Annotated in this window: 53 protein-coding genes and 2 tRNA genes (1 of these 55 only partly in view); 25 read left to right on the top strand and 30 right to left on the bottom strand. The window is 68.7% G+C overall.

The window, feature by feature from the left end; all coding sequences use genetic code 11:
- Window positions 1-241: 241 nt before the first annotated feature.
- The 4 genes from ACFCYE_RS14985 to ACFCYE_RS14970 all read left to right on the top strand — a co-directional run bounded on the left by ACFCYE_RS14985 (window position 242) and on the right by ACFCYE_RS14970 (window position 2,678).
- Entirely contained in the window at window positions 242-739 is a 498-nt protein-coding gene (locus ACFCYE_RS14985; protein WP_376180174.1) for an HNH endonuclease, read from the top strand.
- Window positions 740-775: 36 nt separating this feature from the next.
- Window positions 776-847 (top strand) — tRNA-Arg (locus ACFCYE_RS14980).
- Between the two features lie 111 nt (window positions 848-958).
- The gene (locus ACFCYE_RS14975) at window positions 959-2,071 is read left to right on the top strand and encodes a fatty acid desaturase family protein (RefSeq protein ID WP_376179941.1); all 1,113 of its coding nucleotides are present in this window, start codon (window positions 959-961) and stop codon (window positions 2,069-2,071) included.
- 136 nt (window positions 2,072-2,207) lie between these two features.
- Entirely contained in the window at window positions 2,208-2,678 is a 471-nt protein-coding gene (locus ACFCYE_RS14970; protein ID WP_376179939.1) for a GNAT family N-acetyltransferase, read from the top strand.
- 9 nt (window positions 2,679-2,687) lie between these two features.
- On the opposite strand, the gene ACFCYE_RS14965 is transcribed toward ACFCYE_RS14970, so the two are convergent.
- The 5 genes from ACFCYE_RS14965 to ACFCYE_RS14945 all read right to left on the bottom strand — a co-directional run bounded on the left by ACFCYE_RS14965 (window position 2,688) and on the right by ACFCYE_RS14945 (window position 6,949).
- Entirely contained in the window at window positions 2,688-3,362 is a 675-nt protein-coding gene (locus ACFCYE_RS14965) for a DUF6766 family protein (RefSeq protein ID WP_376179937.1), read from the bottom strand.
- Window positions 3,363-3,568: 206 nt separating this feature from the next.
- Window positions 3,569-3,997 carry an NUDIX domain-containing protein gene (locus ACFCYE_RS14960; protein ID WP_376180172.1) on the bottom strand — a complete coding sequence of 143 codons (429 nt, stop codon included), beginning with the start codon at window positions 3,995-3,997 and terminating at the stop codon, window positions 3,569-3,571.
- Between the two features lie 181 nt (window positions 3,998-4,178).
- Complete coding sequence (locus tag ACFCYE_RS14955) at window positions 4,179-4,574, bottom strand: hypothetical protein (RefSeq protein ID WP_376179935.1); 396 nt, start codon at window positions 4,572-4,574, stop codon at window positions 4,179-4,181.
- 54 nt (window positions 4,575-4,628) lie between these two features.
- Window positions 4,629-5,387: a gamma-glutamyl-gamma-aminobutyrate hydrolase family protein gene (locus ACFCYE_RS14950; RefSeq protein WP_376179933.1), complete on the bottom strand. Its 759-nt coding sequence runs from the start codon at window positions 5,385-5,387 to the stop codon at window positions 4,629-4,631.
- 26 nt (window positions 5,388-5,413) lie between these two features.
- Window positions 5,414-6,949 (bottom strand): 2-isopropylmalate synthase, encoded by a 1,536-nt coding sequence (locus tag ACFCYE_RS14945; protein ID WP_376180170.1) that lies wholly within the window; start codon window positions 6,947-6,949, stop codon window positions 5,414-5,416.
- A 249-nt stretch (window positions 6,950-7,198) separates the two neighbouring features.
- Between ACFCYE_RS14945 and ACFCYE_RS14940 the strand changes: the two genes are divergently transcribed.
- Both ACFCYE_RS14940 and ACFCYE_RS14935 read left to right on the top strand, forming a co-directional pair.
- Window positions 7,199-7,867, top strand: a complete 669-nt coding sequence (locus tag ACFCYE_RS14940) for a FadR/GntR family transcriptional regulator (protein WP_376179931.1) — start codon at window positions 7,199-7,201, stop codon at window positions 7,865-7,867.
- Complete coding sequence (locus ACFCYE_RS14935) at window positions 7,864-8,661, top strand: ABC transporter ATP-binding protein (RefSeq protein WP_376179928.1); 798 nt, start codon at window positions 7,864-7,866, stop codon at window positions 8,659-8,661. The genes ACFCYE_RS14940 and ACFCYE_RS14935 overlap by 4 nt, the downstream gene beginning before the upstream one ends.
- A 6-nt stretch (window positions 8,662-8,667) precedes the next feature.
- Here the strand turns inward: ACFCYE_RS14935 and ACFCYE_RS14930 are convergent, their stop codons facing one another.
- From ACFCYE_RS14930 to idi, 8 genes are read right to left on the bottom strand one after another with little or no spacing between them, the layout of a single operon-like run.
- Entirely contained in the window at window positions 8,668-10,848 is a 2,181-nt protein-coding gene (locus ACFCYE_RS14930) for an MMPL family transporter (protein WP_376179926.1), read from the bottom strand.
- 41 nt (window positions 10,849-10,889) lie between these two features.
- Window positions 10,890-11,750, bottom strand: coding sequence for a prenyltransferase (locus ACFCYE_RS14925; RefSeq protein ID WP_376179924.1), 861 nt, complete (start codon window positions 11,748-11,750; stop codon window positions 10,890-10,892).
- Window positions 11,747-12,079 (bottom strand): lycopene cyclase domain-containing protein, encoded by a 333-nt coding sequence (locus ACFCYE_RS14920; RefSeq protein WP_376179922.1) that lies wholly within the window; start codon window positions 12,077-12,079, stop codon window positions 11,747-11,749. The genes ACFCYE_RS14925 and ACFCYE_RS14920 overlap by 4 nt, the downstream gene beginning before the upstream one ends.
- Complete coding sequence (locus ACFCYE_RS14915; RefSeq protein ID WP_376179920.1) at window positions 12,076-12,408, bottom strand: lycopene cyclase domain-containing protein; 333 nt, start codon at window positions 12,406-12,408, stop codon at window positions 12,076-12,078. The genes ACFCYE_RS14920 and ACFCYE_RS14915 overlap by 4 nt, the downstream gene beginning before the upstream one ends.
- Window positions 12,408-14,000 (bottom strand): phytoene desaturase family protein, encoded by a 1,593-nt coding sequence (gene crtI, locus ACFCYE_RS14910; protein ID WP_376179919.1) that lies wholly within the window; start codon window positions 13,998-14,000, stop codon window positions 12,408-12,410. The genes ACFCYE_RS14915 and crtI overlap by 1 nt, the downstream gene beginning before the upstream one ends.
- On the bottom strand, window positions 13,997-14,914 hold the full coding sequence (locus tag ACFCYE_RS14905; RefSeq protein ID WP_376179917.1) for a phytoene/squalene synthase family protein: 918 nt from the start codon (window positions 14,912-14,914) through the stop codon (window positions 13,997-13,999). Before ACFCYE_RS14905 ends, crtI begins: the two co-directional genes overlap by 4 nt.
- The gene (locus ACFCYE_RS14900; protein ID WP_376179915.1) at window positions 14,911-15,996 is read right to left on the bottom strand and encodes a polyprenyl synthetase family protein; all 1,086 of its coding nucleotides are present in this window, start codon (window positions 15,994-15,996) and stop codon (window positions 14,911-14,913) included. Before ACFCYE_RS14900 ends, ACFCYE_RS14905 begins: the two co-directional genes overlap by 4 nt.
- Window positions 15,997-15,998: 2 nt before the next feature.
- A complete protein-coding gene (idi, locus tag ACFCYE_RS14895) occupies window positions 15,999-16,520 on the bottom strand; it encodes an isopentenyl-diphosphate Delta-isomerase (protein WP_376179913.1) in 522 nt (173 codons plus the stop codon).
- Between the two features lie 159 nt (window positions 16,521-16,679).
- Between idi and ACFCYE_RS14890 the strand changes: the two genes are divergently transcribed.
- Window positions 16,680-17,246 (top strand): MarR family winged helix-turn-helix transcriptional regulator, encoded by a 567-nt coding sequence (locus tag ACFCYE_RS14890; protein ID WP_376180168.1) that lies wholly within the window; start codon window positions 16,680-16,682, stop codon window positions 17,244-17,246.
- 46 nt (window positions 17,247-17,292) lie between these two features.
- Here ACFCYE_RS14890 and ACFCYE_RS14885 read toward each other — a convergent pair whose 3' ends face one another.
- Together ACFCYE_RS14885 and ACFCYE_RS14880 are read right to left on the bottom strand one after the other, a co-directional pair.
- Window positions 17,293-17,640 (bottom strand): Lsr2 family protein, encoded by a 348-nt coding sequence (locus tag ACFCYE_RS14885; protein WP_376179911.1) that lies wholly within the window; start codon window positions 17,638-17,640, stop codon window positions 17,293-17,295.
- Window positions 17,641-17,688: 48 nt separating this feature from the next.
- Window positions 17,689-18,534: a LuxR C-terminal-related transcriptional regulator gene (locus ACFCYE_RS14880; RefSeq protein WP_376179909.1), complete on the bottom strand. Its 846-nt coding sequence runs from the start codon at window positions 18,532-18,534 to the stop codon at window positions 17,689-17,691.
- 113 nt (window positions 18,535-18,647) lie between these two features.
- Between ACFCYE_RS14880 and ACFCYE_RS14875 the strand changes: the two genes are divergently transcribed.
- A complete protein-coding gene (locus ACFCYE_RS14875) occupies window positions 18,648-18,995 on the top strand; it encodes a DUF485 domain-containing protein (RefSeq protein WP_376179907.1) in 348 nt (115 codons plus the stop codon).
- A 2-nt stretch (window positions 18,996-18,997) separates the two neighbouring features.
- The gene (locus ACFCYE_RS14870; protein ID WP_376180167.1) at window positions 18,998-20,626 is read left to right on the top strand and encodes a cation acetate symporter; all 1,629 of its coding nucleotides are present in this window, start codon (window positions 18,998-19,000) and stop codon (window positions 20,624-20,626) included.
- 73 nt (window positions 20,627-20,699) lie between these two features.
- Here ACFCYE_RS14870 and ACFCYE_RS14865 read toward each other — a convergent pair whose 3' ends face one another.
- The gene (locus tag ACFCYE_RS14865; protein WP_376179905.1) at window positions 20,700-21,242 is read right to left on the bottom strand and encodes a methylated-DNA--[protein]-cysteine S-methyltransferase; all 543 of its coding nucleotides are present in this window, start codon (window positions 21,240-21,242) and stop codon (window positions 20,700-20,702) included.
- A 189-nt stretch (window positions 21,243-21,431) separates the two neighbouring features.
- Between ACFCYE_RS14865 and ACFCYE_RS14860 the strand changes: the two genes are divergently transcribed.
- Window positions 21,432-25,142: an AAA family ATPase gene (locus ACFCYE_RS14860; protein WP_376179903.1), complete on the top strand. Its 3,711-nt coding sequence runs from the start codon at window positions 21,432-21,434 to the stop codon at window positions 25,140-25,142.
- Entirely contained in the window at window positions 25,135-25,320 is a 186-nt protein-coding gene (locus ACFCYE_RS14855) for a hypothetical protein (protein ID WP_376179901.1), read from the top strand. The genes ACFCYE_RS14860 and ACFCYE_RS14855 overlap by 8 nt, the downstream gene beginning before the upstream one ends.
- 74 nt (window positions 25,321-25,394) lie before the next feature.
- On the opposite strand, the gene mscL is transcribed toward ACFCYE_RS14855, so the two are convergent.
- From mscL to ACFCYE_RS14840, 3 genes are read right to left on the bottom strand one after another with little or no spacing between them, the layout of a single operon-like run.
- Complete coding sequence (gene mscL / locus ACFCYE_RS14850) at window positions 25,395-25,802, bottom strand: large conductance mechanosensitive channel protein MscL (RefSeq protein ID WP_376179899.1); 408 nt, start codon at window positions 25,800-25,802, stop codon at window positions 25,395-25,397.
- A gap of 24 nt (window positions 25,803-25,826) precedes the next feature.
- Window positions 25,827-26,099: an FmdB family zinc ribbon protein gene (locus ACFCYE_RS14845; RefSeq protein ID WP_376179898.1), complete on the bottom strand. Its 273-nt coding sequence runs from the start codon at window positions 26,097-26,099 to the stop codon at window positions 25,827-25,829.
- A 15-nt stretch (window positions 26,100-26,114) separates the two neighbouring features.
- Window positions 26,115-26,711: a 5-formyltetrahydrofolate cyclo-ligase gene (locus tag ACFCYE_RS14840; protein WP_376179896.1), complete on the bottom strand. Its 597-nt coding sequence runs from the start codon at window positions 26,709-26,711 to the stop codon at window positions 26,115-26,117.
- A 59-nt stretch (window positions 26,712-26,770) separates the two neighbouring features.
- On the opposite strand from ACFCYE_RS14840, the gene galU reads away from it, so the two are divergent.
- From galU to ACFCYE_RS14820, 4 genes are all read left to right on the top strand, one after another.
- Window positions 26,771-27,658: a UTP--glucose-1-phosphate uridylyltransferase GalU gene (gene galU, locus ACFCYE_RS14835; protein ID WP_376179895.1), complete on the top strand. Its 888-nt coding sequence runs from the start codon at window positions 26,771-26,773 to the stop codon at window positions 27,656-27,658.
- A 20-nt stretch (window positions 27,659-27,678) separates the two neighbouring features.
- On the top strand, window positions 27,679-28,308 hold the full coding sequence (locus ACFCYE_RS14830; protein WP_376179893.1) for a GNAT family N-acetyltransferase: 630 nt from the start codon (window positions 27,679-27,681) through the stop codon (window positions 28,306-28,308).
- Between the two features lie 63 nt (window positions 28,309-28,371).
- Window positions 28,372-29,235 carry a hypothetical protein gene (locus tag ACFCYE_RS14825; protein WP_376179891.1) on the top strand — a complete coding sequence of 288 codons (864 nt, stop codon included), beginning with the start codon at window positions 28,372-28,374 and terminating at the stop codon, window positions 29,233-29,235.
- Between the two features lie 75 nt (window positions 29,236-29,310).
- Window positions 29,311-29,383: transfer RNA gene (locus tag ACFCYE_RS14820), tRNA-Ala, on the top strand.
- A 65-nt stretch (window positions 29,384-29,448) separates the two neighbouring features.
- On the opposite strand, the gene ACFCYE_RS14815 is transcribed toward ACFCYE_RS14820, so the two are convergent.
- Window positions 29,449-30,459: a LacI family DNA-binding transcriptional regulator gene (locus tag ACFCYE_RS14815; RefSeq protein ID WP_376179889.1), complete on the bottom strand. Its 1,011-nt coding sequence runs from the start codon at window positions 30,457-30,459 to the stop codon at window positions 29,449-29,451.
- Window positions 30,460-30,594: 135 nt separating this feature from the next.
- On the opposite strand from ACFCYE_RS14815, the gene ACFCYE_RS14810 reads away from it, so the two are divergent.
- Window positions 30,595-32,391: a glycoside hydrolase family 2 protein gene (locus ACFCYE_RS14810; protein WP_376179886.1), complete on the top strand. Its 1,797-nt coding sequence runs from the start codon at window positions 30,595-30,597 to the stop codon at window positions 32,389-32,391.
- A 3-nt stretch (window positions 32,392-32,394) separates the two neighbouring features.
- Here the strand turns inward: ACFCYE_RS14810 and ACFCYE_RS14805 are convergent, their stop codons facing one another.
- On the bottom strand, window positions 32,395-32,994 hold the full coding sequence (locus ACFCYE_RS14805) for a short chain dehydrogenase (RefSeq protein WP_376179885.1): 600 nt from the start codon (window positions 32,992-32,994) through the stop codon (window positions 32,395-32,397).
- Between the two features lie 79 nt (window positions 32,995-33,073).
- On the opposite strand from ACFCYE_RS14805, the gene cydC reads away from it, so the two are divergent.
- On the top strand, window positions 33,074-36,460 hold the full coding sequence (gene cydC, locus ACFCYE_RS14800) for a thiol reductant ABC exporter subunit CydC (RefSeq protein ID WP_376179883.1): 3,387 nt from the start codon (window positions 33,074-33,076) through the stop codon (window positions 36,458-36,460).
- A 96-nt stretch (window positions 36,461-36,556) separates the two neighbouring features.
- Here cydC and ACFCYE_RS14795 read toward each other — a convergent pair whose 3' ends face one another.
- Window positions 36,557-37,372: a M56 family metallopeptidase gene (locus ACFCYE_RS14795; protein ID WP_376179882.1), complete on the bottom strand. Its 816-nt coding sequence runs from the start codon at window positions 37,370-37,372 to the stop codon at window positions 36,557-36,559.
- Window positions 37,373-37,382: 10 nt separating this feature from the next.
- A complete protein-coding gene (locus ACFCYE_RS14790; protein ID WP_376179881.1) occupies window positions 37,383-37,739 on the bottom strand; it encodes a BlaI/MecI/CopY family transcriptional regulator in 357 nt (118 codons plus the stop codon).
- Window positions 37,740-37,858: 119 nt separating this feature from the next.
- Between ACFCYE_RS14790 and ACFCYE_RS14785 the strand changes: the two genes are divergently transcribed.
- Both ACFCYE_RS14785 and cydB read left to right on the top strand, forming a co-directional pair.
- Entirely contained in the window at window positions 37,859-39,445 is a 1,587-nt protein-coding gene (locus ACFCYE_RS14785) for a cytochrome ubiquinol oxidase subunit I (RefSeq protein ID WP_376179880.1), read from the top strand.
- A 28-nt stretch (window positions 39,446-39,473) separates the two neighbouring features.
- The gene (gene cydB / locus ACFCYE_RS14780; RefSeq protein WP_376179879.1) at window positions 39,474-40,511 is read left to right on the top strand and encodes a cytochrome d ubiquinol oxidase subunit II; all 1,038 of its coding nucleotides are present in this window, start codon (window positions 39,474-39,476) and stop codon (window positions 40,509-40,511) included.
- Here cydB and ACFCYE_RS14775 read toward each other — a convergent pair.
- Complete coding sequence (locus ACFCYE_RS14775) at window positions 40,506-41,426, bottom strand: MarR family transcriptional regulator (RefSeq protein ID WP_376179878.1); 921 nt, start codon at window positions 41,424-41,426, stop codon at window positions 40,506-40,508. The genes cydB and ACFCYE_RS14775 overlap by 6 nt on opposite strands.
- Window positions 41,427-41,573: 147 nt before the next feature.
- On the opposite strand from ACFCYE_RS14775, the gene ACFCYE_RS14770 reads away from it, so the two are divergent.
- Together ACFCYE_RS14770 and ACFCYE_RS14765 are read left to right on the top strand one after the other, a co-directional pair.
- Window positions 41,574-41,831 (top strand): hypothetical protein, encoded by a 258-nt coding sequence (locus ACFCYE_RS14770; protein ID WP_376179877.1) that lies wholly within the window; start codon window positions 41,574-41,576, stop codon window positions 41,829-41,831.
- 7 nt (window positions 41,832-41,838) lie between these two features.
- Window positions 41,839-43,218, top strand: a complete 1,380-nt coding sequence (locus ACFCYE_RS14765; protein ID WP_376179875.1) for a serine hydrolase — start codon at window positions 41,839-41,841, stop codon at window positions 43,216-43,218.
- 19 nt (window positions 43,219-43,237) lie between these two features.
- Here the strand turns inward: ACFCYE_RS14765 and ACFCYE_RS14760 are convergent, their stop codons facing one another.
- On the bottom strand, window positions 43,238-44,158 hold the full coding sequence (locus ACFCYE_RS14760; protein ID WP_376179873.1) for an AEC family transporter: 921 nt from the start codon (window positions 44,156-44,158) through the stop codon (window positions 43,238-43,240).
- 21 nt (window positions 44,159-44,179) lie between these two features.
- Window positions 44,180-44,863: a hypothetical protein gene (locus ACFCYE_RS14755; RefSeq protein WP_376179872.1), complete on the bottom strand. Its 684-nt coding sequence runs from the start codon at window positions 44,861-44,863 to the stop codon at window positions 44,180-44,182.
- Between the two features lie 333 nt (window positions 44,864-45,196).
- On the opposite strand from ACFCYE_RS14755, the gene ACFCYE_RS14750 reads away from it, so the two are divergent.
- Window positions 45,197-45,331, top strand: coding sequence for a hypothetical protein (locus tag ACFCYE_RS14750; protein WP_376179870.1), 135 nt, complete (start codon window positions 45,197-45,199; stop codon window positions 45,329-45,331).
- Window positions 45,332-45,345: 14 nt separating this feature from the next.
- Here the strand turns inward: ACFCYE_RS14750 and ACFCYE_RS14745 are convergent, their stop codons facing one another.
- Window positions 45,346-46,128 (bottom strand): IclR family transcriptional regulator, encoded by a 783-nt coding sequence (locus tag ACFCYE_RS14745; protein ID WP_376179868.1) that lies wholly within the window; start codon window positions 46,126-46,128, stop codon window positions 45,346-45,348.
- A 53-nt stretch (window positions 46,129-46,181) separates the two neighbouring features.
- On the opposite strand from ACFCYE_RS14745, the gene hutH reads away from it, so the two are divergent.
- From hutH to hutI, 3 genes are read left to right on the top strand one after another with little or no spacing between them, the layout of a single operon-like run.
- Window positions 46,182-47,708: a histidine ammonia-lyase gene (hutH, locus tag ACFCYE_RS14740; protein ID WP_376179866.1), complete on the top strand. Its 1,527-nt coding sequence runs from the start codon at window positions 46,182-46,184 to the stop codon at window positions 47,706-47,708.
- Window positions 47,705-49,348, top strand: coding sequence for a urocanate hydratase (gene hutU, locus ACFCYE_RS14735; protein WP_376179865.1), 1,644 nt, complete (start codon window positions 47,705-47,707; stop codon window positions 49,346-49,348). The genes hutH and hutU overlap by 4 nt, the downstream gene beginning before the upstream one ends.
- Complete coding sequence (hutI, locus tag ACFCYE_RS14730) at window positions 49,345-50,493, top strand: imidazolonepropionase (RefSeq protein ID WP_376179864.1); 1,149 nt, start codon at window positions 49,345-49,347, stop codon at window positions 50,491-50,493. The genes hutU and hutI overlap by 4 nt, the downstream gene beginning before the upstream one ends.
- Window positions 50,494-50,509: 16 nt before the next feature.
- Here the strand turns inward: hutI and ACFCYE_RS14725 are convergent, their stop codons facing one another.
- The 3 genes from ACFCYE_RS14725 to ACFCYE_RS14715 form a co-directional block, all read right to left on the bottom strand.
- Window positions 50,510-52,900, bottom strand: coding sequence for a LamG-like jellyroll fold domain-containing protein (locus ACFCYE_RS14725; RefSeq protein ID WP_376179862.1), 2,391 nt, complete (start codon window positions 52,898-52,900; stop codon window positions 50,510-50,512).
- 135 nt (window positions 52,901-53,035) lie between these two features.
- Window positions 53,036-54,397: an NADP-specific glutamate dehydrogenase gene (gene gdhA, locus ACFCYE_RS14720; RefSeq protein WP_376179861.1), complete on the bottom strand. Its 1,362-nt coding sequence runs from the start codon at window positions 54,395-54,397 to the stop codon at window positions 53,036-53,038.
- A gap of 120 nt (window positions 54,398-54,517) precedes the next feature.
- On the bottom strand, window positions 54,518-56,224 hold the 3' portion of the coding sequence (locus tag ACFCYE_RS14715) for a phosphoenolpyruvate carboxylase (protein ID WP_376179859.1). It continues 969 nt past the right edge of the window; the window shows 1,707 of its 2,676 coding nt (coding positions 970-2,676); its start codon lies off the right edge, out of view; its stop codon occupies window positions 54,518-54,520.

The raw sequence follows: 56,224 nt of genomic DNA, 5'->3' as shown, positions 1-56,224 counted from the left end.
GTTGTCGCACAGGCGGGAGTCGCTGATGGACCGAATACCGAGCATCCGAACCATGGATGCGCTCGGCCTTCTGGTGCTTCGGCATTGCCCGCAGGGATGCCACGGTGCAGCCGTGCGCGAAAGGCGCTGTCTCTAGAGACGGCGCCTTTTTTCGTCCCTGCGTGCAGAATTCCTCCGCCCGTGCGGCCTCGTGTGAGTCGAGAGTGCCGGGAAGCCGTCCCGGCGTATCGAGAGGAAGATGATGCGCACACTGGTCCTGAACGCCGGATACGAGCCACTCGCCGTGGTGTCCTTCAAACGAGCGCTCGTGCTCGTGATGAATGAGAAGGCGACCGTCATCGAGCACGTCGAGGGGGATCCCGTCTGGGCCAGCCACGGCAGATTCGATCGTCCGGTCGTGATCATCCTCAGCCGCTACGTGCGCGTCCCCTCGAGCAGACGGGTGCCGGTCACCAGACGCGGCGTGCTGCGACGTGACAACCACCGCTGCGGCTACTGCGGCAAGGCGGCCTCGACGATCGACCACATCCTGCCGCGGTCGCGCGGCGGAGCGGACTCGTGGGAGAACCTCGTCGCGTGCTGTCTGCGCTGCAACAACATCAAGAGCGACCGCACACCGCAGGAGATGGGGTGGGACCTGCGATTCACCCCGCGCCCGCCGCGCAACACCTCCTGGACAGTGCGCGGCACGGAGCGCAGCGATCCGCGGTGGGAACCGTACCTCGCCCTGGCGGCGTGAGCTCGGTGCCGAAGCCTGGGTAGACTGGTCCGGCCAGCCTCTGTAGCTCAATGGAAGAGCAGTTGCGTCCTAAGCAAACGGTTGGGGGTTCGAGTCCCTCCAGGGGCACCGCGAGGTCGCCGGCGAGACTGTGAACGCATACAGGTTCGCGGCGTAACGTCAGGATGGATGAAGGCGGAACGTTCCGCATGGTTCAGCTCCGCTGGAGAAGAGACCATCATGGACGCCATCCGTCCGACCATCCACACGAGTCAGCGCGGCGACGTCCGCCGCGCGTCGAGCACGTTCACCGAACTGGCGAGGCAGATCCGCGATCGCGGGCTGCTGCGCCGTCGATACGGCTACTACTGGACCAAACTGGTCGCGGCACCACTCGCCGTGGCGGTGTGCCTCATCGCCTTCATCTGGATCGGCGACACCTGGTGGCAACTGTTCACCGCCGGCGTCCTCGCGATCGTCTTCACGCAGATCGCCTTTCTCGGCCACGATGCTGCGCATCGGCAGATCTTCGTATCCGGACGCTGGAACGACTGGATCAGCCTCATTCTCGGTGATCTGCTGGTCGGCATGAGCTACGGCTGGTGGCAGCACAAGCACACCCGCCACCACGCCAACCCGAACAAGCTCGGAGCGGACCCCGACATCGAACTCCCCGTCATCGTCGTCACGGCCGAGGCGACGTCGACGCATCAGGGCCCGCTGATCGGCTGGTTGCGCGCCCATCAAGGGCTGCTGTTCTTTCCGATCCTGCTTTTCGAAGGCCTGTCGCTGCACGCGTCGAGTGTGCGTCGAGTGTTCGCACGGGGGCGGCTGGAGCGGCGATGGGCCGAGATCACTTTCCTCAGCATCCGGATGGTGGGTTATGTGGTCCTGGTGTTCATCGTCCTCTCGCCCGGAATCGCCTTCGTGTTCCTCGCGGTGCAGCTGGGGTTGTTCGGTTTCTACATGGGCATCGCGTTCGCGCCGAACCACAAGGGCATGCCGGTCGTGCCACGCGACATGACTCTCGATTTCCTGCGCCGTCAGGTGATGATGAGCCGCAACATCCGTGGCAGCCGCTTCCTGGATGTCGCGATGGGCGGCCTCAACTATCAGATCGAGCACCACCTCTTCCCGTCGATGCCGCGCCCTCATCTGCGCCGCGCGGCGCCGGAGATCGAGGCCTACTGCCGGGAGCACGACGTTCCCTACACGAGCGTGCCGCTGATCACCTCGTACCGGGTCGTCGTGGGATACATCAATCGCGTCGGATTGGGCGAGCGGGACGTCTTCACCTGTCCACTGATGGAACAGCGGGAAGCAATCGGAGCAGCTGCGCGCTCCGCCGGGTGATGAGGTGCAGGGCACGACCGCCGTCGCAGCAGCGCGAGCGCCGCGTGAGGCTCGCGCAACTTCGGATGCATACCGAGATCGAGCCCTGTCGATCAACCCCCATGACCGCTGAGGTCTCCGAGCGTATGTTGCCTGGATGGACATCGAACTGGCACGGGTAACGCCTGCGGACGCTGGCGAGATTCTCACGATCCAGCGTGCAGCGTTCGTCTCCGAGGCCTTGATATACGGCACTGCCGACATGCCTCCGCTGACTCAGACCCTCGACGAACTGCGAGCCGAACTCACGGAGGCGAACGGCTGGGTCGCCCGACGGGGACCCCGGCTGGTCGGGGCCATCCGCGTTCGGGAGACCGCGGAGCTGCTGCTCATCGGACGGATCGCGATAGCGCCGGATCTGCAGGGAGAGGGGATCGGACGCACCCTGCTGGAGGCGGTGGAGCGCGATTCGCAGGCACCGGAGGCCGAACTCTTCACCGGAAGCCTGAGCGAAGCGAATGTGAGGCTGTACGAATCGTGCGGATACCGGATCACGGAGCGGGTCGATCAGGGGGACGGGACGTCGCAGGTCTTCATGCGCAAGACGCTCCGGTCGGCATCCGGATGAAGCCGGCTGCTAGTCGGATTCGACGCTGCTGACGTGATGCGGCACGCCGACCGGCTTCGACTCGCTCGATCCGCGCTGCCGCAGGTAGATCGAGAACGCGACCATCGCGCCGACGGCGAGGAACTCGGACTGCCAGTTCTGAAGCGTCCGGTTCCAGAACTCGGGGGATGCCGCGTACTCGAGCCAGCTCTCCGGCGGCAGCCCGTGCAGCGCGTTCTCTTCGTTCGCGACGACGTGTCCCGCCAGCGACTGCGCGAGCCAGGAGAGCAGGAACAGCGATCCCATCACGAGCAGCAACGAGTTCGAGTAGAGCCAGAGCCGGATGCCGCGGATCCTGGCCCAGGCGGGAGAGTCCGCCCGCGCGTGCTTCCCGACCCGTTGATCCTCGTCGCCTCCGACTCCTTCGTCTCCGGGTTTCTTCGATTCGGGAGAGCCGACCTGGATCAGCCAGATGGTGGCGAGGATGAACAGGAAGAACTGGAGGAACTCCGACTGCCAGTTCTCGGCGACATCGACGACGAACTCGGACGAGGTGATGAAGTCGCCGTAGGAGATCGTCGGCTGCCCGTGGCGGGTGAGTTCCTCGTTGTTGTGGAAGAACCCGGTCACCGACTGGCCGATCAGGGCGAGCGCGAAGATCGAGAGGAACACCAGGCTCAGACTGGTGTTGCGGAGATAGCGCATCGACGTCACCTCCCCATCAGCGGCAGGCAGATCATGATCGCGAGGCCGCCGAATGCGATCACAGTCCACGCCCAGAACGCCGTGCGCATCGAAGCGCGCTCGCTGTCGTCGGCAGGCATCGGTCCCCTCCCATCGTGTTCGCTGAGCACACGGTAGGCCCGAAGCGCGGGTGATACGAAGGGGCTTGCTTTTCACATGCGCGGCAGTCACCGACGCTCGAGCGCCCACCACTGGAGCAGCATGATCGTCTTGCCGTCGACGATGCGTCCGTCCCCGACCATCGCGAGTGCCTCGGCGAACGGCAACGCGAGGACTTCGACATCCTCGCCCTCGGCGACGACACCGCCACCGGAGCTCGTTCGATCGCCGGGACTGTACGCCGCCGAGTAGAAGTGCACCTTCTCGGTGACCGAACCGGGACTCATGTAGGCCGTGAAGACATGCGTCACGGGACCGACCTCGACGCCGAGCTCCTCGGCGACCTCTCGTCGGATCGCGGTCACGGGGTCGTCGTCATCCAGCAGACCGGCCGCGGCTTCGATGAGCATTCCATCCGGGTGGTCGTTGACGTACGCGGGGTAGCGGAACTGCCGGGTGAGCAGAACGGTGGATCGCGCCTCATCGTGGAGCAGGATCGTGGCGCCGTCACCACGGTCGTAGGTCTCGCGCTGAATCGTCGACCAGCGGCCGTCGCGCCGTCGGAAGTCCGGTGGCAGGCCTGATCACGGATGCGGACCAGGAGTCCGAGATCGTGCGCCGTCTGAGCCGCCGAGTCCGAGTCATTCCTGTTCGCGCCTGAGCACGACGTCGCAGCTCTCAGGCGACGAGCGGCAGCAACGAGGCGAGGAAGCCGACCACCGCGGCCCCCAGCATCACGGCGGCCAGCACGAGGCAGATCCGCACGGCCGCCGAGCGCCGGTCGAGGCGCATGCGCTCAGGATCCCGGGTGGACACGTAGCCGGTGACCGAGGTGTCGTCGGATCTCGTGGCGTGCTCGTGCGGGCTCAGCACTCGCGAACATGTGCGCCCTCCCGCACTCCACATCGCGAACCGGCGGTCATCCACGCCCTCCACGATCGTCACGCTCGTGGGGGCGTAGGCGCCTTCGGCCACCCGGATCATGAGCCCGAGGATCAGCAGGGGCACGCCGGCGATCAGTCCGATCCAGGACATGAGTTCGCCGATCGTGCCGACGATGTCGACCGCGTTCATGATTCGGATCGGAGCGAGTGCTGCATTCCTGAACGTTAGCGCACGCGGAACTGCTCAGCGCGCGCGAGCAGGGATGCGCTCCGCCTGTCGCTCGAGGCGCCGCAGCAGCGGCGCGAGCTGTCGCGTCGCTGTGGCAGGGTGCTCAGGGTGCCACTGCACTCCGGTGATCGGTGCCGAGTCGTGCACCACGGCCTCCACCACGCCATCCGCGGCGCGGGCGGCGACGCGCAATCCGGCGCCGAGCACGTCCACCGCCTGGTGATGCGTGCAGCGCACCCTGAGTGCGGCATCCACATCGGCATCCAGATCCGTATCGGTCTCCAATCGCACGGCGGTCCGCACGAACGGGTCGCCACCGGTCGACCCACGATGTCGCTCCACGGTCGGCAGATGCTGGACGAGCGTCCCACCGAGGGCGACGTTGATCACCTGCATCCCGCGACAGATCCCCAGCACGGGCTTGCGCTGCTGCATCGCTTCTAGGACGACCGCGATGTGCGTGCTGTCGGTGCGCGGTTCGTGATGTCCGGAGCCCGGGTAGTCGACCCGCACGCCGTACAGCCGCGGGTCGACGTCCTCGCCCCCCATCAGCACGATGAGATCTGCCCGGCGTGCCGCGGCATGCGTGTCCGCGGTCGGCCGTTCCGCGGTGGGAACGAGCTCCGCCTCCCATCCCAGCGCGGCGACGGTCTCGACCGCCGAGGTGTTCAAGACGTCCAATTCGGCCTGATACCGCGCGTCGTACGCGCGGCGGGTGCGCAGATGGAGGAGCGCGACGCGGTGCGTGGTGATGGGCATTGCGACTCCGGTCATCCTCGTCCGTGTCACCCACACGGACCCTAGTGCTGGGGGATGCTCTCCATCCTGTCCGGCGTGCTTTGCGTCGCGGGGTCGCCGCCGTTTCCGAGATGTTTCGACATGCGCACAGCGCGCCAGTGGACGCTGTCAGGCGCGCGGACCTCGAAGAGCGCCCACGCCTCACCCGCCATCGTCGTCACATCGACGCGCGCGAGGACGTCGGGTTCGGCGGGCTCGTCCTCGTGGGCGTAGGCATCCACGAAGAGCTCCCAGAGCTGCGCCGCCGTGATCTCCTCCCCGTTCGCGTCGGTGCGCTGCTGCACATGGCGGGCGAGATCGATCTGCATCCGGCGGGGGAGCGTCATACCGACCGCCGTCTCCAGCAGATAGGCGATGCCGCCCTTGCCTGATTGCGAGTTCACCCTGATCACGGCGTCGTAACCGCGTCCGAGGTCGGCGGGGTCGATCGGCAGATACGGCACACGCCATGCCGCCTCGCCGACCGGGACGCCTTCGGCATCCGCCCGCGCGCGGTGCTCGGCCAGACCTTTGCGGATCGCATCCTGATGCGTGCCGCTGAAGGCCGTGTGCACCAGGTCTCCGACGTATGGATGCCGCGGGTGCACGTCGATCCGATTGCAGTGTTCGACGGTGCGGCGGATCTCGTCGATGTCCGAGAAATCGATCATCGGATCGACGCCCTGCGCGTGCAGATTCAGCGCGAGGGTCGCGATGTCGACGTTGCCGGTGCGCTCGCCGTTGCCGAACACGCACCCCTCGACGCGCTGCGCGCCTGCCAGGACTGCCAGTTCGGCGCACGCGACACCCGTGCCGCGGTCGTTGTGCGGATGCACGGACAGGATCACGCTGTCGCGTCGGGCGAGATGGCGATGCATGTACTCGATCTGGTCGGCATACACATTGGGGGTGGCGACTTCGACGGTGGCGGGGAGGTTGAGGATCACCGGGCGCTCAGGGGTCGCATCCCACAGGGCCGTCATCGCGTCGCAGACCTCGAGCACGTAGTCCGGTTCGGTGAGGTTGAAGACCTCCGGCGAGAACTGGAATCGCACGTTCGGTAGGTCGCCGGCGAGCTCGAGCACGTCGCGACCGGCATCCAGGATCAATCGCTTGAGCTCGTCACGGCTGCGTCCGAGCACGACATCGCGCCACGTCGGCGCCGTGGCCGTGTAGACGTGGATGACGACCGGATTGCGGATGCCGCGGATCGACGCGATCGTGCGTTCGACGAGGTCCCTTCGTGCGGCGGTGAAGACCACGATCGTGACGTCTTCCGGCGCGAGGTCGGCCTGGGCGATGAGGCGCACGAAGTCGAAGTCGGTCTCGGATGCCGAGGGATAGCCGACCTCGATCTCCTTGTATCCCATCGTGACGAGCAGCTCGAAGAACAGGCGCTTGCGCTGCGGGTCCATGGGCTCGGCGAGGGCCTGGTTGCCGTCGCGCAGATCGACCGGCACCCACAGCGGCGCCGTGGTGAGGCGATGGTTCGGCCACGAGCGATCGGTCAGGGGTACCGGTACACGGTCGAACACGGAGGAGTAGCGGTGCGAGGGCATCTGCGAGCCGCGCTGACGATTCCAGGGCGGCGCGTCGTCAGGCACGGGGGCGGCGGGGGTGGACAGGGTGGGGAACGGGCGGGACATGGTTTCCTCGAAGATCGAAGCGGATCGACCGGCAGCCGGGTGCGCCACGACGAGGGACCGGTCTGGCTAGACCTCGCCGTGGCGAAGAAGGAGGAGCATTCCCATGCGCATGGATGTCAACATACCAACTCCTCAGACAAGTTGACAAGTTAGAATGCGGGAATGGCTCAGATCCAACGCACACCGCTCGCCGATCAGGCGGCCGACCTCCTGCTCGAACGCATCCGTTCGGGCGAGTGGCAGCTCGGCCAGAAGCTGCCGGGCGAGACGACTCTCGCGCCGCAGCTGGGCGTGGGACGCTCCACCGTGCGTGAAGCCATCCGCCAGCTCGCGGGGCGCGGCGTGCTCGCCACGCGGCAGGGTTCAGGCGTCTTCGTCATGGCACTGGACGCACCAGAGGACTGGGATGCCGTGCTGCGCCGTGCCGACATCATCGCCGTCCTGGAAGCGCGCATCGCGATCGAAGCGGAGGCGGCGGCGCTCGCCGCCGAGCGGCGTACCGCATCCGATCTCCACCGCATTCGGCGAGCGCTCGCCGAGCGCGACAACGCCGCAGCGGGGATCGAGGCGCACGTCGATGCCGACACGGCGTTTCATCGCAGCATCATCGTCGCGGCGCACAACCCGATCCTGCTCGAGCTGTTCGACGGCTTCACGCCCCGCCTGCGTCAGGCGATGATCGAGATGCTGCGCATTCGCGCCGATCACGGCGGGCCTGAGGATCACGCGCGGCACGCGCGGCTCGCGGAGACCGTCTCGTCCAAGAACGCGATCGCCGCAGCGTCCGAGAGCAGAGCTCACCTGATCCGGTTGAAGGAGGCGCTGCGATGACGGACGAGGTCCTTCGTCTGGAGACGGTGACGTTCCGGCGCAACGGCAGGGAGATCCTGCACGGCATCGACCTCGTCGTCCACAGGGGAGAGCACTGGGCACTGCTCGGGCCGAACGGTGCGGGCAAGAGCACGATCCTCGGGTTCTGCGGGGCGAAGGAGCACCCCACCTCCGGCACGGTCGACGTGCTCGGGCGCCGTCTGGGACGGGTGGACATGCAGGAACTGCGGCAGCACATCGGGCACGTGAACCCTCGGCATCCGATCCGCATGCCGCTTTCGCCGATGGACGTGGCGCTCACCGGCTTCACCGGGACGATCGATCAGGCCATCCACTGGCGACCGACGGCGGCCGAGCAGGAGCGCGCGTCGACGCTGATCGGGATGGTCGGGCTCGGCGCGAATCCGGACATCATCTGGCCGACGATGTCGCAGGGGGAAAGAGGACGCTCGCTCATCGCGCGGGCGCTCGCGCCGGACCCGGCGCTGCTGCTTCTGGATGAGCCGACGACCGGGTTGGACGTCGCCGCGCGCGAGCAGCTGCTGGACACGATCGACGTCCTGTTCCGCACCGGGCCCGATCTCGCATCGGTGCTGGTGACGCATCACCTCGAGGAGCTGCCCGAATCCACGACGCACGCCATGGTGATCGCGGACGGACGGGTCGTCGCGGCAGGGCCCGCAACCGAGACGATCACGTCCGAAATCATCTCCGAGGCCTTCCGCCATCCGATCGACGTCGCGCACGACGACGGGCGCTGGGGTGCCAGAACCCGCCGTCGTGCCATCGTCTGAGACCGGTCAGCGCTCGCTCCGGCCGAGCTTCGACGGCCACCAGATGGCGCGGCCGATGTCGTAGGCGAGCGCGGGGACCAGCAGCGACCGGACGACGAACGTGTCCAGGAGCACGCCGAACGCGACGATGAACGCCAGCTGCACGAGGAACAGGATCGGGATCACCGACAGTGCGGCGAACGTCGCCGCAAGCACCAGGCCGGCGGACGTGATCACCCCGCCCGTGATCGCGAGTCCCCGCAGGATCCCCTCTCGCGTGCCGTGCTTCAGAGACTCCTCGCGTACCCGCGTCATCAGGAAGATGTTGTAGTCGATTCCGAGCGCGACGAGGAAGACGAACCCGTAGAGCGGCACTGCGGGGTCGGCTCCGGGGAAGTCGAAGATCCCGTTGAACACGAGCGCCGAGACTCCCATGGCCGTGCCGAAGGACAGCACCGTGGTGAGGATCAGCAGCACCGGCGCGAGGATCGAGCGCAGCAGCAGCATGAGGATCACCATGATCACGACGAGGATGACCGGGATGATGAGGTTGCGGTCATGGATCGACGCGTCGTTCGTGTCGATCGCGGTCGCGGTCACGCCGCCGACCTGGGCATCCAGATTGTCGAGTTCGGTGCGCAGCTCTCGGACGGTGGATGCCGCGGCATCCGAATCCGCCGCATCAGACAGCGTCGCCTGCAGCAGGACGTCACCGTCCACCGTCGTGGGCTCCGGGACGGGCGTGCCCGGCGCGCCGACGGCCTGGATGCCGTCTTCGGTGACCGGAGCGGAACCGCTCGGCGAATCCGCCGACGTCACGGAGACCGATTCGACCCCGTCGCTCGCGAGCAGGATGTCCGCGGCGTCCTGCAGCGAATCCTCCGCCACCACGACGTACGCCGGGCTCCCCGATCCGCCGGGGAAGTGCTCGCCGAGCACCTCCTGCCCGTCCCGCGCCTGCGAGGAACCGAGCACGAGATCGGACTGCGGGACACCGGATGCGTTCAGCTGCGTCACGCCGAGCGCGCCGACCAGCAGGACCAGGGTCGTCACGATCCAGATCACGCGCGGGCGGCGGCTGATGAGGCGCGCCAGGCGCACCCAGAGACCCTGGGAGGGCATACCGTTCTCTGCGGCGACGACCTGCGGCTCGAAGGCGGGGCGGCGCGGCCAGAACGCGGCGCGGCCGAAGAGCAGCAGCAGCGAGGGCAGCAGGGTGAGAGCGGCCAGCATCGCGAAGACGATACCGATCGAGGCCACCGGCCCCAGCGTGCTGTTGGATTTCAGGTCACTCAGCAGCAGGCACAGCAGACCTGCGATCACGGTGCCGCCGGATGCGAGGATCGGCTCGAAGGATCCCTTCCAGGCCGCCAGCACCGCAGCGCCGGTGTCCTTGGTCGACCGCAGCTCTTCGCGGAAGCGCGCCACGAACAGGAGGGCGTAGTCCGTGGCGGCGCCGATCACGAGGATGAACAGGATGCCCTGGGTCTGGCCGCTCAGCAACAGGACCTCGGCCTTGGCGAGCCACCAGACCGTCAGCAGTGCGACGCACAGTGCGAACAGGCTCGTCGCGAGCACGACCACCGGCAGCAGGAAGGAGCGGTAGACGAGGACGAGGATGATGAGCACCGCGAGCAGGGCGACACCGAGCAGCAGTCCGTCGATGCCGGCGAAGCCGGCGACGAGGTCCGCGCTGAAACCCGCCGGCCCGGTGATGTAGACGGTGACTCCGGCAGGGGCGGCGTCCTGGAGCTCGGTCTCGAGCTCGGTGACGGTATCGCCGAGCTCCGCGTCGCCGAGCACGGGGATGAACGCCTGCGCAGCGAGTCCGTCCTCCGACACGAGCGCGGGCGAGACATCCTCTCCGATGCCCTCGATGTCGGGCGCGTCCGCCACGGCATCCGAGATCTGCTCCACATCCGCGTCCGAGAGCTCGTCATCGCCGACGAAGACGGCGATGGCCGGAATCGCATCGGTGTCGTTGAATTCACCGAGCAGCTGCTGCACCTCGGTGGCGTCCGCGCTCTCCGGGAGATAGCTGGTCTGGTCGTTCGAGGAGACCTCGTCGACCTTGCCGAACAGCGGTCCGCCGAGCGAGGCTCCGACGAGCCACACCAGGATCAGGGCGACCGGGATGAACACGCGCGCCCATGAGCGCTTGCGGACACGGGCGCGGGTCGCCGGAGTCGGGTCGGTGGTGCGGGACATGAGAGCCTTTCGAAGAGGTCGCGGGGAGGCGTCGGGTCGCCTCAGCCCAGCCAGGCGAGGATGAGGATCAGGGTGGCGAGGAAGCCGGCCCCGTAGTTCAGGGCGATGAAGCGCCGCCAGGCACGGTTGGTGGATGCCGCGGTGTCATCGGTCACGTTCCACCACGGTGCGGAGTTGACGATGTAGGGGACCACGAGCGCAGCGGCCAGTGCCGCCGGCCAACCCGTCGGCAGAACGGCCGCACCCGCCGCCGCCCACAGGATGATCGAGAGTCGGACGGTGACCCTGGCTCCGAGCACCGTGGCGATCGAACCGATGCCCGCTTCGCGATCGGGGACGATGTCCTGCACGGCGCCGAAGGCGTGCGCTGCCATGCCCCAGAGGAAGAAGGCGAGCATCAGGAGCACGAGATCGGTGGAGACCGATGCGCCGCCGATCGCGAGGCCGACGAGGGCAGGACTCACGAAGTGCGTGCTCGACGTGATCGAATCGAGCACCGGACGTTCCTTGAAGCGCATCGGCGGGGCGGAATAGGCCACCACAGCGAAGACGCTGAGGGCGAGCCAGGCCGCGGATGCCGGGTTCCCGGCGGCGAAGAGGAACACGAGGAACGGCACGTTGGTCGCCGCCGCGGCCCAGAGCGTGGTGCGGTGCAGCCGCGGGGGAAGCAGCGCCCCCTCGATGCCGCCCTTGCGCGGGTTCGCCAGGTCCGACGCGTAGTCGAACACGTCGTTGATGCCGTACATGGCGAGGTTGTACGGCACGAGGAAGTACAGCACGCCGACGACGAAGACGAGGTCGATCTCGCGCGTGGTCAGCAGGTAGGCGGCGCCGAAGGGGAAGGCGGTGTTGATCCAGCTGATGGGCCGCGAGGCCAGCAGGAGAGCGCGGACGGCGTTCATCGGCCGGCCTCCGCCCGTGAGGCATGCGGTCCGCGGCGCGTGCGCAGCAGAGTCCAGATCGCCGGGAGCAGCACGGCGCCGGCGATCGGATAGGCGAAGTCCTCGATGGGGGCGAGGCCGATCCGTGCGCCGAGCAGATGGGTGTCGGCATAGGTGAAGAAGCCGACGCCGATCATCACGGTGTCGAACACCGCGGTGAGCAGCAGCAGCGCCGCCATGGACAGGGCGACGGCGCCGAGATGCGGGCGCCGACGGCCGATGAGCGCCGCCGCCACGGCCAGGACGCCGGCGACACCGAGGAAGATCAGCGACAGCAGGGCGTAGGTCATGACGCCTCCTCACGACGGCGGTGCTCGAGAACGCGCGCCGCACCGGTGTAGAGCACCATGGTGCACACGACCAGGAACACCAGGAACACCGGTTCTTCGATCGGCAGCTCCGGGGCGAGGAGGATGCCGGTGGCGAGCGGGCTGTCGCCGCGCAGGAAGATCCCGAGCGAGATCCCCGCGGCATCCCACAGAAGGAAGAACGCCAGGCCGATGAGGGTCACGATGACGGCCGATCGGGTATCGCGCCAGAAGAACAGCCGGAAGCGCCGATCGACCAGGAGCAGACACCCGAGGCTGACGAGCAGCGCCAGGAGGTAGACGATGCCCATCAGCCCGCCTTCCGCACGGCTGTCGGCGTCGGCGACGTCGGACCGGAGCTGTGGTCGCCGCGTATCCGCTTCAGCACGAGCTCGGCGCTGATCAGGCACATGGGCACGCCGACGCCGGGGGCGACCGTCGCTCCCGCGTAGTAGAGGCCGTCCACCTTGCGCGAGACGTTCTGCGCACGGAACATCGCGCTCTGCGAGAGGATGTGCGCAGGGCCGAGCATGCCGCCGCGCCAGGAGTGGTAGTCCTGAGCGAAGTCGGCAGGCCCGAGCGTCTCGCGCACCACGATGCGGTCCCGAAGATCGTCGATGCCGGCCCACTGCGAGATCAGGTCGATCGCGGCATCGGCGGCACGCTCGACAGCATTCGAACCTGTGCCGTCGGGCCCGCCGGAGCCGATCTCGACATCGGCGGGCACGGGGATCAGCACGAAGAGGTTCTCGTGACCGGCCGGCGCGACGTCCTGATCGGTCGCCGAGGGCTTGCAGACATACAGCGAAGCGGGCTCAGGGATGTGCGCGGCGTCCCCGAAGATCGCATCGAAATTCGTGTCCCAGTCCCGCGCGAAGAAGAGCGAGTGATGAGGGAGAGCGGGGAGAGAACCGCGGACGCCGAGCATCACGATCACGGCCCCCGGTCCGCTCGTGCGGCGTCGCCACCAGCGCTCGGGGTAGGTCTGCAGCCTCTCCGGCAGCAGCGTGGTCTCGGTGTGATGCAGGTCCGCGGCGGACACCACGAGGTCGGCGAGCTCGAGGTGCTCGGCGCCGGAGACATCGCGCCAGCGCACGCCGTACGCGCGCTCGCGGCCCGCGGACGGCTCTGTGAGGATCGCGGTCACCTCGGCATCCGTGACGACGTCGACGCCGGCATCCTCGGCCAGCGCCCGGATGCGCTCGGTGATGCGCCAGAATCCGCCCTGCGGGTACTGCACGCCCTCATCCAGATCGAGCGTGCTCATGAGGTGGTACATGGCGGGCGCGCTGCGCGGATCCGTCCCGAGGAAGACAGCCGGGTATCCGAGGATCTGACGGATGACGGGATGCCGGAACCGACGCGCGGCGAAAGCGTCCAGCCGGCGGGTCAGCAGCGCGGCCAGCCGGGGCAGGCGACGGAGCACGTCGGCAGAGGCCAGCTCGGACAACCGTGTGAACGGGTTGTAGAGGAAGCGGCGCACCGCCATGTCGTTCGTCTCGGCGGCCGAGGACAGATAGTCATCGAGCCGGCCGCCTGCGCCGGGTTCGAGCGCCTCGAAGAGTGCGCGGACACGGTCGGCGCCGGCGGGTACCGTCACGGTCGGCGACTGTCCGTCGGCATCCGGCTCCGAGAACACGCGGTAGGCGGGATCCAGGCCGACGAGCTCCAACTGCTCCGCCGTGGTCGTTCCCATCAGCTTGAAGAAGTGGTCGAAGACGCCCGGCATGAGGTACCAGGACGGGCCGGTGTCGAAGCGGAAGCCGTCCCGCTCCAGCGTTCCTGCCCGCCCGCCGGTGCGGCTGTTGCGTTCGAGCACCGTCACCCGGTAGCCGTCGCGCGCGAGCAATCCGGCCGTGGCCAGCCCGGCGACGCCGCCGCCGATGACGATCGCCCGGCTCATCGGCGCGGCTCCGCCCACGTCACGAGCACGGACCGCGCGGCCAGCAGGACCTTGATGGGATCGGGGACGCGTACGCGCCGCTCGTAGAGCGCCGAGGCCGGTGTGCGGGCGACGCGCGCGGTGAGCGCCTCGAACAGCGACAGAGCACTGCGTACGGCGGCCCGCGCGTCGCGGGGGAGCAGGGGGATCGCGGCGCGCGCATCGTCCAGCTGGGCACGGACCGTGCGGACCCACTCGTCGCGGCCGTCGTCCGTCAGGCGCTCCGTGCCGCTGAGGTAGCCGCGCTGCAGCCGTTCGGTGTCGTCGGCGAGGTCGCGCAGGAAGTTCACGTTCTGGAAGGCTGCGCCGAGCTGTCGCGCTCCTGTCTCCATGCGATGCAGGTCTTCGGCGGTGGGGTCCGAGTCCTGCAGGAAGACCCGGAGGCACATCAATCCGACGACCTCGGCCGAGCCGTAGACGTACTCCGCGTGCGCTTCAGCGCTGTATGCCCGTACACCGGTGCCCTGGTCCGGGGCGGCGGACGCATCGGTGCGCATCGACGCGAAGAACGGCTCTGTCAGGTCCTGGCCGATTCCGCACCCGGCCGCCGTGCGCGCGAACGCGTGCAGCACGATGTTGCTGCTGTACCCCGTGCGCATGGCCCGATGGGTCTCGTCGGCATAGGCATCGAGTGCGGCACGCTGCGCGGAGTCATCGAGCCCGGCCTCGCCGGCGACGCCGTCGACGATCTCATCGGCGATGCGCACCATGGCGTAGACGTTGCGGATGTGCTGACGGTGACGCCGTCCGAGCAGCCGGGTCGCGAGTCCGAACGAGGTCGAGTACGTCCGGATGACGCCTGTCGTCGCGGTCTCCGCCGTTCTGGTGAAGCGGGCGAGAGCCGAGGCGCCTTCCTCCGACGAGTCGGCGTTCACGACAGACGCCCTTGGATGCGGTCCAGGAGCGCCATGAGCGTCTCCCGTGCGGCAGCCGGCAGGGGAGCGGTCTCGTCCGAAATCCCCGTTCTGGCCGCGGCGAGCTGTTCGTCGATGAGGTGCTGCACGAACGAATCCGCGCCGCACTGGCGCAGCTGGTCGCTGATCAGGGCGCCGTCGTCGGCCGACAGGGAGGAATCGCCGAATCGCGGTTCGATCGAGCTCCAGGCACTCGTCAGGCGTGCGTAGGCAATCAGTACGGTCTCCTTGCCCTCGCGGAGATCGGCGTAGGGCTCCTTGCCGTGCTCTCCGGCATCCCCGAACACCGAAAGCGCATCGTCCTGCAACTGGAAGGCGACCCCGAGATGCTGTCCGATGGCGGCGAGGGCGTCTTCGGTCAGGGGCGCAGCACCGGCGAGCATGGCGGCGACGCGGAGCGGGAACTCGAACGTGTACGTCGCCGTCTTGTGCGCCGTCATGGTCAGGATGGTCTTCAGATCCGGCGCGATGGCTCCGTCGCTCAGTGCGACGTCGGCGTGCTCACCCGCGACGGTCTCGGTGATCGTGTGATCCAGCAGATCGAGCAGCCGAAGCCGGGTCGCGTGATCGAGTTCCGCTCTCGCGAACATCTGGTGGACGACGGACAGCAGGAGGTCCCCCATGAGGATCGCGCCGGTGACCGCCCAGTGCTGCGCGGACGTCGTGCCGAGATCCGAGCGGGCATCGCGCAGCGCGCCGATGAGGTTCGGCTTGCCGCGTCGCTGGGCATCGCCGTCGATGACGTCGTCGTGCAGCAGGAACGCGTAGTGCAGGATCTCGACGGCCGCCGCGATCTCGACGACGGCGTCGCGCGTGGCGGATGCCTCGTCCGCCGTGTCCTGGTCGAGCAATGCATCGTGCATGGCGACGAGCAAGCGGGGGCGCAGGAGCTTTCCGCCCAGGACCTGTTCCGCCGAGGCGCGCCACAGGCCGACGTACTCGTCTCCGTACGGTGCCGCTCGTGCGATCCGATCATCGAACACGCTCCGCACCCGTGACTCGATCTGCGCGTGAAGATCCTCGCGGACCAGGGTTGCCGTCATCCTCAGATCCTTCCGGCTTCGTGGAGGAGCGGCAACTGCTCTCGCAGCCAGGGGCTGAAGGCGAATGGGGTGCTCGAGACGGCGATGCGCAGATCGTCCGGTCGCACCCACGCCCACTCCATCACCTCTGCGGAGTCGGGCGCGATCGCGTCATCGACCCTCGCCACATGGACGGGGCAGATCTCGTGCTCCACCGTGCCGCCGGCGTCGATCGCGCGATAGCGGAACGCGGGCAGGACGCTGACGACGTCGAGCGGGCGTGCACCGATCTCCTCGGTGCCTCGTCGGACGACCGCTTCGATCATGTCCTCGTCCGGACGGGGATGACCGCAGAAGCTGTTGGTCCAGACACCAGGCCAGGTCCGCTTGGAGAGCGCCCTGCGTGTCAGGAGCAGGTGACCTTCGCGGTCGAACACGTAGCACGAGAAGGCGAGGTGCAGCGGGGTGGCCTCCGAGTGCACAGTGTCCTTCGGCGCGGTGCCGATGGCGGTGCCGTCCTCGGCGAGGAGGGTCACGAGCTCCATAACGGGTCCTCTCCTCTAGTGACGTTTATTGCTAGCTTAGCGAGAAATAAAGCTAGCATGAAGAATATCGGGGTGTAAAGTAGCGAGGTGTCCATGGAAGATCACGCGAACGGCACCGACGGCGCGACTGCTGACGCGTCGCCGGCGAATCGCGATGGCATGGACCACTCCGCGATCTACGACGTGGACTCGTCCGACCCGCGGCAGATGCTCGTCGACCGGTCGGGAATGGCCGAGGACGAAGTGCGGCAGATCACCGGCATCATGAAGGCGCTGGGGGCGCTGCGAGAGGCGGAGCAGCGGCTCTCCGAGGCCTCGCGCCGTTTCATGCAACTCAACGAGACCGATATGCGCGCGCTGCACTACCTCATCGTCTGCACCCACCGGGAGATGATCGCCACCCCCGGCGGCATCGCTCAGCACCTGTCGATCTCCAGTGCTTCGACGACGAAGCTGCTGGACCGCCTGGAGAGAGGCGGGCACATCGTGCGGTCAGCGCACCCGACCGACCGTCGAGCCCTGGCGATCACGATCACCGCGGAGACGCACAGGGCGGCGATGGAGACGGTAGGGCGCCAGCAGGCGAAGAGATTCAACGCTGCTGCTCGGCTCACGCCGGCGGAGCGCGAAGTGGTCACGCGCTTCCTGCGCGACATGACGGATGAGATCACGCTTCGGGATGAAGCATGGGCGAACGACGGGGCGCACGCCGCGCCCTCGCCGTGACGGAACAGCGGCGGAGATGCATGGGCGCACCCCGCCGCTGTGAGGATCAGTGCGCGGCGCGGTAGGCCTCGAGCACCGTCTCGGGGATCCGTCCCCGTTCGGACACCTTGTGGCCGTTCGCATTCGCCCATTCACGGATCGCCGCAGTGTCCGAGCTCTTGCCCGTGGAGCGCTTGCGTGTCGCGCCGGAGCGTGCGGCACCGCCCACCGACGAGCGTCGGCCCGCGGCGATATACGGCTCGAGCACGGAACGCAGTTCCTGCGCATTCTCCGTTGTCAGATCGATCTCGTAGGAGATGCCGTTGAACGAGAAATGAACCGTCTCGCCTTCGCCCACCTCGAGAAGAGTTCCATCGATGTCGTCAACCAGCTGATGCACAATTCGTCGGGCCATTAGGCCATTCTATTCAGCAGAAAACGCTGAGGACAAGGAATCCGCAATTCAGGGCAGCAGTCCCATGCGCCGTGCGCGTGCCACAGCAGCGTGTCGTGTCGATGCATCGAGCTTCGACATCGCGGTGCCCAGATAGGCCTTCACGGTGCCTTCTCGCAATCCGAGCTGAGTTCCGATCTCGGCATTCGTCGCGCCCAGCGCCGCACACGCCAGCACATCCGTCTCGCGCGGTGAAAGGTGCACGCGGGGAATCGGACCTGTCGTGGCGGGGATCGTTTCTCCCGCGATATCGAGCAATCGCTTCTCCAGGTCGCTCAGACGCGCCCGCAATTCCTCATCGGCGACGGAGGCCGAGATGCTGCGCAACTCGGCGAAACTCTCGCGCAGCTCTTCGCGATGCGACGACGAGAATCCCTGTCGTGACGGTGGCATCGACTGCAGGCGACGACCGACCTCATCACGGATGCGCAACTCGGTGCTGACCGCATCCGCCACGCTCATCGCCGGTGCGGTCGTGACGCCGCCGACCGGGGACTGCTCCCAGGCCCCGGCGTACAGCACCCCGCGGGAACGGCCGTCCACCACGATGGGGATCGCGAGCAGCGTGCGCAGCCCCTCGCCGAGCACGAAGCCGTCGTAGTCGTGCGTGATCTGCTGCGACGTGCGGTAGTCGCTGGTCATCCGTGGGCGCTGCTCGGTCAGGGCGCGGCCGCCCAGCCCGCGCTCCGGACGCACGCGCAATCCCTCGAGCGCGTGGGTGCGACTGCCCACGATGCTCGTGACCGAAACCTCGCCGTCTTCGATCAGCCCGCCGAAGGCCACCGGGAAGCGCGTACGTCTGGCCAGCTCGCGCACGGCCTGGGCGACGAGCTCGGCATCGGTCTCGGTCGACACTGGGGGGATACCTACTTTCGGGGGTGACGGCTCCGTGCCCCGTTTCGTAGCGTCGACCCTACCACCCGCACGGATGCCTCCGTGTGGGTTTGACCATGTGGCAAGGAGGCCCCATGACTGACCGGATCCCCCCAGAATCGGCCGGACCCATCGACTACATCGCGGTTGAGGAATCGCCGAAGTTCCAAGGGCTCAAACGCACGCAGCGGTCGTTCATCTTCCCGATGGCCGCGCTCTTTCTGATCTGGTATTTCGTGTACGTTCTGCTGGCCGCATTCGCCCCGGAATTCATGGGGCAGCGCGTGTGGGGCGACATCACCATCGGCCTGCTCTTCGGACTCGGGCAATTCGTGTCGACGTTCGCGATAACGATGGCCTACGTCTCCTTCGCGAATCGGCGACTGGATCCGGTCGCCGCCGAAATCCGTGACGAACTCGAGAAGGTGCAGGCGCAGTCGTGAATATCCTTCCCTTCGAGACCGCACCCGCGGCGGAGAACAATCCCATTCTCAATATCTCGATCTTCGCGGCATTCGTCGCGGTGACGCTGTTCATCGTCATCCGCGCGAGTCGCAACAACAAGACCGCCGCCGACTATTACGCGGCCGGTCGGTCTTTCACCGGTCCGCAGAACGGTTTCGCGATCGCGGGTGATTACCTGTCGGCGGCATCCTTCCTCGGAATCTGCGGTGCGATCGCGGTCAACGGGTACGACGGGTTCCTCTACTCGATCGGATTCCTCGTCGCCTGGCTCGTCGCACTGCTCCTCGTCGCAGAGCTCATGCGCAACACAGGTAAGTTCACGATGGCTGACGTGCTCTCGTTCCGCCTGAAGCAGCGGCCGGTCCGGATGGCTGCGGCCATCACCACGCTGGCGGTGTGCTTCTTCTACCTGCTCGCGCAGATGGCCGGAGCCGGCGGGCTCGTGTCGCTGCTGCTGGGGATCGACGCCAAGATCGGGCAGTCGCTCGTCATCGCCGTCGTCGGTGCCCTGATGATCGTGTACGTCCTCATCGGCGGTATGAAGGGCACGACCTGGGTGCAGATCGTGAAGGCGGTGCTTCTCATCGCCGGTGCGCTGGCGATGGCGATCTGGGTGCTCGCGCTCAACGGTTTCAGTCTCAACACGCTGCTGGAATCCGCCGTCGAGGCGTCGCCGCAGGGCGATGCGATCCTCGCACCAGGGCTGCAGTACGGTGCCAACCCGTGGGACTTCCTGTCGCTCGGCCTCGCGCTCGTCCTCGGCACCGCTGGACTCCCGCACGTGCTGATGCGGTTCTACACCGTTCCCACCGCCAAGGAAGCTCGTCGTTCGGTCGTCTGGGCGATCTGGCTGATCGGCGGCTTCTACCTGCTGACGCTCGTCCTGGGCTACGGTGCCGGAGCCCTCGTCGGACCCGAAGTGATCGTCGCAGCTCCCGGCGGCGTGAACTCGGCTGCCCCGCTGCTGGCGGAGCGACTCGGCGGTCCGCTGCTTCTCGGCTTCATCTCGGCTGTCGCGTTCGCGACGATCCTCGCCGTCGTCGCCGGACTCACCATCACGGCGGCCGCATCGTTCGCGCACGACATCTACGCGAACGTCATCCAGAAGAGCCGCAAGAAGGCGGACGGGACCCCGGTCGAGGCCGACCCGAACGCCGAGGTGAAGGTCGCGCGCCGCACGGTCATCGTGATCGGCATCCTCGCGATCCTCGGCGGCATCGGGGCACAGGGGCAGAACATCGCCTTCCTCGTCGCTCTGGCGTTCGCCGTCGCGGCATCGGCGAACCTGCCGACGATTCTGTATTCGCTCTTCTGGCGCCGCTTCAACACGCGTGGCGCGGTATGGAGCATGCACGGCGGCCTGGGATCGGCGATTCTGCTGATCGTGTTCTCGCCGGTGTTCTCCGGTTCGGAGACGGCCATGATCCCGTCGATCGACATCGCGATCTGGCCGCTGAACAACCCGGGTATCGTGTCGATCCCGCTCGGGTTCCTGCTCGGCTGGCTCGGAACGGTCACGTCGCGCAGCGTGGAATCCCGCGCGCTGGCGGCTGAGATGGACGTGCGTTCGCTCACCGGGTTCGGCGCGGAGAAGGCGGTCGAGCACTGATGCCGCGCTGGAGCTGACGCGGTCGGCTCGCGAGCGGACGAGGACCCCGGACGCCTACCGGCCGGGGTCCTCGTCACGCGGTGATGGATGTCGCGGGTGTCGCAGGTGTCGCTTCGAGATCGATGAGGTACCTCTTGTGCTCGGGGTGCGCGCCGTACTGGCCGATGGAACCGTCCGCACGCACGACGCGATGCACCGGCACGATGATCGAGAAAGGCGTGAGCCGGCACGCGGTGCCCACGGCGCGGGCCGCGCCAGGGCTGCCGGCGAGGACGGCGACTTCGCCGTAGCCGAGTGTCTGGCCCCACGGGATCTCGCAGATCGTCTGCAGCGCGTCGCGGTGGAACCCGTCGATCAGGCGCCAGTCGAGCCGCACGTGCTCGTCGAACCGGATCGGCGCGCCGTCGAAGTACTCGGCCACGAGATGAGCGAGCTCGTCTGCGGCCCCCGGGTCGGGGTCGGGCATGGTGCGCAGCCGCCGGGCGACGCCCTCGAGCAACCAGGGGACGGTCGGGTCCTGTCCCTCGGAGAGGTCGAAGCTCACGACGCCGTCGTCGGAGAGCACGACGAGGGCGTCACCCAGCGGAGTCGGAACGAAGTCGTAGCGGAAGTTCATGCCTCCATCCTGCTCGCTCGCGCCGACAGCGTGAGCCCGAGAATCCGCGATCGGTGGAGAACTGCTGGACGGGGCTGGCTGTGCAGAGCGAGTGGTCCGGCATCCGAATCCGACCCGCAGAGGACCAATCCGGCCCAAACCCGCCTGGCATACAGGATCTCCTGCCGCTCGCGGCCTAGTCTGTGATATGTGTGGCGACGAACGGACAAGTCTGCGGATGACGCGGAGACGACGGCCGCAGTGACGCTCGGCGCACTGGGCGAGTCGTCCACCGGCGTCGGTCTGCCTCATGCCGCGGATGCGGAGCGCGCGCGCCTCAAGGCGGAAGCCGCCGACCTCGGCGGGCCATCGCCGCTGGTGCGCTATCACGACGGTGTCGAGGGTGGCATCGACATCTCCAAGGCGCACCCTGGGAGCCTGCCGCAGTTCATCACGGGACGCTCAACGCTGCTGTCCAACCTGTTCCGCGACGAAGTGGGCCTGCGCACGGCGCGACTCGCCGCCGAGCGGATCACGGCGAAGCACACCGAACTGCGCACGGTCCGCGGGATCGAGGCCGTGCATCTCGCGGTCGGGCTCGCCGGCTGGCGGATCGGCGGCGTGCAGTTCTCGGCTCCCGTGCTGCTGCGCCCGCTCGCGATCCGCCGTCACCACTCCGACTTCGAGCTCAAGCTCCAGGGGTCGTTCTCGGTCAACCCGCAGCTCGTGCGCATCGCGCGCGAGCATTTCGGCATCACCATCGACTCCGACGCGCTCGCCGCCCTCGCCTACGACGGCGGCATCTTCAAGCCGCAGCCGGTGATCGACCGCCTGCGGGGTGTGACCCGCTCGATCGACACCTTCTCGGTGCAGCCGCGTCTGGTCGTCTCGGTGTTCGCCGACGTGGCGTCGGCGATGGCGGAGGACAGCCGCGACCTCGATCACCCGGTGCTCAACGCGCTGGCGGGCCACGTGGACGATCGGGAGCGGTTCTCCGCCGAGCGCCCTGCGCCGAACGTCACGAGCCCGGACGACCGCGCCCCGGCATCCGACAACCTCCTGCTGGACGCCGACTCCGAGCAGGAGGCCGTACTCGCTCGCATCGCGGCCGGCCAGTCCGTCGCGATCGCCACCCTGCCTGGTACCGGCGGAACGCAGACGGTCATCAACGCGCTGGGCGAACTGATCCGCGCGGGCAAGCGCGTCCTCGTCGTGTCCGCGCGCAGATCAACCCTGGACGGCGTCCGGCATCGTCTGAACGCGATCGGGCTGGACAGTCTCGCGATCAGTCCTGCCTCGATCCGCCGCGACCTCGTGCACGCGATCGGGCGCAACGAGAAGGCCACCGCGCCCAAGGCCGGCGAGGTCGATGACGCCCTGGTGCGGCTGCGCACCGTGCTGCGCGACTATCGGCACGCTCTGACCAACCCGGTCGCGGGCACCGGCGCATCCGTGCTCGACGCGACCAGGCATCTCACGCGGCTGGCATCCCTCGAGCGACCGCCGTCCACCACCGCCCGACTCGGCACGGAGACGCTCGCGCGCCTGGCGGGCGACCGCAGCGCCGCTGCCGCGAAGCTCGTGCAGGCCGCACGGCTCGGCGAGTTCCGCTTCGGACCGGATGATTCGCCGTGGTACGGAGTGACGTTCGAGACCACCGAGGCTGCGCGGGCCGCGCACGATCTCGCCGACCGGCTGCACACGACCAGCGTCCCGGCGCTCCTCGAGCGCGGCTACGAACTCATCGCGCAGACCCGGATGCGTCCGTTCGCGACGATCGACGAGCTGGGCGAGTACCTGCGGCTGCTGCAGGGGATGCGCGACTCCCTCGACCGCTTCAGCCCGACCGTCTTCGAGCGTCCGCTCGGTGAACTGATCCAGGCCCACGGATCGCGACGCGACGCGCCGGGCATGTCCGGCGCGAACCGGCGTCGCCTCAAGAAGCTCGCCAAGGAGTACGTGCGCCCCGGAGTCCACATCCTCGACATGCACGAGGCGCTGCTGCGGATCCAGCAGCAGCGCACCGAGTGGCAGCGTTTCGTCGAGGCCGGTGTCGCACCCGAGATTCCCCTGGGCCTGTCCGACGTCTACGCCTCGTGGCAGCGCGTCGCGGCGGAGCTCGCCGAACTGGATGCCGCTCTCGCCCGCCGTGAGCCGCTGGCCACGCTGCCGCTGGCGCGCCTGGTCCGCACGCTCGCCGGCCTCGCGGCGAAATCCGACGTCTTCGAGAACCTCGTCGAGCGCGCCGCGATCCGCGACCAGCTCGCGAAGCTCGGGCTCGCGCCGCTGCTGGCCGAGCTGTCGGTGCGGCACGTCTCCGAGAGCCGCGTGGCCGACGAGCTGGAGTTCGCGTGGTGGCAGTCTCTGCTCGAGCGCGCGCTGCAGGACGACCGGGCACTGCTCGGCGCCAACACGGCCGTCGTCGATCGCCTCGAGCGCGATTTCCGTCTCGTGGACGAGGCGCACGCCGCGATGGCCGGTCCGCTGCTGGCCTGGCAGCTGGCCAACCAGTGGAGGATCGCGATCGTCGATGAGCCCACCGAATCGCAGAACCTGCGCCGCGCGCTCACCCAAGGCGTCCCGACGACTGCCGAGATCGTCGGCGCGGCGCCGACGCTGATGTCCGTCCTCGCTCCGGCATGGATCTCTTCCCCGTACCAGGTGCCGGAGATCCCCGACAGCGTCGAGTTCGACACGGTGCTGCTGGTGGATGCCGCGGCGATCAACCTCGCCGAAGCGGCGCCTGCGATCCGGCGTGCGCGGCAGGTCGTCGCCTTCGGCGACCCCGTGACGCAGAAGCCGACGCCGTTCCGTGTCGCCGTCGCGGGCGAAGAGGAGTGGGAGCCCGAGGTTCCGTTCGACTCGGTCTCGGTGTTCGAGCGACTTGCCGAACTGCTGCCTGTGGCGACCTTGACCAAGAGCTACCGCGCCGGGGGAGAAGACCTCGCCGAGCTCATCAACGACGCGTTCTACGGGGGCGAGATCCAGTCGCTGCCCTGGGCCGGATCCTACCTCGGCCGTGGAAGTCTCACGGTGGACTACGTCGAGGGCGGCGTCGGGACCCCCGACCCGGTCTCCGGAGCGGTCGAGAGCCCGGATGCCGAGGTCTCACGCGTCGTGACCCTCGTCGTCGAGCACGCCGTTCATCGGCCGACCGAGTCGCTCATGGTGATCACCGCGAGCACCCGGCATGCCGAGCGCGTCCGCGCCGCCGTCACGAACGCCTTCGCCGGCCGCAGCGATGTGACCGCGTTCGTCTCGCGCGACACCGCAGAGCCGTTCGCCGTGCTCACGCTCGAGGAGTCCGTCGCCGAGAGTCGCGACCGCGTGATCTTCTCGCTCGGGTTCGGCCTCACCAAGCACGGCCGTGTGCTGAGCGATTTCGGTGATCTCTCGACGACAGACGGCGAGCGGTTGCTGACCGTCGGAATGACGCGGGCCCGTCGATCGATGGTGCTCGTCTCGTCCATCCGTCCTTCCGCGTTCGATGACGGACGTCTCGAGCACGGAGCCGCCACGCTGATGTCGATCCTCGGCGGTCTCGCGGCGCGGTCGCGCGAGGCGCGCCTCGAGGACCTCGCCGACCCGCTCACTCTGGCGCTCGCACGAGAGCTGCGCCGGGCCGGAGCATCCGTCGACGTCGACTACCGTGGTCTGCTGCCGCTCGTGGCGCAGCACAACGGCCGTGCCGTCGTCATCGAGTCCGACCCGGAGTCGCGCGGGGAGTCCCTGCGCGAGTCCCTGCGACTGCGCCCGAACGTGCTGCGCCGCCTGGGGTGGCACTACGTGCGCGTCCACGCGTTCGACCTCTACAGCGATCCGGCGACCGCAGCGAACCGCATCGCCGAGGTTCTCGGGATCTCGGCGGACACGCAGCGCGTCGACCTGGAGACCCAGCCGATCGAGCGGGGCGATGACTGACGAACGGCGTCAGCGCGTCGAGCGGGTCACGGGATCCCGGCGCGCACGCCTGACGCCGGCGCCGGGGACGGATCCGTCTCCCGACGTGGCGACGAAGGACACCGCGGCATCCGCTCCTTCGAAGGAGCAGGGCCCGAACGACGCGCGCCTGCGGCAGGACGTCCCGCCGCACTACTGACTCGTGTCGCATGCGCGGTCCAGGCGGAAAGGGCAGCAACGCGCAGTGCGTCGCTGCCCTTTCGGCACGGCGTCTCAGAGCGCGTTGTTCTTGCGCAGCAGATCCCGGATCTCGATGAGCAGCTCCTGCTCGCTGGGGAGCGTCTCCTCCTCCACGGCCGGGTTCTTCGCGGCCTGCCGCTCCTTGTAGCGGTTCATCGGAAGGACGAACACGAAGTACACCACGAGGGCGACCGCGAGGAAGCTGATGATCGCCGAGATGAGGTCGCCGAGCGGGAACGTCACCTCATTGCCGTAGATGTTGGTGACGGTCGGGCCGAAGTTGCCGGCGGAGTCCGCCTCGAAGAAGAGCGAGACCAGCGGGTTGATGATGCTGGAGACCACCGCATTGACGATCGCGGTGAACGCACCGCCGATGACGACGGCGACCGCGAGGTCGATGACGTTGCCCTTGGTGATGAATTCTTTGAATCCCTGGATCACGAGGATCCCCCTTCGGTTCAGGCCTCAGCTCGAGGCCGGTGCCGCCGCGGGAGCCGGTTTGGCGCTCGTCGACGTTTCCGTCTTCGATGATGCCGACGATTCGGACTTCGCACCACTCCCGCTGCGCGAGTCGGTCCGATAGAACCCGGAGCCGTTGAAGGTGACGCCGATCGATCCGTACTGCTTGCGCAGGGTGCCGCTGCACTCGGGGCACGCCGTGAGCGCGGCATCCGAGAAGCTCTGGACGGCGTCGAACTGGTGGCCGCACTGCGTGCAGGCATAGGCATAGGTAGGCATTGCTGTTTCCTTGAATCAGCGTCGCGATGGCGACAGCGTGAGTGTCCGGGTGGGGGTCACGACGCCCGTGACGGGCTGATCGTGCACCTCCCGCGGAAGGGATTCGAGTACCTCGGAATCATAGATCACCGCGTAGACAGGCGGGCATTTCTCCATGGATCCGATGGTCTTGTCGAAGTAGCCGCGACCCCAGCCGAGCCGCATCCCGGTCTCGTCGACGGCCGCCGCGGGGATGATCATGAGGTCGACGTCGTCGACGGCGATCGGACCGAGCACCTCGCCGGTCGGCTCGGGAAGGCCGAAGAGCCCTTCCCGCACCTCGGCGGACTCATCGGCCACTGCCCAGTCGAGCAGACCATCGGCTCGTGTCACGGGGAGAAGCACCCGGATTCCCCGCTTGACGGCGCCTGCGACGAATTCTCTCGTCCCCGGTTCCGTCGTCGCGGAGAGGAAGCACGAGATGGAGCGTGCGCCGAGCGCTTCGATGAGCTCGTCCAGACGGTCGGCGATCGCGGATGCCGCGGCCTCGCGCTGCGCGTCCGAGAGGAGCTGGCGCCGCTCGCGGAGTTCCGCTCGGAGGGCCCGCTTGGCGTGCTCGATGTCGTTCGACATGCTCCGAGTCTAGACGGCGGCTCGCGAGTGATCGCCTGGCCGCCCGCTAAGCTGGCCGAATGGCGAATCACAAGATCAAGGCCGTCATTCCGGCCGCCGGACTGGGCACACGGTTCCTTCCGGCGACGAAGGCGATGCCGAAAGAGATGCTGCCCGTCGTGGACAAGCCCGCGATCCAGTACGTGGTGGAAGAGGCGGCAGCAGCCGGCATCGACGACATCCTGGTGATCATCGGGCGAAACAAGAACGCCATCTCCAACCACTTCGACTCGGTTCCCGAGCTCGAGGTCAAGCTGATGGAGAAGGGCGACACCGGTCGTCTCGCGCGCGTCGTGCAGTCCAGCGATCTCGCCGACATCCACTTCGTCCGACAGGGCGAGCCCAAGGGGCTCGGGCACGCCGTGCTGCGTGCCAAGACGCACGTCGGCGAGAGCTCCTTCGCCGTGCTGCTCGGCGATGACCTGATCGATGAGCGCGACGCACTTCTCACGACGATGCTGGAGGTCCACGCAGCCACCGGCGCCGCCGTCATCGCGTTGATGGAGGTCGACCCGGCCAGCATCCACATGTACGGTGCGGCCGCGGTCGAGAAGACCGACCGCGACGACGTCGTGCGCGTCACCGACCTCGTCGAGAAGCCCGCGCAGGAGGACGCACCGTCCAACCTCGCGATCATCGGTCGCTACGTGCTGCCGGCCAGCATCTTCGAGGTCCTCGAGCACACCGCGCCGGGCAAGGGCGGAGAGATCCAGCTGACCGACGCGCTGCAGGAGCTGGCCACACGGCCCGGCGGGCCCGGCGTCGTCGGCGTGATCTTCCGCGGTCGTCGCTACGACACCGGTGACCGGGTGGACTACATCAAGGCGATCGTGCAGCTGGCGACGGACCGCGACGACCTCGGCGCCGACCTGCGACCGTGGCTCAAGGAGTTCGCAGAGCGCCTCTAGGCCGCGAAGCGAGGCGTGCGATGGAACTGCTGGCGGGGCACAGGCACGGCAAGGTGGAGCTTCGGCTCATCCGCACCCGTGACGCGCGAGCCCTCCAGCAGGAGCTGCTGAGCAATCGCTCCTGGTTGCAGCGCTGGGAGGCGACGATCCCGAACGGTGTCGCGTCGTTCGACATGCGTATCGGCATCCGCCGCCTGCTGCAGCAGTACCGGGACGGCGCGGGCTACCCCTTCGTCATGCTGTACGACGGCGAGATCGCCGGGCAGCTCAACATCTGGGGCGTCTCCCGCGGATCGCTGTGCTCGGCGACGATCGGATACTGGGTCAGCGAGCGCTTCGCCGGGCGGGGGATCACGCCGACCGCGGTGGCGCTGGCCACCGATGCGAGCTTCACGGAGTACGGCCTGCACCGTATGGAGATCTGCATCCGGCCCGAGAACGCCGCGAGCCTGCGCGTGGTCCAGAAACTCGGCTTCCGGTACGAAGGGCTGCGTCGACGGTACATTCACATCGACGGGGACTGGCGCGATCACTATGCGTTCGCGCTGACGAGGGAGGACGTCCCGCGTGGCGTGCTCGCGCGCTGGGTCGAGGGGCAGGCGCCGCAGGATGCCGCGGCGATTCCGCCGTCCGATCGACTGTCGATCTGATTCGCAGGCGACACGCGCTCGTACTCCCCGGCCGCAGGTGCCCGTGCCCTTACCGTTGAGCGTATGGATGGGCCGGTGCTGAGTGGGGGCGTGATCGTCCTCGTCGCTGTGCTCTTGTGGATGCTCTATCTGCTGCCGAGCTGGCGCGGCCGCTACCAGTACAACGCGTCGGAGCGCAACGCCGTTCGACTGAACCAGGCGCTGCGAATCCTGGCGGAGACCAGCGAGACCCCGGACGAGGTCCGCCTCGAGCTCAACGCGCGCACGGCACTCGCTCAGCAGAAGCTCGCCAAGCGCGTGCAGTCCGAGAAGGAAGCCGCCGAGCTCGTGCGGCTGCGCGAAGAACTGGCCGCCGCCCAAGCCGACCCTGCTCTGCAGCAGGCGCGAGCGCGCCGACGCGTCCGGGTCGCCGCCCTCGCAGTGATGCTCGTCGGGCTTTCGCTCGCCGGCGTCGGCGCCTGGCAGATCGTCGCGACCGGCGTGCAGACGCTGGCGTGGCTCGGCGGGGCGCTCGCGCTGATCGCGATGATCGTTCTGCAGCGGATGGCGCGCGTGGCATCTCGTGCGGCGCGACGGCCCGCTGTCGTCGTTGAGGCGGCAGCACCTCGTGTATCGCCGCCACTGCACGACCAGGGGACGGCGTCGTGGACGCCCAGGCCTCTGCCCGAGCCGCTCACGTCGTTGGCCGGTTCCCGTGCGCAGGTCGCCCGCGCGGAGATCGAGGCCAAGGAAGAGCTGCGGCGTGCGGCGCGACTCGCCGAGCTGCGCGAGCGTGCAGCCACGATGGCTCCCGAGGAGCCGGTGCGGCTGGCTCCGCGCGAGGCACCGGCAGCGGCGGATTCGCCGTACGCCCGCATGGGATTCGTCGACGACGCCGAGATCGAGGACCACGTCCGCCAGATGCTCGCTCGTCGCGCCGCCGGCTGAGCGGTTTCACTGCACCGCCGCGGGCGGCGGTGCGAATCGGACCCCGGAGATCGTGATAATCTAACGGAGGTTCACGGGCCTATGGCGCAGTTGGTAGCGCGCCTCGTTCGCATCGAGGAGGTCAGGGGTTCGAATCCCCTTAGGTCCACCGTGTGAAGTCTCAGGACAGGAAGAACGGCTGGATCCTCGGTTCGAGGTCCAGCCGTTCTCGCGTCAGCGGATCGACGTGCTCTCGCGGACCTTCAGTTCGAATCCGGTGCGACGGTGCTGAGCCGGACGGTCGCCGAGGTCGCCCTCGAACTGCTCGCTGAGAAGCTCGAGCGCACTCGCGGCGAGGCCGTCCCTGGAGAGGGCGATCGTGGACAGCGAGGGGGTCGAATAGCGGGCCTCGGCGATGTCGTCGAACCCGATGAGCATCACCTGCTCCGGGATGCGGATCCCGGCGCGCACCAGAGCGCGCATCGCGCCGAGCGCGATGGAGTCGTTCATGCCGAAGATCGCGTCGGGCAGCGCAGCGCCGCTGTGGAGGAGGTCGGTCATGAGCCGCTCGCCCTCATCCCGCGTCCAGACCCCGGCCAGTCCGAGGGCGGGATCGAGCGTCAGCCCGGCCTCGGCGAGGGCCTCGTCGAACCCCTGTCGCCGGAGCGAGTAGCTGTACTCGCTGTGCTTCCCCGCTCCGAGAAGGGCGATCCGCGTTCGCCCGGACTCCGCCAGGTGGTGGACGGCCGCCGCGGCCGCTTCGCGGTTCGGGATGCCGACGTGATCGAGCGGTCCATGGTATTCGCGATCGCTGATCAGGACGAGCGGGTAGTCGGCGCGCTCAAGCCGGTCGTCGTCCGGACCGAGGGTCAGAGCGCTCAGGATCACGCCGTCGGTCAGCTGATCGCCCCCGCCCCGGAGGAGATCGATCTCCCTGGTGCGGTCGCCCCCGGTGGTCTCGATGAGCACTCGCAGGCCGAGTCCCCGCGCCCGGTCGATCACTGCTTCGGCGAGGTCGGCGAAGTAGCGCTCGCGCAGCCCGGGGAGCGCGAGCGTGATCGTTCCGCTGCGCCCGCTCCTGAGCTGCCGCGCGACGACGTTGGGCCGATAGCCGAGCTCGCGCAGACTGGCCTCGACGCGCGCGCGGGTCTGCGGCGAGACGTGGACGTAGTTGTTGACGACGTTCGACACCGTGCGTTGCGACACCCCCGCGTGGCGGGCGACGTCGGACATGCTCACGGGCATGGACGACCTCCGATCCGTCGCGGCATCGGCGCGATCTGCACCGTCTCCTGCCGTCCCACTGTATAACCGGCGTTTCGGTTTGCTACGCAGCAAATTACGTGCGCTAATGGTAGTTCGATTGAAGGAGACGACCTCATGACGCTTCGCGCCACCACCCAGAACGGCAGCTATCCGCGACCTCGTCTCGTGCGCGAGAACTGGACGTCACTGGACGGCGACTGGGAATTCGCTTACGACGACACGGATGCGGGGCTGCGCGAGCGATGGTTCGCCGCGGCGGATGAGTCCCTGTTCCCGCTGACGATCACCGTGCCGTTCGTGCCGGAGAGCGCGGCATCCGGCATCGGCGACACCGGCTATCACGCGGTCGTCTGGTACCGCCGTGCGATCATCGCGCGGCGTCGCCCCGGTTTCCGGGTGATCCTGCACTTCGGCGCGGTCGATCATGAGGCGCATGTGTGGGTGGACGGACAGCAGGTCGTCGCGCACCGCGGAGGTCAGACCGCCTTCAGCGCCGACATCACCGATGCTCTGAGCGATGGCGACGAGCATGTCGTCGTGGTGCGCGCTCACGACGATCCGCACGACACCGAGCTTCCTCGCGGAAAGCAGGACTGGCGGGAGGACCCGCACAGCATCTGGTACCAGCGCAGCACCGGCATCTGGCGTTCGGTCTGGTCGGAGGAAGTCGCCGAGCAGCACGTCGTCTCGTTCGATTCGACGTTCGAGAGCACGCGCGCCACCGTGGGCGTGCAGGTCGTGCTCGCGCAGGCGCCGTCGGCCGGACAGCGCGTGCGCATCCGCCTGCACCGCGACGAGTTGCCGCTCGGCTCCGCCGTCTTCGACGCCCGCAGCGCCCGTGTCGCCGGCTCGATCGAGCTGCCGGCCCTGAGGAACGCTCAGGAACGCGAGCACTTCCTCTGGTCGCCGGAGCATCCGACGCTCATCGACGTGACCGTCGACGTGCTCGATGAGGACGACAACGCTCTCGACGAGGTCGGCAGCTACGTCGGACTGCGCACCACGGAGGTCGATCGCGGCTGGTTCGTCCTGAACAGCCACCCCTACTACATCCGCTCGGTGCTTCAGCAGGGATACTGGCCCGACAGCCACCTGACCGCCCCGTCGCCGGGCGCCTACCGCACCGAGGTGGAGGCGATCAAGGCCCTGGGCTTCAATGCGGCCCGCATCCATCAGAAGGTCGAGGACCCGCGCTTCCACTACTGGGCGGATCGCCTCGGGCTGCTGCTGTGGGGCGAGACCGCTGGTGCCTACGAGTACACGCCGCGCGCGGCCGCCGCCCTGATGTCGGACTGGTCGGAGATCGTGCAGCAGTACCGCGGGCACCCGAGCATCGTCACGTGGGTTCCGATCAACGAGAGCTGGGGCGTGCAGGACATGCACCGCTCGCGTCAGCAGCGAGAATTCGTGCAGGCCATCACGTCGTTCACGCGGGCGCTCGATCCGACGCGGCCGGTCGTGTCCAACGATGGCTGGGAGCACATCGACAGCGACATCATCGCCATCCACGACTACACGACGGATCCGGAGATGCTCGCCGCGAACTATGCCTCGCTCGACGCTGTGCGCACGCTTCTCGCGGGCCCCGGCCCGGCGAACCGGCGACCGACGCTCGTCGAGACCCGGGCGTCGATCGACGACGGCCTTCCCCTCATGGTGACCGAGTTCGGTGGCATCTCGTACGCGGGGGAGGGGACCTGGGGCTACGCCGTCGTCAACTCGGACCACGACTACCGGCGCGCGGTCGGCGGGCTGTTCGCGGCGTTGCACGCCAGCCCCGTCGTCACCGGCTTCTGCTACACGCAGCTCACCGACACCATGCAGGAGGCGAACGGACTGCTGCGGGCCGATCGCTCGCCCAAGCTGCCCGTCGAGGTGCTGCGTGCGCTCGTCGTCGGCACCTCGGCGTAAGCGTCAGACCGAGATCACCGCTCCGGTCCCATCGCCCTCGATCACGTCCGCGTAGGCGCGCGCGACGTCGGCGGCGGGAACCGGCGTGAACCCGGGGAAGCTGGCGTGATAGCCCGTCGCCTCGCGCAGCACGTTCGGGCTGATCGCGTTGATGCGCAGACCACGGGGCAGATAGGGCGCGGCGGCGCGGACGTAGGCGTTCAAGGCGCCATTGGCGACGGACGCCGCCGCACCCGTCGGCACCGGATGCCCGTCGAGGATGCCGGTGGTGACGGTGATCGAGCCGCCATCGCGCAGCTCCGTGGCCGCGAGCGCAGCCACGGAGATCTGGCCCAGCGTCTTGTCGTCGAAGCCGGCGCGGAAGTCGTCCCCGGTCAGCTCGCTCACCGGTTTGAACGGCACCGATCCGACGGCGGTCACGACGGCATCCAGCGGTCCGATGCGCGAGAAAAGGGCCGCGAGGGAATCGGCATCGCGGAGGTCGACGCGCTCGCCGGTGCTGCGTGAAGCGCGGACGACGCGATGGCCGCGGTCTTCGAGGGTGTCGGCGACAGCGGATCCGATGAGTCCCGAGGCGCCGATGACGAGGATGTTCTGAGGCACGATCTGCTCCTTGCGTTGACCTCCAGCCTCTCATCCGAGATCGGTCATCCAGAACTTCTACACACTGTAGAATTACGGCGTGAGTCGAGCTGAGGTGCCGAACGATCCGTGGGTGCTCGAGGCCGAGCGGGCAGCGCATGCTCCCGGCTTCCGTCGTCCTGACCTGTCGGCCGTACCACGGCGGTCGCTCTACGGTCTCGGTGTGCTCGCGGCATCCAGAGCCCTCGGACTCGTGCTGATCGCCGAGGCCGTCGCCCGGGGGATCGGCGCGCTCGCCGCCGGAGGCATCGACCCCGGTGCCATGCGGCTCATCCTCGCGCTCGGCATCCTCGGTGCGCTGCTGCGGGCGGGCGCCGAGTGGGCGACGTCCGTGCTGGCGCGACGCGTCGCCACCGCCGTGAAGCGCGATCTGCGGCGGCGACTGTGGCGTCGTATCGCCGATGGCGACGCGTCCGGCGGAGGAACAGCCGTCCTCGCCGCGGACGGCCTCGACGATCTGGACGATTACTTCGTGCAGACGATTCCCGCGGTCATCTCGGCGGCGGTGGTGCCCCTGATCGTGGGGCTGCGCATCCTCGGCGCCGACTGGCTCAGCGCGCTCGTGATCGTGCTGACGGTGCCGCTCGTGCCGCTGTTCATGATCCTCATCGGCAAGCACACCCAGCAGCGCACGGATGCCGCGCTCTCCGCTCTGACGCGCCTGGCCGACCACCTCACCGAGCTGGCCCGAGGGCTCCCGGTCCTGGTGGGGCTCGGTCGCGTCGCCGAGCAGACCAGCGCGCTCGACGACATCCAGTCGCGATACCGCGCCCGCACCGAAGAGACGCTGCGCTGGGCGTTCCTGTCCGCGCTCGCGCTGGAGCTGATCGCCACGATCTCGGTCGCGATCGTCGCGGTCTTCCTCGGACTGCGACTCCTGAACGGCACCATGGCGCTCGAGCCCGCGTTGTTGGCGCTGATACTCGCCCCCGAATGCTTCACGGCACTGCGGGAGGTGGGTACCGCGTTCCACGCCTCGCAGGACGGGTTGTCGGTACTCGATCGGGTGAGGATGCTGCTTTCACGCGCATCCGGCGCCGACGTGCGCGAGGCGGGCGATGATGCGATCCGCGTCGAGTCCCTGTCGGTCCGGTATGCGGGACGCGATCGCGCAGCTCTGGATGCCGTCGACGCCGAACTGCGTGGTGTCACGGCGGTCACCGGCCCCAGCGGGACCGGCAAGTCGACGCTGCTCGCGGCGCTCGCCGGTGTGCTCCCCGCGGACGCCGAGATCGGCGGACGGGTGGTGGGGGTGGCATCGGATGCCGTGGCATGGGCGCCGCAGGCGCCTCACGCGTTCGCCGCGACGCCACGCGATGAGCTCGCGTTGTACGGCGCTGAACTCTCGGCGCTGGATGAGGTCGGGCTCGCCGCACTGGCGGATGCCTCGATCGCCGAGCTCAGTCCGGGGGAGCAGCGCCGACTCGCGGTGGCCAGGGCGCTCGCGCGGGTGGATGCCGGGGCTCGACTGCTCGTCCTCGACGAGCCGACGGCTCACCTGGATCACGCCGCGGCCGATCTCGTGCGCGCGGCGATCCGGCGGCGTGCCGATCGCTGCGTGATCGTGCTGGCCAGTCACGAACCCGAGACGCTCTCGATGGCATCCGCCGAGATCCCGGTCGGCACTTCCGCGGGTGCCCGCGCACCAGCTGCTGCGCGGCAGGTGCCGGGTGTCGTCGCGTCGATCGAGATGGCGCGACCGGATGCATCCCCTGCGGGCGTGGGCGAAGCGGCAATGGCGGAGGAGATGTCGCTTCTGGCCGTCTCAACCGAGGTGAGGCGACCGGATACGGCCCCCGATGCGCGTGCGCGATTGACCCTGCGCGCCCTGCTCCGACCGCACCGCTGGGTCTGGATCGCGTCCGTCCTGCTCGCCGCTCTGGCCGCCGGTCTCGGCATCGCCCTGACCGCCGTGTCCGGCTGGCTCATCGTGCGGGCGAGCGTCGAGGAGTACATCATGTACCTCCTCGTCGCGATCGTCGGCGTCCGCGCGTTCGGCATCGGCCGCGCGGTCGGGCGCTACGCCGAGCGGCTCGTGACGCACCGCGCTGCTTTCCAGGTGGTCGACGCGCTGCGCCTTCGGATGTGGAGAGCGATCGCGGCGCGCGGGGCCGGTTCGCGCCGCCTGCTCGAGGGCGGCGCTCCGCTGGACTACCTCGTCACGCTGGCCGACGACCTGCGCGATCAGCTGCCTCGTGTCCTGCCGCCGATCGGCGCCGGAGTGCTCGTGGTGGCCGCCGCGATCATCACGACCGGAGTCGTGACGCCGCATCTGACTCTGCTCGTCGCGCTCGTGCTCGTGCTCTCGGTGGCGTCGGCATCCGTCGTGGCGATCGCGGCCGAACGAGGAGCCGGGGCCGCCCGTGTCGATGCGCGTTCGGAGATCGTGCGCGGCACCGCTGCGCTGACGGCGGCCTCCGACGACCTGCGTGGCAACGGTGCATCATCACAGGCGCTGGAGGCTCTGGATGCCGCTGCCATCCGGCTTGCGGACGCCGAGCGCCGTGCGGCCTGGTCGGCGGGGCTGGGCTCCGCGCTGGTGACGGGCTCGGTCGCCGTGCTGGCGGTCCTCATCGCGCCGCTGTCGCCGCAGGTTCCGGCCGAGAGCGCGTCGGTGATCGCGCTGCTCTCCCTCGCGCTCGTCGAACCGCTCATCGGGCTCGTCGCGGCGGCGCAGCGGATTCCGGCGCTGCGCGCCGTGCTGGCACGTGTGGGGCTGATCCTGCAGCCGGCTCCGGCGCCCGACTGGGGCGACGAGACGCTCGACGTCCGGACACGCGAGATCGCTCTGGACGACGTGGCGATCCGTTACCCTGGTGCGTCGCGTCGGGCGGTGACCGACGTGCGGGGCTTCGCCCGTCGTGGACGCTGGCTCGTTCTGGACGGGCCGTCCGGGTCGGGAAAGTCGACTGTGCTCTCCGCTGTGATGGGGGCCCTGCCTCTGGAGCGAGGGGCCGTCGTCGCCGACGGCATGCCGATCACGCACCTCCGCGAGCGCGCATGGCGCGACCGCGTGGCGTGGTGCCCGCAGGACGCGTACGTCTTCGACTCCACGCTGCGCGGGAACCTCATGCTGGCGCGCACCCGCTCGGATGCGCCGGACGAGGACGCCATGCGGTCCGCGTTGACGCGAGCAGGGTTGGGCGGATTGCTCGATGGCCTGTCGGACGGGCTCGACACCCGGGTCGGCGCCGGTGGCTCGGCGCTCTCCGGAGGGGAGAGACAGCGGCTCGCCGTCGCGCGGGCGCTGCTCACTCGGGCTGATGTGATCCTGCTCGACGAACCGACGGCTCATCTGGATGAGCCCACGGCGGCGGCGATGATGGCGGACGTGCGCGCGGCGACGTCGGACCGCGTGGTGCTGCTCGTGTCGCATCGCCGTGCCGATCGGATGCCGGACGACGAGGTGGCGCTGCTCGCGCGCTGACCGCCGCGACGGATCACGGATGTTGTGACGAATCACGGACGGATGGGCCCAGAACGTCCGTGATCCGTCACAACATCCGCGGAACGTCCGCTCCGGTCAGGCGGCGAGCCGGCGGAACCGGTCGCTGACCCGCGTCGACCCCGAGACCACGCGCTCGGCACCGGGGACGCCGCTCGCGCCGACCGCGAGGATCGCGCGCGCGAGCACCTCGTCGCGCACCTCTCGTCTGGCGTGATCGTCGGCGAGCATCTCCACGAGCGCGGCGACCTCGGCCTCGGCACGCGCGGCGATCGGGAACCAGGGCAGTGCAGAGCGCCAGGCCCGGAAGGCCAGCAGAAGCAGGTCGTGGCGCTGCTCGACGTGCGCGCGCTCGTGGGCGATCACGGCGACGAGCTCATCGGCATCCAGCCGGTCCAGCAGTCCCTGAGAGAGCACGGTCACCGACCGCGCGCCGTTCGGCAGGCAGTACGCCACCGGCACGGCATCGTCGATCACGCGCGTGCGCGCCCTCGTGGGATGCGGAGACGTCAGCATGTCGAGCAGAGCGAGATGGCGATGACGCTGCCTGGTCACCTGCACGATCGTCACGGCGAGGTGCGCCAGCAGATACACGGTGAAGGCGGCCGCGGGGATCAGTGCGAGCCACGGATGCCGCGGTGCGACGGAATATCCGGCCAACGCCAGGGCGCCGATCATCGACAGACCGCCGGCGAGACCGATCGCCTGCCAGAGCAGCAGGGCGATCACCGGCATCCGCATGGGCCAGGACGTGCGCGACAGCGCCACCGGAACGGGCCATGCCAGCGCCACGGCGATCGCGCCCAGTGCGATCGCCGCGCCGACGATCACCCCGTGCGGGATGACCAGCGCGCCGACGAGCGCTTCGTCGCTCACAGCGGGCAGCGGGCTCATGGTCGGATCGTCAGGACGCGCCGGAGAGCAGCTGACGCAGGACCGCGGCGTCCTCGGGGGAGACGCCGCCGACGAAGCGCTCCAGCACGGCCGTGCGGTCGCCCGCGTCACCGAGAACCGAGTGCATGAGTTCGGCGACGTGATCCGCGCGCGAGGCGACCGCGGTGTAGCGGTGCGGCCTGGCCGAGCGGTCCGAGGCGACGAAGCCCTTCTTCTCCAGGCGCGAGAGCACAGTGAGCAGGGTCGTCACGGCGAGCGCGCGACCATCTGCGTCCAACTGATCCTTCACGTCGTATGCCGTGACAGGAGTCGCGGCATCCCAGATCGCATCCATGACGGTGCGTTCGAGTTCTCCGAGCGTTCCCATGTCGACCTCCGGTTCTATTCTACCCCCGGTCGAATTTGTTCTATGCTCTGTCGAAGAAGTTCTACACGTAGTAGAATTCACGTGAATCCCTGGACCAGGCTCTGCGAAGGAGACCAGCAGTGGACGTTCTCGACATCGCCAGATGGCAATTCGGCATCACGACCGTTTACCACTTCCTCATGGTGCCGCTCACGCTGGGACTCGGCATGTCCGTCGCCATCATGCAGACGAAGTGGGTACGCAGCGGGGACGAGAAGTTCCTGCGGATGACGAAGTTCTGGGGCAAGGTCTATCTGATCAACTTCATCGTCGGCGTCGCGACGGGCCTCGTGCAGGAGTTCCAGTTCGGCATGGCGTGGAGCGAGTATTCGCGGTTCGTCGGCGACGTGTTCGGCGCCCCGTTGGCCATGGAAGGCCTGCTCGCGTTCTTCGTCGAGTCCACGTTCCTCGGCATCTGGATCTTCGGATGGGGGCGCCTGCGCAAGGGGCTGCACCTCGCGGCGCTGTGGTGCGCGGTGATCGGCTCGTGGATCTCGGCGTACTTCATCATCGTCGCGAACTCGTGGATGCAGCATCCCGTCGGCGTCGAGCTCGGCGACGACGGACGCCCCGTCATGAACGACGTCTGGGCCGTGCTCACCAACAACACCGCGCTCGCGGCGTACACGCACACGATTCTCGGCGCGCTCGTCGTGGCTGGCATGTTCCTCATCGGCATCTCCTGGTACCACCTGTGGCGTCGCCGCCACGACGGCATCGACACGGTCGACGAGAAGGGCTTCGTCGTCGTCGGTGCCGCGGATGCCGTGCCAGGCCGCGACCGCAAGGATCACGGCGTGTGGCTGTGGTCGCTGCGGTTCGGCGCCGTGGTCGCGATCCTCGGGTTCGCCGGCACCGTCGCCACCGGAGACATCCAGGGAAAGCTCATGTACGAGCAGCAGCCGATGAAGATGGCGGCGGCCGAGGCCGCGTGCCACACCGGCTCCGCGTTCTCGGTGCTCTCGCTCGGCGATCCGGGCTCGCGCGACTGCGCGGACGTCGTCACCCTCATCGAGATCCCGGGCGTGCTCGGCTTCCTCGGAACCGGTGAGTGGGGTGCGGAGATGCCGGGCATCAGCGATCTCGAGCCGGAGTACGTGAACCAGTACGGCGAGACCATTCCGGACGACGAACTGTACGGCGACCGCGCAGGCAGCGAGGTCGAATACGTGCCGGTCATGTGGGTGACCTACTGGGGCTTCCGGCTGATGATCGGCCTCGGCGGGATCGTCGCGGCCGGTGCCGTGATCGCACTGTGGCTGACCCGCAAGGGGACGGTGCTGCGCTCGCCGTGGATCATGCGGCTCGCCCTGCTCGGGATCATTGCTCCGTTCGCGGCCAACATCGCCGGCTGGATCTTCACCGAGATGGGGCGGCAGCCGTTCGTCGTCGCGCCGAACCCGGACGCCACCGGCATCGACGGGGTCTTCATGTTCACCGCAGCCGCGGTCTCACCCGGTGTCACCGCGGGGGAGATGCTGTTCTCCGTCATCACGCTGGCCGCCGTCTACGGCGTCATGCTCGTGATCGAGCTGTTCCTGATGGTCAAGTACATCCGCGGCGGGGTCGCAGCCTCCATGCCGGAGCTCGCGGCGCACGCGGATGCCGATGACGACGGGCCCGATGGCGACAAGCGCGGCGACGACGTGCTCGCCTTCGCCTACTGAGTCCGAAAACGCCACGAGAGGAATCACCATGGAACCGCTTCCCATCGTCTGGTTCATCGCGATCGCCGTGCTGTGGATCGGATACCTGCTGCTCGAGGGCTTCGACCTCGGCGTCGGCATGCACATGATCTTCTCGACGCGGTCGGAGCGCGACCGCCGGGTCATGCTCAACACGATCGGTCCGGTGTGGGACGGCAACGAGGTATGGCTCATCACGGCGGGCGCGGCGATCTTCGCGGCGTTCCCTGCCTGGTACGCGTCACTGTTCTCCACGCTGTACCTCCCGCTGACGATCACCCTGGTCGGTCTCATCGTGCGCGCGGTGGGCATCGAGTACCGCGGCAAGATCCACACCGAGCGGTGGCGCACGTTCTGGACGTGGATGATCGGCCTCGGGTCTCTCATCGTGGCCTTCTGCATCGGCGCTGCCCTGGCGCTGACGTCGCTCGGACTCCCGATCGACGCGAACGGCGATCGCGTGGGCGGCCCGTTCGTGTGGCTGACGCCGGCGGCCGTGGTCGGAGGGCTCGCCGTGGTCGGGTTCTCGCTGGCGCATTCGGCGACGTTCCTCGGCCTCAAGGCCGACGGACCGGTGCGCGAGCGCGCCGGCCGGTTCGCCGCGGCGTGGGCGCCGCTGTGCCTTCTGCCCGCCGCCGCATGGGCGATCTGGGTGCAGCTCGCCCACGGCGGCAATGCACTCGCCTGGGCGTTCATCGTACTGGCCGTGCTCGGCGCCGTCGTCGGCTGGATCGCGGCACGTGGCCGCCGTGAGGGCTGGGCGTTCATCGGCTACGCCGGTTTCGGTCTGTTCGGAGCCGGGTCGGTGTTCGCCGGCATGTTCCCGCTGGTGCTGCCCTCGACCGTGGATGCCGCGTTCGATCTGACCGTCTGGAACGCGTCGAACAGCGCCTACACGCTCGGTGTCATGACGGTCGTCGCCGCGGTCGCCCTCCCCGTCATCGTGGCGTACCAGGCATGGAGCTACTGGATCTTCCGCAAGCGCGTGACGCCCGGCATGATCCCGGACGCGCACATCGTGCTCCCCGCCGTGCTGCGGGCGTCATAGTCCGGCGTCCCCACGCGGCGCTGACAGCGCCGCGCGCTGCGCGCCGGACAGCCGATCGGGCCGTGCGCGCAGCCGGTAGCCGTGATCGTCGCTGCTCACGATGAACGGGTCTGCGACGGCCGGGCGCTGGTCGAGGTCCTGAAGTGCGTCGTCGATCCGTGACGCGCTCCATCCGAGTGCTCCTGCCAGTTCCGCGGCTGTCACGGGGCGTCCGGCGTGGCCGAGAGCGGTGACGATGATCACGGCATCCCCGGCTGGCTGGTCGGCGAGGCCGCTCCCGCGGAGCTGGTCGGTGAGCTCACCGAAGAAGCGGCCCATCTGGGCGAGCCGGATGCCGGGGGCGCTGTCCGCGCCGAAGAACGCGATGCCGCGGCTGGATGCGTCGGCGACGTCGGCATGGGCATCCGAGTCGGCGCGGACCGCCCGCGTCCAGATGTCGGAGCCGACGCGGTAACGCTCTCGTCGGCTCCCGGGGTCATGGTCGCGCTCGACCAGTTCCATGCCCTCGAGATAGCCGATCGCCTTGGAGACGGATGCGGGACTCACACCGAGCGCGCGCACGAGATCCGCGGCCGCCATCGAGTCGGCGGTGGTCGTCACGAGGCTGGCGAAGATCCGCGCGGGCATCCGCGGCATCCCCGTGGCGGCGAGCGCGGAGGCGAGTTCCGCGACGAACGACGACGTGCGGTCCCCGTCGCTCTCGACCTGAGGTGCGGCATACGGCCGAACCCTGCGGCCGGTGGCCTGCTGCGCCTGATCCGCGCGATAGTCGCGATGCCCGTGGCGGGCCACCTCGCGGCTCACGGTGGAGGTGGGGCGTCCGATCCGGCGCGCGATCTCGGCGAAGGAGAGGCCGTGGGCGACGCCGTCCGCGATCACGCGCCGATCATCGATGCGCAGGCGCCCGTTCGCCATGCTCTCTCCCTTCGGATGCAACGGTCGTGATTGCGTTCACCGGCAGGATCCCGCAACGATTCGCCATTTCGAGCCAATCTACGTTGAAGCTCCTTGAAATGCAACGTAGCGTTTCGCTCGTTCGAAACAAGACGAGGGAGGAATGCCATGCATGTCCTGGCGATATCGACGGTGAGCGACGGCGATCGATTCTGGAGCGGATTGAAGAAGCTGTACAGCCGGCTGCCGGCAGGGGCGACCTGGGTGCTGGCGCTCGCCGACACCGGGGGAGTGCGGGCGGTGAACGTCATCCGCCACGACTCGATCGATGAGATCCGAGCCGTCTTCGACGAGCACGTCGGCTCCTCGGCGGTCACCGAGTACTTCGAGGCGGACGCGGCCAATGCCGTCGGCCTCGGGAAGTAGCGCGATCGTGGCCGAACTCGCGACGCTCGGTCCGAGGTTCGCCGAGATCCTCGCCGAGTACCAGGTGCCTGGTGCGGCCGTCGGCGTTCGGCATCACGGCGAGGTGACGGTGTTCGGCTTCGGCGTGCAGGACATCGCCACCGAGACGCCCGTCACCTCGGACACTCTGTTCCAGATCGGATCGTTGACCAAGACCTGGACCGCGCTCGCCTTCCTGCAGCTGGTCGATGAGGGAGACGTCGATCTGGACGCACCCGTTCGGACCTACCTGCCCGGTTTCCGTGTCGCCGACCCTGACGTGAGTGCGCGCGTCACCGCGCGTCATCTCCTGAACCACACGAGTGGAATCGAGGAGGACTTCGGCGACCCCGGAGATGGCGACGACGTGTACGCGCGCATGATTCAGGCCATCGCCGATGCCCCGCAGGTCAGCGCGTTGGGATCCGTCCACGGCTACAGCGCCGCCCTCGGCTACGCGATCCTGGCTCGGATCATGGAGGTCGTCGATGCTCGGCCGTGGGACGCTGTCATGGCTGATCGTGTGTTCGGCCCGATGGGGCTGAGCGCCACGAACGCCCGCCCCGTGCCGATCGAATCCGGGCACGCCGCCCGCGGTCATCTGGTGCCCTCCCTCGACGCACGGCCGCTCCGCACTCCGATCGACGACCTGCCGCGCGCATATGCGCCGAGCGGTGGAATCACCTCGACCGCGCAGGAGACCCTCGCGCTCGCCCATGTCCTGCTCCGCGGCGGTGTGGCGCCGAACGGCCACCGCATCCTCTCCGCGGAGCGGATCCGAGAGATGACCGCATCCCGTGTTCCCGTTCCTGACCCGCACCTGCTGGGACAGGAGTGGGGACTCGGTCTCGTGATCTCCGAGTGGGACGGGCAGACCGTCTACGGACACGATGGCAGCACGATCGGGCAGAACGCCCGCCTGCGCATCCTGCCCGAACACGACCTCGCGCTCGTCCTGCTCAGCAACGGTGATCCGCGCGACAGCCTGTACCGACGGGTGTTCGATGTCGTGCTGGTCGAACTCGATGCCGGGCGGATGCCGTCGCCGCCGCAACCCGATCCGGATCTCGTGCTGGAACCGGACCGGTACGTCGGCGTCTACGAGCGGCCCGGCGCGCGCTTCGAGGTCACCGCCGAGGGCGGCAGACTCCGTCTCAGCCTCGACGTCGATCCGTTCCAGGCGTCGATCATGGGAATGCCAGACCGGGTCGCCCATGATCTCCTCCCGATCAGCGAAACGCAGTTCCTCCTGCCGCCGGCATACGGTCTGGAGGAGGCGCAGACAGCGGCGCTCATCGACTTCCGCGATGGCCGGGCGAGCTATCTGCACACCAACGCGCGGCTGCATCCGCGGCTGGCGTCGAGCTGATTCGGTCGTGGCGTCGTGCTCACCCGAGCAGGAACGTCGCAAGCAGCAGCACCGGGACGCATCCGATCGTCGTGATGAACACCGTGTCGCGGGAGATCGCTTCGCCGATGTCGTAGCGCTGCGAGTAGTTGAACACGTTCTGCGCGGTGGGCAGGGCGGCGAGGACGACGACGATGAGCACCTCGTGCGCGCTGAGCCCGAAGACGAACTGCGCGAAGATCCAGGCGATCACCGGCATCACGAGCAGCTTCAGGGTGGACGCCAGCAGCACGTCGCGTCGACGACCTGTCGCGCCGAGGACACGCTGTCCGAACAGTGAGATGCCGTAACTGATCAGCAGCACCGGCACGCAGGCGTTCGCCAGCAGAAGCGCCGGCTCCATCACGATCGCCGGCAGCTCGATGCCGAGCACGGAGACGAGCGTCCCGAGCGCGGAACCCAGGATGATCGGGTTGGTCGCGGTCCGTGCCAGCATGCGCCATGGCGAGCTCTTCGCGCTGGTCACGGCATCGAGGATCGCCAGTGAGATCGGCGTGAAGACCAGCAACTGCAGGAGGATCACCGGAGCCGGGTACGCCGCGCTTCCCAGCAGATACAGGGACAGCGGGATGCCGATGTTGTTGGAATTCACCTGCCCGGCCGAGAGGGCTCCGATGACGGTCTCGCCCGCGCCGCGTTTCCAGGCGAAGCGTGCGATGAGCGCGTAGGCGGCGATGACCAGGACGGCGGCGATCGCAGAGACGGGAAGCAGGGCGGAGAACAGCACTTTCGCGTCCGACTGCGCCAGCACCGTGAACAGCAGGAAAGGTGAGAGCACGAAGAACGTGAGTCGCCCGAGGACGTGCCGAGCGTGCGGTCCGAGCAGGTCGATGCGGCCGATGACGTAGCCGACAGCGATCGCCACTCCCACCACGGCGAATCCGGTGAGAGTATCGAGCACGATTCGAGCGTAGCGCGCCGGTCAGTTCCCACCGCCGCCGGACGGTGCTGTGTAACGCGAAACGTCGCTCGAGAAGGTCATCGGGCTGTCCGGATCCGCTTCGACGTGCGTCGTGCCGCCGCCGAGGTAGACGAGCACGCCCGATCCCCGCACCGGAACGCGGTCGGCAGACGTGCTCATCCACACGTCGATCGTCCGTGGCGACGCGCCGTCGTAGAACCGCACTCCGATACGGAACTGGGGGCGCTCCAGGATCCACTGCTTCGGATCCGGGACGGTCACGATCTCACCGGCGACGCGTCGTGCGTCTTCGCGCAGCAACAGGATCCGCGCGATCTCCCGACGTGCGCCGTGGATGCCGGTCAGAACCAGCAGGGCGGCGCACGCGGCCACCACGGCGGCACCCGTGGCTCCCCACCGCAGCAGCACCGCCAGCTCGGCGATGAAGGAGTCCGAATGTCCGGCGACCGGTACCGACCAGGCGAAGGTCGCGGCCGACAGGCCTGCGCTCACGCTGGTCGTCGCGGCGCGGATCCCCACCGACGCAGAATTCCCGAAGTCGTCCTCGAACAGCGCGTAGGTTCCGGGTATCAGCGTGATCAGCACCCAGGTCGCACCGAAGGCGAGCGGAATCCACCACATGAGGTTCCACGCGTTCCATCCGGGCACCGCGAGCAGCGGCGGGAAGCTGCCGGGCAGAACCACGGCCAGACAGAGGCCGCAGACGGCCGAGCAGCAGCGTTATGACGTGGTGCCACCGCAGTCGAGGGATCTCGGCATCCGGTGCGACCGCGACGATCCGGCTGCCGCGACGCGATGTGGAGAAGACGGGACCGTCCTGCCACCGGTCGTGAACCTGTGCTGTCATGGCGTCACGCTAGAGGCTCGACGGCGGCTCCCGATCACACTTTCGTGCCAGGACGCCGCCGCGGAGCGGTGCAGAAAATTTCCCGTTCAGCGGGCAATTTGACTTCGCTGTGGAAGTGGCTATGGTCAGTGGTTACGCCCGCCAGCCGAAAGAAGGGGAAGCGAGTTCACATGTCAGGCAAGTCACCGCACGCACGCGACGGGAAGAAGGCGCCGAAGCTGTCTCTGAAGGAGAAGAGAGCAGTCAAGCGCGAGAAGCAGGAGCCGGCCACGTTCCTCAAGCCGCGCAAGGGCGCGTCCGGCTGAGTCGAACGGCGGCCTCATCGCCGCAGACGGCGTTCCAACGCGGACGCCGTTGCGGCGACCGCGGCCGCGGCGACCTGCTCGTCTGACTCCGCGTTCGTCGACCAGGTCGCCGCGACCGCAGCGATCGGCCACCCCGCGGCGTCGTGCACTGCGACGCCGACCGATCGCAGCCCCGGGGTGACCTCGCCGTCTTCGACGGCGTAGCCGCGGCCTCGTGCCTCGCGCAGCAGCTCGCGCAACTCGGCCGGAGTCGAGGGTGCGGCGTCGATTCTCGTAGAGAACGCAGAACGATCGGGGTAGAGCGCCCGCACCTGTTCACGGGGAAGCGCGGCCAGCATCGCCCGCCCGGTCGCCGTGAGATGAGCGGGCAGACGAACGCCGACCTCTGTCACCAGAGCGGGGCGTCGCGGTGCGCGCTCCTCGACGATGTACACGACGTCCGAACCGCTCATGACCGCCAGATGCGTGCTCTCGCCGAGGCTGTCGGCGAGCGCCGCCACGAGCGGTCTGCCGAGTCGTGCCAGCGGCTGCTGCCGTGCGAAACCGCCGGCGAGCTCGGACGCGGCGGTCCCCAGGCTCCAGCGCCGCTCCTCGCGAAGATGCAGCACGAACCCGTGCGCGGCGAGAGTCGTGAGCAGGTGGTAGACGCTCGAGCGGGGCAGCTCCAGCTCGCGGGCGATCGCGGAGGCCGCCACCGGCGCCGGTCGCCCGGCGAGGTGGCGGAGAATCCGCAGCGTCTGGTCCGCTGCGGGCACCTGCGGGGCGCGCTCAAGGCCATTGTCTGGGATCACAGACACATGATGGCACGAACCGCTGTCGCGCGACGCATCCGAGGTGTGGAATCAGGATCATGAGCACGTACGTCACCATCGGAGCAGCGCCCCTCACGATCGCCGAGGTCGTCGCGGTCGCCCGCCACGGAGCGCCGGTCGAACTCGACCCCGCGGCACTCGACCGCATCGGCGAGTCCCGCGGCATCGTCGACGCGCTCGCCGCGGACCCGAACGCTCACTACGGCGTCTCCACCGGTTTCGGTGCACTCGCCACGACCTTCATCGCCGCCGACCGGCGCCGGCAGCTGCAGGCGAGCCTGATCCGCTCCCACGCCGCCGGCACCGGCGACGAGGTGGAGCGCGAGGTCGTCCGCGGGCTGCAGCTCCTGCGCCTGCAGACGCTCGCCTCCGGGCGCACCGGTGTGCGACCGGTCGTGGCCGAGACCTACGCCGCGATGCTGAACGCCGGCATCTCGCCCGTCGTCCGCGAGTACGGCTCTCTCGGCTGCTCGGGAGACCTCGCCCCGCTCGCGCACATCGCGCTGGCCGCGATGGGGGAGGGAGACGTGCGCACCCAGGCCGGTCTCGTCCCGGCATCCGACGCCCTCGCAGCGGCCGGCATCCCGCCTCTGGTCCTGGAGGAGAAGGAGGGCCTGGCCCTCATCAACGGCACCGACGGGATGCTCGGGATGCTGGTGCTCGCGCTGCACGACCTCGACGTCCTGCTGACCACGGCCGACGTCGCGGCGGCGATGTCGGTGGAGAGCCAGCTCGGAACGGATGCCGTGTTCGCGGCCGACCTCATGGCGCTGCGTCCGCAGTCCGGTCAGGCGGCCTCGGCGGCGAACCTGCGGGCGTTCCTCGCCGAGTCGCCGATCGTCGCCAGCCACAAGGGCCCGGAGGACGGCCGCGTCCAGGACGCCTACTCGCTGCGCTGCTCGCCGCAGGTGCACGGGGCGGCGCGCGACACGGTCGAGTACGCCGCGACGATCGCGTCGCGCGAGCTCGCCAGCGTCATCGACAACCCCGTGATCACGCTCGACGGCCGCATCGAGTCCAACGGCAACTTCCACGGCGCTCCCGTCGCGGCGGTGCTCGACTTCCTCGCGATCTCCGTGGCCGACGTCGCGAGCGTGTCGGAGCGCCGCACCGACCGCGCACTCGACCCCGCGCGCAGCCACGGTCTTCCGCCGTTCCTCGCGCACGAGGTCGGTGTGGACTCGGGTCTGATGATCGCGCAGTACGCGGCCGCCGGGATCGTCTCGGAGCTCAAGCGTCTCGCTGTGCCGGCATCCGTCGACTCGATCCCCTCGTCCGCGATGCAGGAGGACCACGTCTCGATGGGCTGGTCGGCCGCGCGCAAACTGCGCCGCGCGATCGACGGGCTGACCCGTGTCCTCGCGATCGAGATCCTCACCGGCGCCCGTGCACTCGACCTGCGCGCACCGCTTCAGGCCGCCCAGGCGACGGGAGCCGTTCGCGACCTCGTGCGCACGGTCGCGGCGGGTCCAGGTCCCGACCGCTTCCTGTCACCCGACATGGAGGCGGTCACCGAACTCGTCCGCTCGGGCGCCGTCGCCCGCACAGCAAAGGAGCACGCATGACCCGTGAGATCAGAGCGCCGCGCGGAAACCAGCGCACTGCGAAGAGCTGGGGCGCCGAGGCGGCCAAGCGGATGCTGATGAACAATCTCGACGCCGAGGTCGCGGAGCATCCGGAGGACCTCGTCGTCTACGGGGGCACGGGGCGCGCGGCGCGCAGCTGGGACGCCTACGACGCGATCGTACGGACGCTCGACGAACTCGAGCCAGATGAGACGCTGCTGGTGCAGTCCGGTAAGCCCGTCGGCGTGTTCCGCACGCACGAGTGGGCACCGCGCGTGCTGATCGCGAACTCGAACCTCGTGGGCGACTGGGCGAACTGGCCGGAGTTCCGCCGGCTGGAGCAGCTCGGCCTCACCATGTACGGCCAGATGACCGCGGGAAGCTGGATCTACATCGGCACCCAGGGCATCCTGCAGGGGACGTACGAGACGTTCGCCGCCGTGGCCCGATCGCTCGGTCGTGAATCGCTCACGGGCACGTTGACCCTCACCGGCGGTGCCGGAGGCATGGGCGGCGCGCAGCCGCTCGCCGTCACGATGAACGACGGCGCCGTGCTCATCGTCGACGTTGACGAATCGCGCCTCGAGCGTCGCGTCGCGCACGGGTACCTGGACGAATACACGACCGACCTGGATGCCGCGGTCGCGCGCGTCCTCGCCGCCAGGGCGGCCGGCGAGGCGCTCTCGGTCGGAATCGTCGGCAATGCCGCCGAGATCTTCCCCGAGCTGCTGCGTCGTGGCGTGCCGATCGACATCGTCACCGATCAGACCAGCGCGCACGATCCGCTGGCCTACCTCCCGCTCGGCATCGCCATCGAGGACTGGAAGGCCGAGGCATCCCGCGACCCGGAGGGTTTCACCCGACGCGCCCGCGAATCCATGGCCGCGCACGTGGCGGCGATGGTGGCGTTCCAGGATGCCGGGGCCGCCGTCTTCGACTACGGCAACTCGATCCGCGCGGAGGCGGAGCTCGGCGGATTCGATCGGGCCTTCGACTTCCCCGGGTTCGTTCCGGCGTACATCCGCCCGCAGTTCGAGGAGGGCCGGGGGCCGTTCCGCTGGGCCGCGCTCTCGGGCGACCCGGAGGACATCCGCAAGACGGACCGCGCGATCGCCGAGCTCTTCCCCGAGGACGCCGCGCTGCACCGCTGGCTCGAGAAGGCAGGAGAGAAGGTCCACTTCGAGGGGCTGCCCGCCCGCATCTGCTGGCTGGGCTACCAGGAGCGTCACCTCGCCGGGCTGAAGTTCAACGAGATGGTCGCATCGGGGGAGCTGTCGGCTCCGATCGTGATCGGCCGCGACCACCTGGATGCCGGCTCCGTGGCATCGCCGTATCGCGAGACCGAGGCCATGAAGGACGGCTCGGACGCCATCGCGGACTGGCCGCTGCTGAACGCCCTGCTGAACACGGCATCCGGTGCGAGCTGGGTGTCCCTGCACCACGGCGGCGGCGTCGGGATCGGCCGGTCGATCCACGCCGGCCAGGTGACTGTTGCGGACGGCACCGCGCTCGCCGCGGAGAAGCTCGAGCGCGTGCTGACCAACGACCCAGGGACCGGGGTCATGCGACACGTGGATGCCGGTTACGAGCATGCCCGCGACATCGCTCGTGAGCGCGGACTGAAGGTTCCGATGCTGTGAGCGCACTCATCACGAACATCTCCGAACTGACGACCAACGTCGGCGACGGCACCCTGCGCGACGCGGCGCTGCTGATCGATGGCGGCCGAATCGCGTGGGTCGGCCCCGCTGCCGATGCGCCGCACGCCGACGACGTCGTGGATGCCGGTGGCCGGGCGGTGATCCCCGGGTTCGTGGACAGCCACAGCCACCTCGTGTTCGCGGGCGATCGCGCCGCGGAGTTCGAGGCGCGCATGGCGGGGCAGAGATACGCCGCCGGCGGCATCCGTTCCACGGTCGCGGCGACGCGGGCCGCGTCCGACGACGAGCTGCGCGCGAGGCTGCGAGGTTTCGTCGACGAGATGCTCGCCCAGGGCACGACGACCGTCGAGATCAAGAGCGGCTACGGGCTGAGCGTCGCGGACGAGGAACGGCTCGTCCGCCTCGCCGCCGAGGTCACGCCCGAGGTCACCTTCCTCGGCGCGCACGTCGTGCCGGCGGAGTACATGGATCGGGCGGACGAGTACGTCGACCTCGTCGCCGGTCCCATGCTGGATGCCGCGGCACCCCACTCCCGCTGGATCGACGTGTTCTGCGAGACCGGCGCGTTCACGGTCGCGCAGTCCCGTCGGGTGCTGGAGGCCGGCATCGCCCGCGGGCTCACGCCGCGCGTGCACGCCAGCCAACTGGGCCCGGGGGACGGGGTGCGGCTCGCGGTCGAACTGGGCGCGGCGTCCGTCGACCACGGCACGTACCTCACCGACCACGACATCGCCGCTCTCGCGGCATCCGACACAGTGCTGACGCTGCTGCCGGGGGTGGAGTTCTCCACCCGCCAGCCGTATCCCGACGCGCGACGACTCATCGACGCCGGCGTCTCCGTCGCGATCGCGTGCGATACGAACCCCGGGTCGAGCTTCACCAGCTCGATGGCGTTCTGCATCGCCATCGCCGTGCGCGACATGGGAATGACGCCGACGGAGGCGGTTCGGGCGGCGACCGCCGGGGGTGCGAAGGCGTTGCGCAGGGACGACGTCGGCGTCGTCGCGCAGGGGATGCGCGCCGATCTCGTGCTGCTCGACGCACCGACGAGGGTGCACCTGGCCTACCGCCCTGGCGTCCCGCTGGTGGCCGGCGTCTGGAAGGACGGCATCCGCATTCGCTGATGCCGTCCTCCCGAGCTCAGCGCGCCGCGAGCTCCGCGACGTCCTCGGGGGAGAGCGCCGAGCTCCACACCGTGAGTTCGTCGATGTCGCCCTGGAACGGGGCATCCCACCAGTTGACGCCGAGGGCGAAGACGTTGCCGTCGCCGGAGAGGACGTCCGGGAACCCCGCTCCCTCATGGTGCAGTTCGCCGTCGATGTAGACGGATGCCGCGGCACCGTCGACCACGAACGTCACGTGCGACCACTCGTCGGTCGGCAGGTACTGACCCGTGCCGGCGTCGTACCACTGCTCGCTTCCGGCCCAGAGCATGGTCGATCCGCCGACGCCGCTGTGCCCCTTGGGCAGCAGGCTTAGCCAGTTCGTCGGGCTGCCGGCGGCGAAGAACGCCGAGGTGTACGCCGTCAGCTGTTCCGGGCGCAGCCACAACCCGACCGTGTACGTCGTTCCCTGCAGGAGATCGTCCGGCAGCCGGACGCCCGACGTGCCGTCGAGATGCAGCGCGCTGCCGGAGACGCCGTCCGCGAGGAACGCGGCGGGCGCGGCAGCAGCGGCGTCGAGGCGCGCTCCCGTGGCCACGGCATCCGGAAATGCGCCGTTCGCGTCGCCGAGACCGCCCTCGAACGACCACGCCCCCGCCAGCACGCCAGGGGTGCGCGCCGGCACGACGATCTCGAACGCAACCTGCCTCGAGGCGTCACCGTTCGTCACCGTCGCGGTCAAGGTCGCGCGCGCATCGGGTTCGCCGACGGTCGGGCGCGTGACGGCGCCGTCGGACGCGACGACGGACTCATCGGAGGATGCCCAGGTGATGGTCGTCCCGCCGGTGCCGGACGCCGGCAGGTCGAGATCGATCGTCACGCCGGCCGTGTCTCCGAGGTCCAGGTCGGCGATGACGGCGTCGACCGCGGCAGTGCCGGTGAGCTCGACGCTCTGTCGACCCCACAGCGTCACGCCCTTATCGGAGACGACCGTGAGAGAAGTCGACCAGGCCTCGAGGTCCGGATCCCAGACCGGTGCGAAGACGCCCGAGTAGACCTCGCCGTCGATCGTGAGCGTCGCGGTGCGCTGTCCCTCGCGTTCCCACGTGCCGGCGACGTCGCCCGTGATCCGGCCGTTCTTGTCGAGGGTGACGTCGACGGATTCGGCGGCCGTTGCGGTGATGTCCTTGCCCATGTCGATCAGCTGCCAGGTGCCGACGACATCGGCGCGCTTGATCTTGCCCGCGGTCTCGCCCGCGTAGCGCATCGGCGAGACGACGGGCCAGCCCTCCTCGTTGATCCACATCTGGTGCACGCGGACCTCGTGCTGTTCCCCGGTGCCGGGGAAACGCGAATGGAACACCATGAACGTCCGGCCGGTGTCGGGGTCCTGGTACCACGACGTGTGACCGGGGGAGACGTATCCGGTGCCGAGCCCCGTGCCGGCATCGCCGAGTTCCCGGGCGAACAGGTGCCCGCCCATGAGCTTGACGCCGTACGGCTGGATCGAGACGTCATCGAAGATCGGCAGCGAAGCGTCGGCCTTCACCTGCGCCATGTCGTTGCCCTCGGCATCCAGGTACGGACCGTCGGGGGTCTTCGAGCGGGCCACGCGCACGTCGTAACCGCCGGTCGCGTCCAGTCCGCCGAACGACAGGTAGAGGTAGTAGTAGCCGGTCGCGGCGTCGTACTGGATCGTCGGCGCCTCGATGCGGCTGTGGTTGCCGCCGACGAGGTGCGTGCCGTACCCCTGATCCGGGAGCGGTTCGCCGGTCTCCGGGTCCATGCGGAGGATGTAGATGCCGCCGGAGTACGACCCGTAGACCATCCACAGGTCTCCCTCGGCGTCGTAGAAGGCGTCCGGGTCGACGGCGTTCGGGTGCACGCGCGCGTCGTATCGTTCGCCCGGGTTCTCACTTTCGCCCTCCATGCCGCTCTTGAGCAGGATGCCCTGGTTCTCGTACGGGCCGTCGACGCTGTCACTGGTCGCGATGCCGAGGGCCGAGCGAGGAGACGAGCCCTCGCACGCGTTGTAGTACATCGCGAAGCGGCCGTCAGGAAGCTCGATGACATCCGCCGCCCACAGGGTCGAGCTCTTCGCCCACTCGAAGGTCTCGGCCAGTTCGGTGTAGATGTCCTCGAACAGGGTGTTGTCCGCGTTCTGGGACAGATCGACCGTGTACTGCTCCCACGCCATCAGATCCTCCGTGCGGGCGGAAGCGCCGTGGGAGCCGAACGCCCAGATCTCATCGCCCGATGCGACGATCGAGGGGTCGTGCACCGTCACGTCGCTGAAGGCGGGCGGGGGCGGATCGCTGGGCTGCTTCGCCGTGGCGGCCGGGGCGCACAGGACTCCGGCGGTGAGGAAGGCGGTCGTCGTCAGGGCGAGCGCGGTGCTCGTCCTGCGCGCGCGGGGGCGTCGCGTCATGGTGTCTCCAGTTCGACGTTGGACGGGAAGCCCTCAATCTACAACGATGGAGACGACATGTACAACGATGTAGAACAACGCAGGGACAAAAAAGAGCACCCGGCCTGTCGGCCGGGTGCTCTCCGAAGGTGCGGATCAGATGACGCCCTGTGCGAGCATCGCCGCCGCGACCCGTTCGAAGCCGGCGATGTTCGCGCCAGCCACGTAATCGCCGGGAACGCCGTAGCGCTCGGCCGCATCGAAAGAGGCGCGATGGATGTCGCCCATGATCGCGCGGAGCTTGCGCTCGCTGTCGGCGAAGGCCCAGCGCTGACGTGACGCGTTCTGGCTCATCTCGAGCGCGGACGTGGCCACGCCACCCGCGTTCGCCGCCTTGCCGGGAGCGAACAGCACACCTGCGGACTGGAACGCCTCGACGGCGTCCGGCAGACACGGCATGTTCGCGCCCTCGGAGACGGCGCGGACGCCGTTCGCGATCAGCGCCTGCGCATCCGCCAGGTGCAGTTCGTTCTGCGTCGCAGAGGGGACGGCGATGTCGACCGGGACCTCCCAGACGCTGCCGCCCTCGACGAAGCGGGCGCCGGGTCGACGCTTCGCGTACTCGACGATGCGGCCGCGCTCGACCTCCTTGATCTGGCGCAGCAGATCCAGGTCGATGCCGGCGTCGTCGACGATGTAGCCGGAGGAGTCGGATGCCGTGACGGCCGTGGCTCCCAGCTGCGTGGCCTTCTGGATCGCGTAGATCGCGACGTTTCCGGAGCCGGAGATGCCGACGCGCTTGCCGTCGAACGAGTCGCCCTTGACGGCGAGCATCTCCTCGGCGAAGAACACCGCACCGTAGCCGGTGGCCTCGGTGCGCACCTCGGCGCCGCCCCAGCCGGTGCCCTTGCCGGTGAACATGCCTGATTCGTGACGGTTCGTGATCTTGCGGTACGTGCCGAACAGGTAGCCGATCTCACGGCCACCGACGCCGATGTCGCCCGCGGGGACGTCGGTGTGCTCGCCCAGGTGGCGCCACAGCTCGCTCATGAACGACTGGCAGAAGCGCATGACCTCGGCATCCGAACGGCCGTGCGGGTCGAAGTCGCTGCCGCCCTTGCCGCCGCCGATGCCCTGACCGGTGAGCGCGTTCTTGAAGATCTGCTCGAATCCGAGGAACTTGATGATCGACAGGTCCACGGAGGGGTGGAACCGCAGACCGCCCTTGTACGGGCCCAGCACCGAGGAGAACTGGATGCGGTAGCCGCGGTTGACCTGCAGCTTGCCGGCGTCGTCGACCCACGGCACACGGAACATGATCTGCCGTTCCGGCTCGACGATGCGCTCCGCGATGCCGGCCGCCGCGTACTCGGGGTGACGCTCGAGCACCGGCCCGATCGAGTGCAGCACCTCGTGCACGGCCTGCTGGAACTCCGGCTCGTGAGGGCTGCGCGCCTGGACGGTGTCGAAGACGGGCTGCACGGAGTCGGCAAGGGGATGGAAGTCAGTAGCGGTCACGCGGGAACGGCTTTCTTGGTGGGGGATGCGGGTGAGGCGATCGTGTCGCGTGAGAAGGTGCCGGTCGGGCACGCGAGTTCTCACTTTAGCGCGACGCGCATTGTGAGGAAGACGGCCGGGTCACCCGGTGTTCTGGAGCCCGGCGGCCACTCCGGAGACCGACAGCAGCAGGAGGCGCTGCTGTTCGGCATCCGCTCCCGACCCGGTCGCCGACTCGTCAGCGGAGCGCAGCTCGCGCAGCGCTCGCAGCTGAAGAAGCGACAGGGCGTCCACGTACGGGCTGCGCAGCTGCACGGCGCGCTGCAGGATCGGCTTGTTCTCGAGGAGGCCGGATCCGCCGGTGAGACGGATGACCCATTCCCTGGTCAGGGTCAGCTCGTCCAGCACCAGCTGCGCCAGGTCGTCGCGGTCGCCCAGCGCCAGGTAGCGGCGCGCGATGCGCTCGTCGGTCTTGGCGAGGCTCATCGCGACGTTGTCGATCATGGTGCGAAGCAGCGGCCACTCGCGGTAGGCCTCCGTGAGGAGCGCTTCGTCTCCCACGGCCTCCAGCGCGGTGCCGAGACCGAACCAGCCCGCCAGGTTGATGCGGGCCTGGGTCCAGGCGAACACCCACGGGATGGCGCGCAGGTCCTCCAGGGATTCGACGGACAGGCCGCGCCGTGCCGGGCGCGAGCCGAGCGCGAGCAGTCCGATCTCCTCGAGCGGCGTCACGGTGGCGAACCACGGGGCGAAGCCCTCGGCGTGCACGAGTTCGAAGAAGCGGGCGCGCGACGAGGTGTCCATGGTCGCGGCGATCGGGGCGAACCGTTCGGCCGCACCACTGGTGCGCTCTTCGACTCCCGGCGAGGAGGCCAGCAGGGTCGCCGCCGCGACCTGGTCGATGTGCCTCATCGCGATGGCCGGCTCGCCGTAGCGGGCGAAGATGACCTCGCCCTGCTCGGTGAGCTTGAAGCGGCCGTCGACGGAGTGCGGCGGCTGGGCCAGAATGGCGGAGTTCGCGGGTCCGCCGCCGCGACCGAGGGCGCCGCCGCGGCCGTGGAACAGGGTCAGCTCGATGCCGGACTCCTGCGCCCACTGCGCGATCTTGCGCTGCGCCTCGTAGAGCGCGAGGTTCGCCGCGACCGGTCCGACGTCCTTCGAGGAGTCGGAGTAGCCGAGCATGACCTCGAGCCGGTTGCCCGTCTCGGCCATTCGTGCGCGGAACTCGGGGAACTGCACGGTCTCGGCGAGGATCGCCGGGGCCGCCTGCAGATCGGCGAACGTCTCGAACAGCGGCACGACGTCGAGGACAGGGGCGTCATCGCCGAGCGCGTAGCGCGCCAGGCGATGCACGTTCGCGAGGTCCTCGGCCGACTGCGTGAAGGAGACCACGTACCGGCCAGCGGCTCGCGGCCCGTACTCGCGCTGGATCTCGGCGACCGCGCGGAAGACGTCGAGCACCTCGATCGTCTTCTCGCTGCGTTCGCCTCCGGCATCCAGCTCGGCGAGAGCCTGACGGTGCACCTGCGAGTGCTGACGCACCTCGAGCTCGGTGAGGTGGAAGCCGTAGGTCTCCACCTGCCAGATCAGGTGCTGCACGCCACCGAACGCGTGACGGCGCGCTCCGGCGGCGATCAGCGAGTCCTGCACGGTGCGCAGGTCCGCGAGCAGCCCGTCCGGGTGCGTATAACCCCCGGCGACCCCACGACGCTTCGCCGCGACACGGCGCGCGAACAGGAGCAGGAGGCGACGGTGCGGCTCGTCGGGTGAGCGGGTCGAGATGTCGGCGGCGGCATCGGGCTCGGCCGCGGCGAAGTCGTCCCACAGCGCGGCGGCGGCGGGGGAGAC

Origin of the sequence: Microbacterium sp. NPDC056234, assembly GCF_042267585.1 — a bacterium.
Lineage (GTDB): Bacteria > Actinomycetota > Actinomycetes > Actinomycetales > Microbacteriaceae > Microbacterium.
This window is presented reverse-complemented; position numbering and strand designations above follow the sequence as displayed.

Coding starts and splice junctions, on each gene's coding strand:
- crtI (WP_376179919.1), bottom strand. CDS start 14,000: ATGAGCCGGGCGATCGTCATCGGCGGCGGCGTCGCCGGGCTGGCCACG.
- ACFCYE_RS14865 (WP_376179905.1), bottom strand. CDS start 21,242: ATGAACTTCCGCTACGACTTCGTTCCGACTCCGCTGGGTGACGCCCTC.
- ACFCYE_RS14935 (WP_376179928.1), top strand. CDS start 7,864: ATGACGGACGAGGTCCTTCGTCTGGAGACGGTGACGTTCCGGCGCAAC.
- ACFCYE_RS14790 (WP_376179881.1), bottom strand. CDS start 37,739: ATGGGAACGCTCGGAGAACTCGAACGCACCGTCATGGATGCGATCTGG.
- ACFCYE_RS14965 (WP_376179937.1), bottom strand. CDS start 3,362: ATGCGCTATCTCCGCAACACCAGTCTGAGCCTGGTGTTCCTCTCGATC.
- ACFCYE_RS14920 (WP_376179922.1), bottom strand. CDS start 12,079: ATGACCTACGCCCTGCTGTCGCTGATCTTCCTCGGTGTCGCCGGCGTC.
- ACFCYE_RS14840 (WP_376179896.1), bottom strand. CDS start 26,711: ATGTCGAACGACATCGAGCACGCCAAGCGGGCCCTCCGAGCGGAACTC.
- ACFCYE_RS14900 (WP_376179915.1), bottom strand. CDS start 15,996: ATGACGGCAACCCTGGTCCGCGAGGATCTTCACGCGCAGATCGAGTCA.
- ACFCYE_RS14725 (WP_376179862.1), bottom strand. CDS start 52,900: ATGACGCGACGCCCCCGCGCGCGCAGGACGAGCACCGCGCTCGCCCTG.
- ACFCYE_RS14955 (WP_376179935.1), bottom strand. CDS start 4,574: ATGAACGCGGTCGACATCGTCGGCACGATCGGCGAACTCATGTCCTGG.
- ACFCYE_RS14875 (WP_376179907.1), top strand. CDS start 18,648: ATGACTGACCGGATCCCCCCAGAATCGGCCGGACCCATCGACTACATC.
- ACFCYE_RS14890 (WP_376180168.1), top strand. CDS start 16,680: ATGGACCACTCCGCGATCTACGACGTGGACTCGTCCGACCCGCGGCAG.
- ACFCYE_RS14795 (WP_376179882.1), bottom strand. CDS start 37,372: ATGAGCCCGCTGCCCGCTGTGAGCGACGAAGCGCTCGTCGGCGCGCTG.
- ACFCYE_RS14945 (WP_376180170.1), bottom strand. CDS start 6,949: ATGCCCTCGCACCGCTACTCCTCCGTGTTCGACCGTGTACCGGTACCC.
- ACFCYE_RS14930 (WP_376179926.1), bottom strand. CDS start 10,848: ATGTCCCGCACCACCGACCCGACTCCGGCGACCCGCGCCCGTGTCCGC.
- ACFCYE_RS14925 (WP_376179924.1), bottom strand. CDS start 11,750: ATGAACGCCGTCCGCGCTCTCCTGCTGGCCTCGCGGCCCATCAGCTGG.
- ACFCYE_RS14815 (WP_376179889.1), bottom strand. CDS start 30,459: ATGCCCGTGAGCATGTCCGACGTCGCCCGCCACGCGGGGGTGTCGCAA.
- ACFCYE_RS14970 (WP_376179939.1), top strand. CDS start 2,208: ATGGACATCGAACTGGCACGGGTAACGCCTGCGGACGCTGGCGAGATT.
- ACFCYE_RS14775 (WP_376179878.1), bottom strand. CDS start 41,426: ATGGCGAACGGGCGCCTGCGCATCGATGATCGGCGCGTGATCGCGGAC.
- ACFCYE_RS14825 (WP_376179891.1), top strand. CDS start 28,372: ATGGATGGGCCGGTGCTGAGTGGGGGCGTGATCGTCCTCGTCGCTGTG.
- ACFCYE_RS14810 (WP_376179886.1), top strand. CDS start 30,595: ATGACGCTTCGCGCCACCACCCAGAACGGCAGCTATCCGCGACCTCGT.
- ACFCYE_RS14830 (WP_376179893.1), top strand. CDS start 27,679: ATGGAACTGCTGGCGGGGCACAGGCACGGCAAGGTGGAGCTTCGGCTC.
- ACFCYE_RS14975 (WP_376179941.1), top strand. CDS start 959: ATGGACGCCATCCGTCCGACCATCCACACGAGTCAGCGCGGCGACGTC.
- hutU (WP_376179865.1), top strand. CDS start 47,705: ATGACCCGTGAGATCAGAGCGCCGCGCGGAAACCAGCGCACTGCGAAG.
- idi (WP_376179913.1), bottom strand. CDS start 16,520: ATGGAGCTCGTGACCCTCCTCGCCGAGGACGGCACCGCCATCGGCACC.
- cydB (WP_376179879.1), top strand. CDS start 39,474: ATGGAACCGCTTCCCATCGTCTGGTTCATCGCGATCGCCGTGCTGTGG.
- galU (WP_376179895.1), top strand. CDS start 26,771: ATGGCGAATCACAAGATCAAGGCCGTCATTCCGGCCGCCGGACTGGGC.
- ACFCYE_RS14750 (WP_376179870.1), top strand. CDS start 45,197: ATGTCAGGCAAGTCACCGCACGCACGCGACGGGAAGAAGGCGCCGAAG.
- ACFCYE_RS14770 (WP_376179877.1), top strand. CDS start 41,574: ATGCATGTCCTGGCGATATCGACGGTGAGCGACGGCGATCGATTCTGG.
- ACFCYE_RS14985 (WP_376180174.1), top strand. CDS start 242: ATGCGCACACTGGTCCTGAACGCCGGATACGAGCCACTCGCCGTGGTG.
- ACFCYE_RS14940 (WP_376179931.1), top strand. CDS start 7,199: ATGGCTCAGATCCAACGCACACCGCTCGCCGATCAGGCGGCCGACCTC.
- ACFCYE_RS14915 (WP_376179920.1), bottom strand. CDS start 12,408: ATGGGCATCGTCTACCTCCTGGCGCTGCTCGTCAGCCTCGGGTGTCTG.
- ACFCYE_RS14855 (WP_376179901.1), top strand. CDS start 25,135: ATGACTGACGAACGGCGTCAGCGCGTCGAGCGGGTCACGGGATCCCGG.
- ACFCYE_RS14950 (WP_376179933.1), bottom strand. CDS start 5,387: ATGACCGGAGTCGCAATGCCCATCACCACGCACCGCGTCGCGCTCCTC.
- hutH (WP_376179866.1), top strand. CDS start 46,182: ATGAGCACGTACGTCACCATCGGAGCAGCGCCCCTCACGATCGCCGAG.
- ACFCYE_RS14845 (WP_376179898.1), bottom strand. CDS start 26,099: ATGCCTACCTATGCCTATGCCTGCACGCAGTGCGGCCACCAGTTCGAC.
- ACFCYE_RS14885 (WP_376179911.1), bottom strand. CDS start 17,640: ATGGCCCGACGAATTGTGCATCAGCTGGTTGACGACATCGATGGAACT.